Source organism: Aerococcus urinae, from assembly GCF_001543175.1.
In the GTDB taxonomy this organism is placed as follows: domain Bacteria; phylum Bacillota; class Bacilli; order Lactobacillales; family Aerococcaceae; genus Aerococcus; species Aerococcus urinae.
This window is the reverse complement of record NZ_CP014161.1, coordinates 1729586-1785909: the sequence shown is the minus strand read 5'-3', so window position 1 is coordinate 1785909 and position 56324 is coordinate 1729586. Positions and strand designations below refer to the sequence as shown.

Sequence of the window (56324 nt, the reverse complement as noted above, 5' to 3'; positions counted from 1 at the left end):
TATAGTCTATTTGATTGATAATTAAAGAAAATTTTTCTTTGGCTAAAAGAGTTGCCTTAAGGAAGCCAATGAAATGACAGCCATGCAGGTGACCACTGTTTATCCTCGTGTCCTAGTCTTAACTTAAACCTAGCCAGGGCTCCATCTTCACCTCTACAAGAGGGAATAGGAGACTGTTGACAGTTATAATCGAAATAAGCTTCGATAGACAGGGTTGTTTCGATTATGATCGAAACAAATCTTCACCTAAAATTTTTCTAATACAAAACTAAAGAAAAGGCGATTAGCCCCAAAATCGGTTATAATAAAATAAAAAGCACTAGGTGAGGGCAGAAAAATGGAAGATGAGAAGAAAAGTTCTAAAGGTAGTGGTTGCCTTGGTAATATGTCCTTTTTTGTCGTTATATTCGTACTTACCGCCATGTATTATTTTCTCAATCATACTTACCGGCAACCGGATTTTCCTGTGGCCAGCCAAGAGTATTACGTGTCAGACTATAGCCAGCTTCTGAATGACTTCACCACCCAGCACATCATGACTGAGGGCTACAAGTTGGACCAATTAACCCAGTCCAAGCTCGCGGTGGCTGTTTTACCAAGGACTGAGAGGTTCAATCGTTCCAAGTATAGCCAGACCCTGGCGGATAAATGGGGGATGACTGATGAGCCTGAAAATGAATGGGCCCTCCTCCTCTTTAAAACCGACGTCTCTTATCCCAGAGAAACCAGCGTGGACAATCCTTACATGCACTTAGAAATCGGTGGGGGCTTAAAAGACGAGCTGACTAACGAAACGACCGAGCAAGTGGTCAAGCACTATGATGATGATATTTATTATAATCACAATAACTATGACCAGGCCGCCTTTGATAGCTTTAATACCCTGGCTCGGCAAATCTACCAGGCCCACCAGCTGGAAGTCCCCGAGGCACTGATCCAGACTTACGAGGAGGCGGCCCAGGACCCCGCTAACCAAAGTAAGATCAACAGCAATCTCATGCAGGCAGATCTCAAACAAGCTGAGTCCCAAACCTTAAGAAATCCCCAGCCCCTCTACCTCCAGTTGGGCAGAGCTTTCTTTTTTACCGTCTGTACCTTACTGGCCCTAGTCGTCGTTTGTGTCGTCTGCTTCTTTTTTGCAACAGGATTTCTGGCTCTTGCTAAATTCATCTCCAAAATCTTTCATTGGGATGATAAATAGGCGGATTTGCTAAAAACACTTAATTTTTAGAATATAAAATAAGAACTTCATGATATGAATCTCATAATCGGCCCCACATACTTAAAACAATCACACAAAAACACCGTTCTCCTGCACTTACATACAGTGGGAACGGTGTTTTCTTATACCCGACCGAGGTGGGCAAAGACTCTCCCTAAGACTTCAAAGTCCTCACTATCCTTGACTTGGCTTTTGTCTCCTAGAGGCAAATAGAGGGGCAGGTCTTGGTAGACTTGGTAGCGGGCTAATTTCAAGTGGCCGGAATCCTTATCGGCTAAACACAAGATGTCGCCTCCCTTGATTTCGGCCAGGGGATCGACGAGGGCGTAGTCCTTTTTACTGAGGAGGGATTGGATGGCAGGATCATTGATCTTCACTGCAAAGATCTCCTCATTGGGTAGCCCCATGGAAGCGAGTTCGAAGAAGTGCTTTTTCTTAGCGGCTTTGAGCTTACCTTTTTTGTATTTCTTATAGACCGGCACTTCAATGACATCGGCACTCTTCATGTCGGAAAAGCCCCGCAAGTGGAGTTCCGAGACCCCGTAGAGATTGGCTAACTTGGTCAAGGTTTCTTGGTTGACTTCAGACTTGCCTTGTTCGTAGCGCCAGACGGTTGAGACCGATTTACCGATTTTTTCACTGACGGCTTCGATGGTCAGTCCGGCCGCTTCACGGGCGGCTTTGAGGCGTTGGGCGAGGGTAGGCATGGTAATTCCTCCTTTGGCCATTGAATAATGGCAATTTTCTCATTTTAAAACTTTAAGGTTGCCTTTCCACCATCATGGAAATGTTGCTTTTTGAGAACGTTTTTTTAACTTTCATATATTATACCGAAAAACGGGAGTAAATGCCCACAATTGTAAAAGAAAAAGGGTAGAAATGTTAACAAACGTAGATAAGCCATTCACAAATGTGAACCGTTTATTTACATTTGTTATATTAAATTCTAAAATCTCAACCATCACAGATTGCTCTTATTTTACATTTCGTAGAGTAAGCCGTAAAAAGCTACGGAAAGTAGAGTCTTAATATATTATTGAAATATGAATATATCATATGAATAGAATTTATGCAAAACAATAAAAAACCGCTTGCTTTTTTATATTGGATATAATATGTTTAAAAATGAAAAGAGAAATTCAACTCTTTTCAATGGCTCCAGTCCGGGATGTATCAAGGTAAAGGAGGGGCTTTTATCGGAAAAAATTTTAAAGATTAGTATAGCGGACAGAAAGTGTCACTTTTTGCATAGTCGGTGAAGACGTTTAAGAAGAATATTTCTCGTCAGAAATTGAGGACCTAAGATCAAAACCTTAAGCCCTTTTTTTGGGGTGGAAAATTTCTGACAAGCTGAAAATAAGTCAAAAGACACCATCACAAGGAGGTTATGATGACAGTAAGACGTGTGGTTCCGACTAGCTTTTGGCGGTCGCTAGAAGCTTTGGACCATTATAGCCAGGAAGAGCGTTATTTTGCCTTGTATTTGATGACTAATCCCAAGTGCAGCCAGGTGGGAATTTATAGTTTGCCCAAGCGGCTGATTGCTTTTGAGACAGGCTTTACTTTGGACCGGGTGGAAGAGTTACTCCAGCGCTTTAGTGGGGACTTTAAGAAGATTGCCTATTCTCACACCCACCAGGAAGTGACCCTTTTACATTCCCTTTCTTACTCCATCTTTCTCGGTGGGCGGCGGGTGATGGATTTGTTGGAGAAGGAATTGTCCCTGGTTCAAGACAGCGACCTGATTGAGGCCACCTTTGAAGCCATGCGCGACTTTTGGTTGAAGTCGAGTCGGCGGGTGGACCAGGCCATTATGCAACTCTTCGTCAAGGAGATCAAAAAACGTCGCTATGTGGCCGGGGACGATGAAAAAGAGGAAGTGGACGAGAGTGATAAAGAGAATGGGGATGAAAATGACAATGAAGAGTCGGCCAGCGAGTCGTCAGTGTCCCTGAAACTCCAAAGGGCTCCCTACCAAGATGACTATGAAAACCAGGTGATGAAGCGGATCACTAACCGCTACCAGATTCTCTTCAATGAAGCCATGCCTGAAGCGGACCAGGAGAAATTAAAATCCTATTGCCTGCTCTTTGAAAGCAAGCTCTTGGAAGAAGCCCTCTACCGGGCCAAGGCAGCCAAGTATCCCTTGTCCTATTACTTCAAAATTCTTGAGCGCTGGGATAAGGACCATATCTACCGGCTGGAAGACTTACCTCCTGTTAGTGAAGAAGACAAAAAGCCCAAGTTTTCCAAAAAGTCGGGCTACCAGGAGATTGTCCCAGCTTGGGCTAAGAGCCAGGTGAACTGATCAACGTCCTAGTGGAGCGGGGAGCGGACAGATTCTGACTGGCAAAGCTCACCCGACTTCTCATTGTTTCTCATGCCAATGGATAACATTTTAATAGAAGGAGTAACCATGACATTAAGCAATAGTATACATTTAATTGAACACTACAACCGTCTCTATGGTTTCGATTTGTTGGATGCTTATGACCACTGTGTCTTGGTCTTGACTAAATTCGCCCTCCTGGACCAAGCGAAAAACCAGGATTCCCGCCAAGTTCAAGTGGCCCTGGCGGATGCCTATATTGCCCTAGTGATGATGGCGGATTCCTATGCCCGGGTGGAAGACATAGGCAGTAAAGGACGGATTCGGGAAGACTTACCTTCGCTCACCCAGGCTTTTACCACTTTGGCTTTAGATGTGAGTTTTGACCGGGATTTGACGCCCGCCTTAAGCGACTTAGTGGCCCACTTATGGCAGGAGGCAGAAAACTTAGGCTATGATTTGGGTCAATGTTTGATCTGGCGAGTGACTGACTTATTAAATACGGAGGAGATGGATTATGCGGCAATGGGTTAAGGATTTTATTGTGGCGGTTTTAGCGATTTTACTCTTTCAACTACGGGGCTTTTTGGTCTCCTTTGGGATGATTATCCCCTTACTCCTATGCGCGACTCTAGCGGTCTTGGTGATGGCCCTCTATGAAAGTGTTAAGGATTAGAAGTGGGGAAGGTCTTACCCTCAATGTTGTGATACCGGTGATAGTAAGCAAGAAAGGAAGACAGTATGAGACTCGACAAATTATATGCCGACCGCTTATTGCGTGAATTTGAAGCCCTGATCCACAAAACCCTGGCGGACTTAACGATTAGAAAGTGCCATGGCGACTACCAGGACTATGCCCAAGAGTTGCGGCTCAAGCTCCTGGACCTGGCGGAAGCTTTCGATGGCAACCCCCTGGGCGAAGACCGCTACCGTTTTGTGGCCTATGCTGGCCGCTACTTGCGCTGGAGCTTACTGGACCTCCTGCGCCAAAGCCAGCGTTTCCCTCAATTGACTTTATCCGAACACCAGGACCTTCTGACTGAGTCTGCGGAAACAGAAGCTTTTGATCTTGGAGCTGCTGACTTCCTTCAGGCGGCCCAAGAGACGCTGTCAGAGCGGGATTACCAGCTGACTTTAGCCTTAGCGGAGAGGGACTTTTCAATTGCTGAGATTGCCCGGACATTTGGTGTGGCTAGAAAAACCATTTATCAATGGAAGACCCGTCTAGCCCAGCTACTCCTACCCTTTAAAGATTTACTAGAAGACTAGGCCTTAATGATCATATTTTTACATTAGCTCACCCTGGGGTGGGCTTTTTTTCGGTCAATTTTAAAAAAATGCCTTTTTTAGGTAACACTTGGCCTCCCTCAATTCGTTTATAGGGTGTAGCTAGCTACTAAAGCAAAAAAAGGAGTGATTGGAATGCAAGAATTTATCGATAACAAGTTAGTGGTCAAGGTGACTAACTTCGAGACCGACAAGGAAATTAAAACCACCTTCAATGACCTGGTGGAGCATCCCGCCATTGAAGCGGTTTACGCGGTTCGTGACGCGGTAGCCAGCTTATCTAAGGACCCAGTAACCGAAGTGGAAAGCATCAGCCGCCATGTCTATGTTTAATAAGGTTTCAGAAAGATAAGGAGGATGAATTATGCCAAGCCAAGAAAATTTCAATTTAGAGCTCTTGTTCAAGACTGAAGAGGGCAAGACCAAGAAAGTTACTATTAAAGAACCTAAGGAAGATGTTTCTAGTGAAGTGGCTCAAGCGGCCTTAGCGGCTATTGTGGATGCTGATATCTTCTTCAATGAAGACGGCTTTGACCCCTATGCCCAAGCCACTGGCGCCCGCTATGTCCGTCGCACCGTGACCGACATCTACCAAGTCGACGCCTAAGTTAGGGATTGACCTCCTAAGCCCTGCCTAGCGGGGCTTTTTTTATGAGAAATTGCTGAAGAGAAGATGAGAAAAGAGAAAGGAGTGAAAGGCATGACAGTGATTGAAATGGGTGGGCTGGCCTCTGCTTTTGTAGCCATCATCACCCTGGTCTCTAAGATTATCCAGTTAATTACTGCTATCCAGCGCTTGATCACTCGCCTGGACGTGATGGCTACCGAATTGGATCAACAAAAGACGGCGCAAAAACGTCTCGATGAGCGCATCCAAGTGGTGGAAAACACTTTAATGGAGACCGCCTTTCGCTTCCAGGCGGTGGAGTCTAAGTTGACGCATTTAGTCGAGAGAGTAAAGGAGATGATGGCGGAATGCCTTTAAGTAATCAGACCTATGACCGACTCAAGTGGCTGGCCTTGGTCTTTATGCCGGCTTTGAGTGTTTTAGTCAAGGGACTGGGTGAAGCTTATGGATTTGTGGGGACAGATACAGTAGTCGTGACCTTGAATTTACTGGCGGTTTTCTTGGGATCGGTCTTGCAATTATCCAGTGAGGACTACCACAAGGGAGGTGGGGGCTATGGTTACCGCCCAGCAAGTGCTTAGGACGGCGCAAAAATATCTGGGAATGACGATGGGGTCTCGGGCCCACCGCGACATGGTGGACCGCTATAACCGGGTCTTGCCACGTCCGGTGGGGTATGTGGCTAAGTATAGTGATGACTGGTGTGATCTCTTTGTGACTGCAGTTAGTGATGAAGCGGGAGCGACAGATTTGATTGGACGTGAGTGCGGGGTCCAGCGTCATATCCATGTCTTTGCGGGGCTTGGAATTTGGCTGGGGCGAGTCTATCCCCAGGCCGGTGATATTGTCTGCTTTGACTGGGACGGGGGTGGCTTTGCTGACCATATTGGTTTTGTGGAAGCGGTGACGGGGTCGACGATTACTACCATTGAAGGTAACGCCAGTCGCCGGGTGGCTAGGAACCGTTTTGCCTGGAATGATTGGCGGATCAAGGGCTATGCCCGGCCCAAGTACGGTAGTCAGGCCAGGCGAAGAGATAAGACCGTGGACCAGTTGGCCCGGGAAGTCCTGGATCGCAAATGGGGTAATGGAGCCGACCGGGTTCGGCGCTTGGTGGCAGCGGGTTATGACTATCAGCTGGTTCAAGAGCGGGTCAACCGCTTGGTGATTGAGCGTGATAAAGATGGCGCACGAGCTGATCCGGTGGCTGTGGGGGCTTCAGTACGAGTGGCTGACTGGGCGACCCACTGGCAGACGGGCCAGCGGATAGCGGACTGGGTCAAAGGCAAGGTCTTTACCGTGATGGAGCGGAAAGAGATTGACCACCCGCAAAGTGATTGGGTTTATTTGTTGAGTAACCGGGGGATTGCCATTGGTTGGTTGTTGAGTCAGGATGTTGGTGAGTAGGAGAGTGGATAAGGAGAAAGCAGCCTGTGGAGGGCTGCTTTTTTGCTTAGGTGTTAAGAAAAGAGGGTTTTACTGCGTCTAGTTTTACATTGAAATCCTCTAATTGATAATCTAAGTCATCTAATAGAATTTCTAAAATAATATAAGCTGCACCTTTTACATAGACTTTAAGAGCAAATAACTGTGTGTCAGTTAATTTTTTTTCATGATAATTATAATAATACTTCTTACTCAAGGAGAAGAAATTATCAGATACATATCTCAGAAATTCATTGGGATTGTGTTTGTAATAATTTAAGATCATAGAGCGATACTTATCCTTTAATAATAATCCGCCATGTAAATACATAATTTCATAATATGTCTTATTTTTTGAATGAAGAAGAATGTTATCAGCATGGTATTGGTAAAAAGAAATAACCAAGTCATCGATATTTTGAAAAAAGCGATAAAATGTGGTTCTTGATATGTTTGAAAATTCACAAAAAGATTTTACAGTAGCATCTCTGCAATTATCGTCTAAATAGTCCTCAAAACGGCTAAAAATATAAAGACGCGTGTTCATCGTGATCGACCTCGTTTAATTTATTGATGATTGAACATTTAAGGAGAAATGTTCAGATTTGTAACATTTTAAATCATGTGAAGCTTTACACTTATTTGCTTATATTACTATTATATCTGTAAAGAAGATTGTTATAAAGGACTTAGAAGATCAAGGATATTTGGAAGATGCGCTGCTCAAAGCGCTTATGAAAATAAGAATGGTAAATAATTATTTTTAGGAGGTATATACATGGAAACGAAAGTGATGAATGATAAGCATCAAGCGATCGATGAGACCTATGATACAGATATTTTAGTAGTCGGTGGAGGGATATCTGGCTTAGCTGCTGCTGTTGAAGCAGGACACCAAGAAGGTGTTGAAGTTCTTCTAGTAGAGTCTAATGCCTATTGTGGTGGAAATGGAATGGGCGTTGAAGGGATGCTTGGTGTAGATTCAGTGATGCAAAAAGAAGCTGATATCCATTTAGATCCAGTCGAATTGATCGGTTATGAACACCAGCAAGCCCAATATACACCAAACGGGTCCTTATGGTTAGATTTAATTTATAATTCAGCAGAAAATGTGCAGTGGTGCCTTGATCAGGGAGTGGAATATGATCAGGTAGACGACTATCATGGCACTTGTGTAGCGCCAACTTTCCACTGGTTTAAAGGTGGTGTGGCATCTAAGGGCTATGTTCCTCAAATGAAGAAAAAAGCTGAGGAATTAGGCGTCAAATTTCTATTAGAAGCCCCAGTCACTGATCTAATTGAAGAAAATGGAAAAGTTGTTGGTGCCTATTCAAAAACCAAGAATAAAAATATTCAAATCAATGCTAAAGCTGTTATTTTAGCTACTGGCGGTATTGGTGGCGATAAGGAATTGGTCCATCGTGCAGGCTGGAAGTTAGAAAACACAGTATTAACCGGTATGCCAAGTGTTAAGGGTGATGGCTATAAACTAGCCATGAGTTCAGGAGCTATGGATACTATTACCAACTCCTGTCAGTTAATTGTGAATTATATCCAAGCTTTACCATATGAAGGAGTTTACCCACACTATGATGAATTGAATGGAATGATGGGACTACCTGCAGGAGGGCCTTTCTTGTGGGTAAACCAAGATGGAGATCGTTTTGTTAATGAGAATATTCGTCAAACAAATATTATGTTGCAGTCACTAGCCATTAACAGTAATAAAGTAGCTTATATGATTTTTAACCAAGAAATTTATGATGACTTTACTAAAGATATTGAAAATGCTAAAGATGTTTTAGAAAAAGCTGTAGAAGAAAATAAAGGAAATTCTTTATATAAAGCGGATACATTTGAAGAGTTAGCCGAGAAAGTTGGTTTACCTAAGGAAGAATTCTTAAGGACGGTTGAACATTATAATGAGATGGCTACAAATGGAAGAGATATTGACTTTGGTAAAGAGACAGATAAGTTAGTACCTATTAATAATGGGCCTTACTATATTGCTCGTTTAGATTTTAACTATATTGTTGGTATTGGTGGGATTGGCAGTAACAAGTGGTTTGAAGTCATTGATGACCAATATGACCCAATTCCAGGCCTATACGTAGCCGGAATGGATACTGCCATGCAATATCATGATGTTTATACCATCAATGTCGGAGGGTCAGCTTGCGCCCATAATGTTAATTCAGGTCGGACTGCTGTGAAGAGAGCTAAGCAATATATCGATGCTTTATAGTGAGGTGTTGAAATGTTAAAAAATGGAACTTATGAGGCAACTGCAAAAGGGCAAATGAATGATATAACTTTAGAAGTAACCGTTGATAGCAATAAAATTGAAAAGATTAATATTATAAAGGAAGATGAAACACCGGGTATTGGTGACATTGCTTTAGAAAGAATTCCTAAAGCAATCATCCAAGAACAATCTGTAGAGGTTGATACTGTTTCTGGCGCGACAGTGACTTCAAATGCTGTTATATCTGCAGTGAAGGAAGCTTTAGCAGAATCGGAAAAATAGAATATCTTATAGCAAGAATTAATATTTTGGTGCCTAGAAGGGTAAAAACTACTTTTTGGGCACCTATTTATTTTATAAATTATAAAATCAAGAGTTTGTTTTAATTATATGAACAAAGGGTTGTAATCGCTTTCTGAAAGAGCTTTCTTTATAATGAATGTGTTACTGATTATTTGAACGGAGGAATATATATGTTTGATCTATCCAATCGTGTGGCTGTGGTGACTGGTGGCGGGACCGGTATTGGTAAGCAATTTGCGACCGCTCTAGCTGGTCAAGGGGCTAAGGTAGCGATCTTATCACGCCGCCAAGAAGTGCTCGACGAAGCGGCTAAAGAAATTGCAGAAAAAACCGGTTCAGAAGTCTTTCCGATTTCAACCGATGTGACTGATCCTGAATCGATCAAGGACACCCACCAAGCCATCTTAGACAAGTTTGGCAAGGTAGACATCTTAGTCAATAATGCGGGGGGCGGGAATAATGCGCCCCTGGCTGAAATTACGGACGAAGCTTGGCACAAGACCTTTAACTTGGATGTTGACGGGATGATGTACATGACCCGTGAATTTGGGGCCAAGATGGTGGAGAATGGCTATGGCCGTGTGATAAACATTGCTTCCATTCTCGGCTTCGGTGGCTTACCAGAGCTGCCAATCATTGACTATGCTGCAGCGAAAGGCGCAGTGGTCAACTTTACCCGGGCAGCGGCGACCGAATGGGCAACTACTGGTGTGACGGTCAATGCCATCGCGCCTGGTTTCTTCGCATCCGAAGCCAATAATCCTGAGGCTATGGAAGCTATGAATGACTTTATCGAACTGAGAACACCGATGAAACGTCCGGGGAAACCGGGTGAATTGGCTAGTGCTGTAGTCTTCTTAGCCGCTGATGAGTCGACCTATGTGACCGGGCAAATTGTCGGGGTAGATGGAGGCTGGACGGCGATTTAGTCTGGTGGAAAAGTTTAATAGTGAAAATGATTGCCAGTAGGGCTTGATAGAGGCTCTGCTGGCTTTTTTGTTTGTATTATACAAGTCAAATTAATACATATTGTTTTGTATTACTATGTAATTTATTTTCTGTATTCACCATAGATAGTTGAAATTTATTTTCATAAGCATATAATTAGAAATGTAAGCGTTTTAAAAGATAGGAGAAAAGATGTTTGGGTTTTCTGTTTATTTAAATAGTGATTTAAGTCATGAAGATAGAGCATATATTGAAAACATGAAACAGGGAGGTTTTCAAGGAGTTTTTACTTCGATACAGATTCCAGAGGATAATCAAGAAAAGTATTTCAAACGACTGCAAGATTTAGCTAGCCTTTGTAAAAGGCTACAGCTTAGTTTAATGGTAGATATGTCATTAGCTTCATTAGAGAAGATTGGCATCAGTTTGGACAAGGTTGAAGTTTTAACGCAATGGGGAATTACTGGCATACGATTAGATGATGGGTTTTCTAACGAAGTCATTGCCAAATTGAGTCACAAAATTCATTTAGGGATAAATGCTTCAACTATTGAAGAAAATGATATTAAGGAAATTATTGCCAACGGAGCAGATAAAGAGAATATCGCTGCTTGGCATAATTACTACCCTCGTCCCTATACCGGACTCGGTGAAGATTACTTTATACAAAAAAACCACCTATTTCATCAGTATGGTTTAAAGGTGCAAGCCTTCGTTTCTGGAGATCAACCCTATCGCGGACCGGTATACCAGGGTTTACCTACCCTTGAAAAGTTAAGGGGGAAGAAACCTTTTATGGCTAGTTTAACTATGCTCAAACAATATAATGTTGACCAGATTTATCTAAGCGATCCTTATTTATCAGGCCAAAGTTTAGAACAATTTTCCTATTATATAAAAGATGGAATTATTCTCTTACAAGGCTCTTATGATGATAATTATAAAAGCGCTAAGGACCCCTACTTTCAAGAGGTTCAGATGTGTCGTCCAGATATTAGTGAATATGTAGTCAGGAGCCAATATGCTAGAAGAAAAATCATAGAGGCAATTGACCCCTCCAATCAAGCTTTCAGAAACAAGGGAAGTATCACGGTCGATAACAGTTTAGCCGGTCGCTATGAAGGAGAGTTTGAAATAGTAAGGAAAGATTTACCAAGCGATCCATCAGTCAATGTGGTTGGAGCAATTGCTTCGGAAGATATTCCCCTAATCCAATTGATCGGTAGTAAGCAAAAGTATTTAATCCAATGGAGATGATTTCATGTCTAAGGAAGATTTAGCAAAATTAACTACAGAAACAAGAAATAAGTCTACTTTTAGTCTTGATAAGTTATCTGTGTTAGAAGTATTAAAAATTATGAACGCGGAAAATGATAATGTTCAGAGCGCCATAAGCAAGGTCTTGCCCAAGATTGAAGCAGCTATTCAAATGATTGTTGATTCCTTTAATCATGATGGACGTTTAATTTACATGGGAGCTGGGACGAGTGGACGGCTTGGGGTTTTAGATGCGGCAGAATGTGTCCCTACCTTTGGAACCTCTCCTGATATGGTGGTTGGTCTCATTGCAGGAGGCGAACGGGCAATGACAAAAGCCGTTGAAGGAGCCGAAGATGATGAAAAGTTAGGAAAAAATGATTTAAAGGATATTAAGCTAAGTCCGCTAGACACTGTAGTAGGGATCAGTGCCAGTGGAAGAACGCCCTATGTTATTGGCGGTTTAAAGTATGCCAATCAGCTAGGTGCTAAGACGATTGCGCTCTCTTGCAATGATGAATCAGCAATTTCTGCACTAGCTAAAATAAGTATTGAAGTAATCGTTGGACCAGAAATATTAACCGGATCTACTCGACTTAAAGCAGGAACAGCACAGAAATTGGTCTTGAACATGTTATCAACGGTTTCAATGATACAAATTGGTAAGGTTTACCAGAATTTAATGATCGATATTAATGTTACTAATGAAAAACTAGAAGACCGGGCGACAAGAATTATCAGTAATATTACTGAAGCTTCTTATGAGCAAGCACATGAGGCATTAGTAGCTAGTCATTTTAATGTGAAGAATGCGGTCGTGATGTTAGCTGAAAAAGTTTCTTTTGAAGAATCTCAAAATTTACTCCAAAAAGCGGATGGTTTTATATACAAAATTATTGAAGGCGAGGCTAGGAAAAATGAGTAAAGAAGAACACTTAGCGAAGAATATTTTTGAACATATCGGCGGCAAGCAAAACACAAATAAAATCTATAATTGCATGACACGAATTCGGATTGATATTAAGGATTTTCAAGCAGTGAACCTATCAGCCCTAGAAGAAGAGGAGGGCATCTTAGGAATAGTTAAGGACGACAATACGCTTCAAATTGTTGTTGGCCCCGGCATCTCACAAAAAGTAGCCGATAAAATGAACGAATTAAGTGGAATTTCACATACGGAAAGGGTTGATGAAAATTTAGATCCTCATTTGACGAGTAATCGCTCTCGGGCAGAAGAAATTGCTAATCAAAATAAGAAAACCTATAAAGAAAATAATAAACCTTCGTATTTTAAATCTTTTACTAGTACCATAGCGAGTGTCTTTGTTCCACTAATTCCTGCTTTTGTAGGTGCCGGTATTATTGGTGGGATTGCCTCGGTATTTCAAAATCTCATAACTGCCGGTAACTTAGATGCGGCGACTTGGGGTAGTGCTGTAACCATACTTAATATTATAAAAAATGGGCTTTTTGCCTATCTAAATATTTATGTGGGGATCAATGCAGCCAAAGTATTTGGTGCTACTGAAGGATTAGGAGGAATTGTTGCTGGGATTATTTACCTAACAGGAATGACGCCAGAAAATCCTTTAAAGAATATATTTACCGGACAACCCTTAGCTCCAGGACAAGGGGGGATTATTGGGGTACTTTTAGCTGTATTCCTACTTTCAATCGTTGAAAAACAATTGCGGAAGTTTGTTCCAAATTCCCTAGATATTATTGTTACGCCAACGCTTTCCCTATTGACAGTAGGCTTAATGACAATCTTTTTAATTATGCCAATAGCTGGTTGGGTTTCAGCTGGCTTAGTGGGCGTGGTGAATTGGGTACTCAATGTTGGAGGAGCCTTTAGTGGCTTTATTCTCGGGGCCTTCTTCTTACCTTTAGTGATGTTTGGATTACACCAAATACTCACACCGATCCATATTGAAATGATCAATGCGACTGGGGCTACACAACTCTTGCCAGTCTTAGCGATGGCAGGCGCAGGTCAAGTTGGCGCAGCTTTAGCGTTATGGCTTAAGTGTCGCCGTAATGGTCAATTAGTCAATATTATTAAAGGGAGCCTACCTGTCGGTATTTTAGGTATTGGTGAACCCTTGATTTATGCCGTCACCCTACCCTTAGGACGTCCCTTTATCACTGCATGTATTGGTGGTGGTATCGGCGGAGCAGTTGTTGGAGGAATAGGCAGTGTTGGAGCGACAGCGATTGGTCCTAGTGGGGTCGCCTTGATTCCGTTAATTGCCGATGGAAAATGGATGGCTTATGTCTTAGGCTTGCTTGCTGCTTATGCAGGTGGCTTCGCCGCGACTTACTTTTTTGGCGTGCCGAAAGAGGCGCAGCATGCTGATTCATTTAGTAAAAACGCTAAGATAACGGGTTGATAGTCATGTCCAATTATTTTTTACTAGGTATTGAAGAAAAATTGACTAAGCTGTCGGGATCTGAAGCTCAGGTTGGAAGATATATTATTGAACATGCTGATGATGTCGTTCAAATGAATGTCAATGAACTCGCTCGAGAATCTGGGACGAGTACCTCCACGGTGGTACGCTTTTGTCAGTCTATTGGCTTGAAAGGATATTCGCAGTTAAAAATAAAATTGTCCTCAGAGAGTCAATTGGTAGTTGAAGCGGAATTAACAGATATTAAACCCGGGGAAAACTTAGATAATATCAAGACAATGTTACTACAAGAGTCTTATTACAATTTTAGAGAGACCAGTCAATTAATTGACGAAAATACTCTAAACCAAATTATTCATCTGATGAGTAATGCAGCAATTATTTATTGCTATGGTTTAGGAGCTTCCCACCTTGTCGGTGAAGATTTAGTGCAAAAATTTGCTCGAATAGGAAAAACGGTATTGAATTATGCAGATTCCCATCAATTGGCTTCAGCCATGGGAACAGCCCCTAAGGATTGTCTATTTCTTGCTATTTCCTATTCTGGTCAAACCCATGAAGTGATTGAACTAGCTAATCTGGCACATGAATTAAATATCAAGGTCATTGCGATGACGTCAAACTCAGATAATAACTTACAAAAACAAGCAGATCATCAGGCCTTAGTAGCTCAATGTCGTGAGGCGCCTTTGCGTGCTGGGGCAACGATCTCCTTACTTAATCAGTTGTTTCTAAATGATATCTTATTCTTATATTTCCTATCGACTACCTATGAAAAAACTGTTACTAGTTTAGAAAACAGTCGTCATGGAGTAGAACGGCTAGTGAATATACGTCGTCAGAAGTGATTAAATGAATATTTAAATATCATTCATAATAAAGCTATGGATATTATATTTACCCTTCCTTTAGGGATGAGAGGGAGATATTGACATAGCTTTTTTGTGTTTTCATAGCTAAGAAATTATTTAACTAAACGGTGTTTTATTTTATTATAATATATAGTTTTGCTGACAAGATTAACTCCCAGGTGATTTAATGATCTCTTTAAGAAAAATTTTTCATAAACACAAGTTACTGCTTCGACTCCTATCCATGACCTTTACTTTAGTGATTGTTACCCTATTGATCATGTTTTTTATTTTAACCCGGACGAGTAAGCAAAGTTTTGTCGACTCCCAAGCGGATATGCTCTTAAAAGTGGGCCATGAGATTGCGGCGGATTCCTTTGTTCAGTCTTCAGCTGAAGACACGCATTTTTCCCAGAAAATTATCGATTATGCCTCTGCTGAAGAGGCTCGATTCGGCTTGGATTATGTGGTGATAATGACTAAGGATAGTACCCGCCTAACCCATCCTAACCGTCATTTAATTGGGAGTCCCTTTCAAGGGGAACAAGACCAGTATGATGCCCTTAATGGGAAGTCCTATACCCGGACGGGACAAGGACCTATGGGGCGGTCCATGCGTGCTTTTGTCCCTATCTTCAATCAAGATCATCAAGTGGTCGGAGCGGTGGCTTTAGGAATTATGCTACCTAAGTTAAATCTTTTATTTGATCAAGCGACCCAGTCTTTAAGGCTATCGGTCCTAGTGGCCTTCCTGGTTGCGGGGACTATGGCTATTTGGCTGGCCTATTCCTTAAAGAACCGTATGCTGGGGATGGAGCCTGAAGAAATCGCCCAGGTGGTGGAAGAGCGCAATGCCATGTTTAACTATACCGATATGGCCATTCTTATTACCGATCCGGCGGGGAAAATCCGCTTTGAGAATAATAGCGCGATTACTTATATTGGCAATTACCTCAATCAGCATTATTCTGCAATTTTTCCCGATTTAAAAGTAAAGGATAAAGCCTTTATGTCCCTCATGAAGTCAGTAAAGCATGACGAGTATGTTGGTTCGGTGGCACCAATTATTGTCAACCAGGAAAAACGGGGCTATCTTTTTATTTTGCGGAATGCCTTAGAAGTGATTGATTTAGTCAACCAATTGGAGAATTCTCACTATTTTGCCAAGCAATTAGTCAAGCAGAACCATGATTTTCTCAATAAGGTCCATGTTATCTATGGGTTAAGTGATCTCGGTGAGTATCAGGAATTGAAGACTTATTTACAAGATTTAATCAGTGATAAGAGTCACTTTAATCAGAATGTGCAGCTACTGATTAATAATCCGACTATCGCGGGTTATTTGCTCCTAGGTGCTAACCACTATGCCATGTATCGGCGGATTACGGTGAAGAATGAAATTCCGGAAGCGCAAAATTTTAATCAGAATAATGAATGGCTGAAGATTGCTAATGCACTCGAAGCGAGATTAAATGAACTCGATGACCAAGTTACCATTGAAATTGAATTAGAATATGACAATGACCAGCTAGTGACGGCTTTCTATGTTTATCCTGACCTAGGATGTTATCCTGAAGTGGGGCAAGATTTAGAAAAAATTGAAAGCGATTTAAATCAAGTAGAAATCAGTAACAATGGGGAATTTTTTGTTTTAACTTATCAAGTGAACTATGGAGGTTAAGTGATGTATAGGATAATGCTTGTTGAAGACGACCGTATGGTGCAGGCGATTAATAAACAATATGTGGAAAAGGTAGATGGCTTTCAAGTGACTGGAATCACGGATTCCTATGAAGAGGCCCTTGATTTATTAGAAAAAGAAGACTTTGATTTGCTTTTAATTGACGATTATTTGGGTGAATCGCAGTGCCCTGGCTTGCAATTAGTGGAATACCTGGCGACTTGCCCCGACCATCCAGGAGTGATTATGTTAACCGCTCAAAATGCTAAGTCTGCTATTCAAAAGGGCTTAAATTTAGGGGTACAGGACTATATTCTCAAACCCTTTACCTTTGAACGCTTAGAAAGTAGTTTGCTTCGTTTTAAAAAGGAAAGGGAATTATTAAATCAAGAGGAGGAGATCAACCAAGACACCTTGGACCAATTATATGGCTATCCGGATGATTTAGTCGCTGACAACCGTTTAGCGGAATCTACTAATATGGAAATGAGTGATAGTATCGAAAAGGGCCTGACTTTTTCCACCATGGAAGTCATTGCCGCGGCCATCGAAAGTCAAGATTGTGAATCTTTTACTATTCCCCAAATCACCCAGAAAAGCCAACTCTCCCATGTGACGGTGCGTAAATATATCCATTATCTGGTCAAGAAAGGCTATTTAAAGACCTTCCAATACTATGGAACAACTGGGCGGCCTACTATTCATTACCAACAAGTTCATCCCTTGGATAGAAGTTTGTGAAAAGTCTCTTAAATTACTTAAATAACTTTCATTTAATTAAATAATATTTCCTAGCTCCTCTATATAAACTAGAATTCAACTATAGAGTTTATCGATAAGTTCTTGTGAATTTTTTATTAAAGAGGAGCTATTTTTATGTCGTTTGGTGAAATATTGATAGCTACCCTGACAAATATGAAGTTTATTTCGGCAATTACTTCGACGATTGGAATTATCTTGATTGGTTATATTTGCAGACGACGTGGCATCTTTAACCAACATGTTTCTAAAGTCTTGTCAACGGTAGTATTAAAGTTAGCGATTCCATGTATGGCCTTCAATGCCTTTATGCAAGATTTGAATGTCCAACAACTCCACCAAAGTATGAGTGTCTTGGTATGGGGCCTGTTAATTTATTTAGTTTTTATTGCGATTACGCGTTTGACCTATGCTCGCTATGAAGGCGACACCAAACTGGTTCTTAGGATGTTAACCATCTTTGGGTCAACCACCTTCTTTGGGATTCCAATTGTGTCAGCAGTTTATGGGGCTGACGGGGTCATTTACGCCAATGTCTTTAACATCGGTTACCGGATCTTCTTATATTCTTATTGCTATATCTTGATGAGTGGTTTGCAATTTAAAAAGAGCAACCTCAAAAGTATCTTCCTCAATCCGACGATCTTATTTACCTTGGCGGGTTTACTGATTTGGGCTATGCAGGCTTATCTGCCTCATGTCACGGTAGAAACCCTGGCTAAAACCGGAGAAATGGTTGAGCGCCAAGCACCGATTCTACGTTTTGACTTAACCTTGCCTTGGCTCTATCAATTGATGAACTATTTATCTAAATTGGCTTCACCATTAGCCTGGTTATCAATCGGGGCTACTTTGGGTGAGAGTGAAATTACCGAAGCAGTCAAAGACAACAAGGTTTGGTACTACGCCTTTAATAAAATGCTTATTGTGCCTTTAATTACCTTGGTTTGTGGGATTATATTCACCGCTACCAATATCTTGCCAATGGACTATGCGGCCATTGGGACCACAGTTGTCATGATGGCAACTCCACCAGCCAGTGTGGCAGTTTCCTATGCCATTGGTTTTGGACGGGAAGATAAACTCGCTTCTAACTGTTCCTTTGTCACGACTTTAACCGCCACCTTGGCGATTCCAATTTGGTTAGTAGTGATTGAAATCTTGAAAACCAGTGGCGTGATTTAGAGACTTTGCCGTTAAAACAATATAAAAACTATCAAAAAAGGAAAAGGAGAGATTGGAATGACTTTTAAAGTGGCTTGCTATGGGGTACGGTCGAATGAAGTGGATATTTTTAAGCAATATAATAAATATAATTATGACCTGACCTTAATTGAAGACTTACTGACAGAAGACAATATCGAAACTGCTAAAGGCCATGACGCTGTCCTATTAAGAGGAAACTGTGTGGCTAACCGGAGAAATTTGGAATTACTGAAATCCTGGGGGATTGACTTAGTCTTCACTCGGACCGTAGGCATCAACCATATTGATATGGAAGCTATCCGTGATTTGGGGCAGGTTGTGGCGAGAGTGCCTGGTTATTCCCCTAATGCTATTGCCGAATTATCAGTGACCTTGGCCATGAGTTTGTTGCGTAATGTTCCCTATACGACCGAAGCGACAGCCAAAGAATTTGATTTTCGGGTTAAACCGCGTATGTTTAGTCGCGAAGTAAGAAATTGTACCGTAGGGATTATTGGTTGCGGACGGATCGGTTTAACCGAAGCCAAACTCTTCCAAGGTTTAGGAGCTAAGGTGATTGGCTATGACATCTATCAATCGGATGCCGCCAAAGAAGTGGTGGAATTTAAGGACAGTCAAGATGACTTATTGAAAGAAGCGGATATCGTAAGTATTCACTCCGCCTATATCGAGGGTGAAAATGATCAGATGATTAACCAACATTTCATTGAAACCATGAAAGATGATGCTATTTTGGTTAACACTGCCCGTGGGGAACTCCAAGACAACCAAGCTATTATCGATGCCCTTAAGGCAGATAAATTATATGGCTTTGCGGCCGATGTGCTCCCCAATGAAGGACCAATTTTCTTCCACAACTTCGACCGTTTAGAAGATGTTCCTGATGAAACGGTTCAAGAATTAATTAAGCTGTATCCACGAGTTTTATTGACCCCACACGTAGGCTCTAATACCGATGAAGCCGTGAAAAACATGGTGGAATACTCCATGGATAACTTTGAAGAATATCTCACCAGTGGAAAAGTTGCTAATTTGGTGGAGTAGCTACAAAAATAATTATTAAAGTATAGAGACCAAGGTTGATTTATTAACAAGTCACCGAGGTCTCTTTTTATGGTTCTCCTCCCAGATAAAAGCATCTAATGTAACTTTTAATCTTTCATATTTTACTTACATTGATGATTAATAGAATTCTCCCAGTAGATACATAAGAAATATCAATGAATAAAAGCGCATTCATTCTTATTTTTAATCAATTACCCATGTATAATAGAATTGATAATGTGAAATATGTAATTTGTGAGAGGAGCAGAAATAATGGGAGAAAATATACAATTTACCCCCGGAGAATATAAAACAAAGGCCAAGGGCCACAACAGCGCCTTAGATATGCTGGTGACTTTTTCTGAGTCAGCCATTAAGGCTATTGATATCGATCAATCTTCTGAATCAGAGGGCTTATCTGATAAGGTGTTTGAAATCATCCCTCAGCAAATTGTTGACTTTCAAACTTTAAATGTTGATACCGTTTCAGGAGCGACGATTTCTAGTTTAGGAATTATCGAAGGGGTATCGGAAGCCGTGAAAGAAGCAGCAGGCGAGCAAGCTGTAGAAACACTTAAAAATCGTCCCAAGCCGGTTATTGAGAAATCAAATGAAAGTATTGAAAAAGATACTGACTTAGTTGTTGTTGGTGGCGGAGCGGCCGGAATCAGTGCTGCACTTAGAGCTTCCCAATTAGGTCTTGATGTTATTTTGGTCGAAAAACAAAGCTTCATTGGTGGAGCGATATCTATTAGTGGGGGTAACCAAGTTGTTTACGGTTCACAGCTACAAAAAAACTTAGGTGTTACTGATGATAATGCCGAATCCATGGTTGAAGACTTTAAAGCTAATGGTAACTATGAAAATGTCGATGAGCTGATTGAACTTTTGGCTAATAATGTAGGTGAAACAACTGACTGGCTCAATCAAGAAATTGGCATTCAGTACGATACCGACGAGGGACTCCATAATTTACCTGAGTATTCCTATGACCGTGAACTGGCCTATAAAGATGGGGGCCACGGCTTTGCAGCCACTGCCCGGCAAGCTTTGGAAGATAGTGATGTTTTAGTGCTCAAGGAAACGCGAGTAAAGGAACTTCTTCTCGATCAAGCTGATAGTGTGTCTTCTGCTTCAGTCAGTGGCGGAGCCGCTGATGCTGTACCACAAGTTGTTGGGGTTCAAGCGCTTGCTGAGGATGGGACCACCTATACGATTCATGCTAAATATGTGATTTTAGCTAGCGGAGGATACGGCAATAACAAAGAACTTCTTTCTGATGAATTGAAGGATGTTCTATATTATGGTCCAGCTTCTTCTACTGGAGATGCAATTAAACTCACTGAACCGGTCGAAGCAGGAACCAGAATGATGCATTACGGAAAGATTTATCCCAATGGTATTGAAGTTTCTCTGGGACGGGCCAAGTCGACCATCGGAGGTAATATCCCAGTATTGAAAATCAATGGAATTTTGGTCAATGACCAAGGGAAACGGGTGATCAATGAAAGAGCTTCTAACCATGAAGTCTTAAATGCTCTCATGCAAGAAGAAAATAAGATTCTTTATCTATTACTTGATGACAAACGCTTTGCTATTTTCCAAGATGGTGTATCTGAAGACGGTATTTCTAAGAACGATATCGATCAATGGTTGGCTCAAGATGGCGAGATGGCACCTCTCTTTGTCAAAAGAGATAGTCTATCTGAATTAGAAGATAAGCTAGGTTTCCCTAAAAATAATTTATTTGAAACGGTTAAAGACTATAATCAAGCTGTAGAAACGAAAGAAGATCCGTTAGGCCGAGAAGAGCAATTCTTAGAAGAAAAGATTTCCGAGGAAGGACCTTACTATCTTGTTGAACAAAAACCACGCTTTGCGACAACGATGGGCGGTCTCGTGGTAAATGATCAGCTTCAAGTTAAGAATAGAGCTGGTAAAGTTATTCCTGGACTCTATGCAGCAGGTGAAGTTGTTGGTGGAGTCATGGGCACCGACTCCCCTTCAGGCGCTAATAATGCTTGGGCTCTGACTTCAGGGAAATTAGCCGCTGAAGCTGTGGTGAAATAATTTAAAAAGGACTATTAAGTATACAGGCTTCTTCAGTAATGAAGGGATCTGATTTTCTTAGTAGTCCTTTTTGGTTTATCTAAAGGAAACTTCTTTAATAAATGAGATAAAGTCCTCAACAACAGGGGCATGGTAGATATCGTTACGATAGACCATGTAATAGGAACGTTTATAATTAAAATCTTTTATAGGAAGGATGGCTAAGGGATAGTTGTTGAGGACTTTATTATTTGCAATATAGGCAATACCAAAGCCTTCAGAAACAAGCCCAGCGACTGTTTCGTCTTCATCAACTTCCAAAGCAATGCCAATACTATCCTTTATATTTAAATCTTGAGTAATTTTATCAATGATCGTTCGCATGCCAGCTCTTTTAGAAAACCACACTTGAGGGTAGGCTAGGGTCTCAAAGATATCGACTTCTTCCTTTGAGGCTAGGGGGTGGTTTTTGGGAGTAATAAGAACAATATTTTCTTCAGCGACTTTAATGAAGCTAAGACTAGGATCATTAACGTCAATTTTAGTGCAAAAAGCCAAATCAGTTTTTTTATTTTGTACGCTTTTAATCATTTCCCCACTTAGGCCATGTGCATTACTAAATTCAAAACTGATATTTTTTTCAGGATTTTGATCAATAAATCGCCTGGCTAGACTGGGGACTAAACTACTGAGGACTCTTAGTAAATTTAAACGAATGAGGCCTTCGCCATGTCCTTCCTTTTCTGCGTTAGTGATACCAAGATCAAGAATAGCTAATGATTCCCTCACATTTCGAAGAAAGTTATTACCAACTCGGGTTATTTTGACGTTACGCCCGTCTTTCTCAAATAATTGGATGCCCAATTCTGTCTCTAAAGACTTAATAGCATTACTAAGTGTAGGCTGAGTAATACGTAAGTCTTTGGCAGCCAGAGTGTAGTGTTCATACTTAGCCAAGGTGACAAAGTATTTTAAGTGATACAGATTCATATCTATCCCTCTTCTTATTGTGCGTAAATTCACTATTTTTTAATTATTTATGATTATTAACGTTAGATTTCCTTGTGCACTTAATTAAGCGATTACAATGCTTAGATAACATAATTTCGTTTTTATTAATGGATAATTATAATTTACCATTATTTATTCAAAAAATCTATAGATTAGACGCTAATTATCAATTTGTTATTTGTGAATGTGAAAACTATAATTTGTTTAGAAAGAAAATTTGAATTTGATAGAGAAAGAGGTTTTACGAATGACAGAACGTTTAGACGGACATACCTTACTAGTTTCCTTACTGGCAACACCTATTAGACATAGTAAATCACCAACGATGCATAACGAAGCCTTTGCTAAGTTAAACCTTCCTTATGCCTATCTTGCTTTTGAAGTGGGAAATGATGAGCTAGCTGACGCTATCCAAGGCATTCGAGCCCTAGGTATCCGTGGTTCAAATATCTCCATGCCTAATAAACAAAAAGTTATTCCTCTATTAGATGAACTTGATGAAAGTGCTGAGTTAATCGGTGCTGTCAATACAGTAACCAATAAAGATGGTAAAGGACACTTAGTTGGCTACAACACAGATGGTGTCGGAGCCATGAAGGCATTGGCTGAAGAAGGCGTTGAAGTTAAAGGTGCTACAGTAACCTTAGTTGGTTGTGGGGGTGCTGGGACAGCCATTGCGGTGCAAGGTGCTTTAGATGGTATTAAAGAATTACATATCTTTAACCAAGATGATGAATTCTATCCTAATGCAGTGAGTGTGGCTGAGCGTATCAATCAAAGAACAGACTGCAAAGCGACTGTAGAATACTTAGAAAATCGCGAAGCACTTAAAGAAGCGATGGATAAGAGCAGTATCTATATTGATGCCAGTGGCGTTGGGATGCACCCACTTGAAAATGAATCAGTCATTACTGACCCAAGTTTCTTACGTGAAGATTTAGTTGTTTTTGATACAGTTTATTCTCCAGCGGAAACTGAATTATTAAAATTTGCTAAGGAACATGGCGTTAAAAAAGCAATTAATGGTTTAGGCATGATGCTTTATCAAGGAGCAGTAGCTTTCAAACACTTCTGTGGTGAAGATATGCCAGTCGAATATATCCACGATTTACTGTTTAAAGATAATTAAATGCTACTTTAATGAAGAAAGTGAGGAAGTAGAATGAGAAATAATCGTTACTTACCCACAGCCTTAGGATTATATATTAACTATATAATCCACGGTATGGGGGTAATCATCATTTCCCAGAATCAGAACATGCTCATGGAGCAGTGGGGGACTGACTTAGCTGGTATCGGTTCGGTTATTGGTTGGTTAGGTATTGGTCGTTTAATTGCAATTGTAATTTCTGGTCCGCTCTCAGATAGATTTGGACGTAAACCTTTTGTTTATTTGGGAATGGCAACCTACATGGCCTATTTCTTAGGACTTATTTATAGCCATAGCGTAGCGATGGCCTCTGTTTTCGCCTTGATTGCAGGTTTATCGAACTCATTTTTAGATTCAGGAACGTATCCAGCCTTAATGGAGTCATTCCCTGAAAATGCGGGTACTGCAAACGTCTTGATCAAAGCCTTCGTGCAAATTGGACAATTCCTCTTACCATTGATCATTGGTTTTTTAACTAATAACTCACTATGGTTCGGTTGGTCATTTATTATTGCCGTAGCTGTTTTAGGGATTAACATGTTAACCATGTGGAGAATGGCTTTCCCTGATGAAGACGCTAAAGAGCAGGCGGAAGAAACCGGCGGCGATGACTTTGTTTCTGCCGTTAAATTCAAATCAAAACCTAAATGGTATATCGAAGGGATTGCCTTTGTGATTTATGGATTCATTTCCCAAGCCACTTTTTATTTAATTTCGCAATCATTAAATACTTATGGACAACTCGCAGCAGGCTTATCAATGAATGAAGCCAATGCTTTAATGTCTTACTATTCTGTTGGTTCCTTACTTTGTGTCTTTGTGACTGCTGTTATCGCAACAAAAATCCGCTCAGTGAAACTCGTTGTGGGATACACCTTTATGTCTCTAGTTGCTGCAGTTTTAATGTGGTTGTACCCAACGCCTACTATGCTTAAAGTAGGGGCAGCATTGATTGGCTTCTTTGCAGCTGGTGGTGTCATGCAGTTAGGTTTAACGGTTATGGGAGAAATGTTCCCTCAAGGAAAAGGTACCGTTACCAGTATCTTCTATACCTTTGGTAGTGTCGCTTCATGGCTCATCCCTAATATTAGTCCTTGGTTAATTGAAAACTATGATATTAGCGCTGTGATGTTATTTGAAGTGATCATCGCTGCAATTGGATTTATAATCGGTGTGATTATCTTTATCCGTTACTATCAAGTTGTTGATACTAGCGAAGTGCCCGAATAAAAGAAGGAGTAATTATGAAAGAAGTAGTTGTTAAGGACGTTGTTATCGGAAAGGGACGCCCTAAAATCATTATCCCAGTGGTTGGTAAAAGTGAACAAGAAATTATCGATACTTTCTCAAAAATTAACCAAGAGCCCTGTGATTTAATTGAATGGCGCATTGACCATTTTGATGACGTCTTAGAAGAAGGAGCTGTAGCATCCTTAAGCCATAAATTAAAAGAAGCTTGTTCAAAACCACTTTTAATTACTTTCCGTACTCAGCATGAGGGTGGCGTTTGTCAATTAGGAGATGAGGGTTATCAAAAACTTTATCAATCCCTTATTGACGATGCTGATTTCGAGTTACTAGATATCGAAATGATGATGCCTGATGATATGGTTACTACACTGATCGAACAAGCTCATCAAAAAAATATCAAAGTAATTTTAAGTAACCACGATTTTGATAAGACACCTGAAAAAGCTACCATTATTAAGCGCTTAACCATGATGGAAGAAAAGGGTGCTGATATCGCAAAAATTGCTGTGATGCCTAATGACAAAAGTGATGTGGTGACCTTGCTTAACGCAACTTTTGAACGTTCTCAAGTTGCCGAAACACCTTTAATTACGATGTCAATGGGACAATTAGGTATGGTAAGTCGCTTAGCTGGAGAACTCTTTGGATCCCAAGCGAGTTTTGGTGCCCTGGGTCAAGTTTCCGCACCGGGTCAAGCACCCGTAGAAGATCTGCATAATGTTCTTAATTTATTGACTTTAAATGCGGAATAATCGAAGCAAGTAAAGCCGCTTTCTTTAAGAGAGCGGCTTTTTGGGGAAGGAGGAAGAATTGTGTTAGCCATTATTGCCTTATTAATGATTTGTACCTTTGTTTATTTCTTACTAAGTCAAAAATTAACTGTTGTAGGGTCACTATTAATCATTCCACTGGTATTTGGAGTAGGGATCGCTTTGTTCACTAATAGTGGATTAGATGCGATTTTTAAGTGGATCTATGAAGGAATCTTTTACAGTATTGATGAAGTCAGTGGAGAAATTGTGTCTGGGGTCGCTCCAGCAGTCTTTCTGATATTATTTGCTATCTTTTACTTTAATATGATGCTGGATGTGGGACTCTTTGATCCTATCATTGAATTTTTTATTAAAGAAATGCGTGGCGATCCTCTACGAGTGACTATATTGACTGTTTGTTCATCAATTGCGGTTTCGTCAACCGGAGACACGACAACTGCAGTAATTATTTTACTCGCTGCTTTTGTTGACTTATATAAACAAATGGAAATGCGCTTACCTATATTGGCATTATTGATTATTGGTCCTAATACTATTTTAAATATGTTGCCATGGGGTGGACCAGCAGCGGTCATTTCTTCGGCCTTGAATATTGAATTAATGGATCTCTCCTTTGCTCTATTTCCAGGTATGGCAGGAGGCATATTATATACGATTTGCTTAGCTTTCTATTTCGGTTATAAGGAGCGTCAGCGTCTCAATTTTGATAAAGAAGCTGAACTAGATGAAGATCAAAAAGAAAAAATGCTTGCATCCATCCGTAATCGGCGAGTGGATTATAAACGGCCGCACTTGTATTGGGTGAATTTACTATTAACCTTTACTATCATAGGTCTGCTTATTTTAGGCTACGGACATGGCTCAGTCCTCTTCCTCTTAGGTAGTATTATAGGCGCAACGATTAACTTTGGAGATTCTAAAGTTGTTATGGACCGGATCCGTGAATATGTGGCTAGTGCTATTGCACCGCCAATGGCAACTTTGGGTGCTGGGGCCTTTAGTGGGATTCTCTATGGCTCTGGTATGTCCCAAGCCCTAGCCTTTGGGGTGGTCAAGGCGATTCCAAGATTTTTAGGGCAACATATGGCTTTGGTTTATACCCTAATTACTATTCCAGGTCTAGTCTTTCTTCCTCAAGAAGCCTATTATTTCGGTATTTCAAGCGTCATGGTTAATGTTATGGAACAGTTTGGAGTAACTCCTTTACAAACTGGAGTAGCTTCCATGATTCCACAGGCTTTTGGTATGATTTCTCCGATTATTCCTGCTCTATACATATTAACCGCCCAAACCCAACAAACTTTCTTTGAATACCAAAAACGCTATATTAAATATCTCTGGCCAATTTTTGCCATTTTCTGCATTATTTACATTTTAACTGGCAGTTTACCAGTATAAAAGGGAATCGATAAGTACTGAGCGAAGCGGTACTTATCGGTTTTAATTTGAAAGTGTAATAAATGACACTAATGGTGTATAAAAAATTATTTAGTATTATTTAAATTGTGTTATATCTAGCATAGAGAGGAGGATAACTATTGATTGAATCCAATAGAAATAATAGATAAATTTTAGTGAAGGACTTAAAAAAATACTGGTAGTAAGATTGTAAACTAAGTCTCTGACTTTATTTATAATTTATATTAAAAACATAAAATAAATACCTAGTTTATATTGACTCATTAAACACTTTATATTAAATTATATGTAAGCGCATTCAGAAAACGTATACATGAAAGGTGATAATAAACATGGATAAAAAATTAAATGTTGCAGTTATTGGTGCGGGGATTTACGGTATTCATCACGTTGATGTATATAATCAAAGCCCCTATGTAAACTTAGTAGCAGTATGTGACTTTAGTAGCAAAATTAGAGAAAATATCGAAAAAGAATATGGTGTAAAAACATATAGTGATGTTGAAACCATGCTATCTGAAGAAGAAATTGATGCAGTGTCTATCGTAACACCGGACCACTTGCATAGAGAACCTGCTGTCCAGTGTGCCAATGCGGGTAAACACTTATTAATTGAGAAACCTTTAGCTTCTACTGTAGAAGATTGTCAAGCAATTTTAGAAACTGCTGAAGCAAACAATGTCAGAGTTGCAGTTGACTTCCATAAACGCTGGGATCCAACAGCTATTCATGTCTTTAATACTCTAAATGATGGTGATGCTTATCCTATAAGAGGTTATATGAGCATGGATGATATTGTTGATGTACCAACAAAATGGTTTAAATGGGCTGACCAATCTGACCCTGTCAACTTCCTGGGAATCCACTGTGTCGATTTGATCCGTTGGTATATGGGTTGTGAAGCTACAGAAGTTTATGCTGTAGGTACTAAAAAATTATTAGCTGACCAAGGAATCGACTCCTATGATAGTGTTACCTCTTTAATTACCTTTGAGAATGGTTGCAATTGGGTTGTAGAAAACTCATGGGTATTACCTTCTGGCTTTGCTAAGAACAATGATGGACGTACAAGTATTTTAACCACAGATAACTATATTCGTGTAGATAACCAAGATAGAGGTATTGAAGTATTTGATAGCGAAAAACAACATACGCCTAACGTCTTCTTCTTTAATAACTTCTATGGTAAAGTTTTCGGTTTTGGTGCTGATCCTATTAATAGTTTCATTGATTGTTTGATTAATGATAAAGAATTTGTAGCGGATGGTAATGATGGCTTGCAAGCTACAAAAATTACAGAAGCGATTCACAAGAGTTTAGATACTGGTGAACGCGTAAAGATTAAGTAATATTTAGGAAAGGTGAATTTAATGGCTAATCAAAAAATGGTTAGGGTAGACTATCGTTTGGTTCATGGTCAAGTAGTCGCTAAATGGATAAAATATAATCCTGTTAAAAGATTAATATTGGTAGATAATGATCTAGTAAATGATGATTTCATGGGAGATATATACCGTATGGCGGCTCCAGATCAAGAAGTTGATATCGTAGCTGTTGGTGACTTACAAAATTCTTTAGATAAAAAAGATGACAATGTCATGATTATATTTAAAGATATAAAAAGTGCTAAAGAAGCTGCAGACAGCGGAGTTGAGCTAGCTGAATTAAACGTAGGAGCTGTGCCAAGCTCTAAAGATAGAACAACTGTTATTCAAGGGGTCTCCTTGTCTAAGGATGAATTTGATTCATTAAAGGCTTTACAGGAAACGGGAGTAAATGTTTATTTACAACCAATACCAGAAAATTCTAAGGTAAGCTTAGAAAGTGTTGAAAGTAAAGTTAAATAAAATTTATAAATTGTGAAAGGACTAACCATATGGACGGACAATTGATAGTTATGGCTATCGCAATGGGGTTAATATATTGGTTATCAAGAAGTATGATTGGTGGCTATTTTGCCTTATTCTTTGTAGGTAACGCAATTGTCGTAGGAGCTATCGCTGGACTTATCCACGGTGATGTTTTACAAGGTTTGATATTAGGTGGCGGTATTTCAGCTGTATTTGCTGGGATTATTGCTCCGGGTGGGAATTTACCTACCGACCAAACCATGGCTGCTACTACAATGATTCCTATTGCACTAGCAAGTAATTTATCTGTAGAACAAGCAGTAGCTTTTGCTGTTCCTTTAGGACTAGTAGGCGCACAATTAATCAACTTAAGAAAAATTATTAATGTGAATTTTGTGCACATGGCCGATAAAGCGGTCGAAAGCTGTGACACAAAAGCTATTAGTAGAGATGCAGTATTATATCCAGCACTTACCGCATTCCCATTGCTATTTTTACCAGTTTTCTTAGTCGTTCTGTTAGGGCAAAATGTAATGCTATCAGTCTTAGAATTTATTCCAAGCTGGATTTTGCATGGCTTAGAAGTAGCCGGTGGCGTGATGCCTGCTGTAGGTTTTGCTCTAATTATTAACTCTATTGGGAAGCCAAGATTAATACCTTATACTTTAATAGGATTTATTTTAGTGAAAGTACTTGGGTTAAATAATATCGTAACTGGTATTTTGATCATTAGTATTGCATTAATTGTTGTCTTTAATAAGAAAAATATTGATGAAACGGTTGGTGCATAATTATGAGTGAAAATAATGTAACGATTACAAAAAAAGATATTAATAATACTATGCTGAGATGGTATTTTGCGACAGAAATATCTTTAAACTACGAACGTATGCAGTCATTAGCTTTTACTTATGCTTTTTTACCTGTTTTAAAGAAGTTATACCCTGATAAAGATGATCTTCAAGAGGCTTTAAACCGTCATTTGGAATTATTTAATACTAATGCTACGGCCGGTGGATTGATACTAGGTACAACTTTGGCTATGGAAGAAGAGAAAGCTAATAATGGCTCAATAAGTGGCGATGCCATCGTAGCGATAAAAACAGGCTTGATGGGGCCAGTTGCAGCATTTGGGGATTCTTTCAGTGCAGGGACACTGCAAACGCTTTTTATATTAGCTGCTAGTGCAGCAGCTGCTGCAGGATCTTTCTTGAGTCTCTTATTACTATTCATTGGTAATGCTATTCTTATGGCTGAATTAGTTATAACCACAAATTTAACCTATAACCGTGGTAGGGAAGCTATTAAAGATGTTCTTTCATCAAAAACTATGAATTACATACTCGAGGGTGCTAATATCCTTGGTATGGGGATGATGGGGGCGTTGACAGCCACAATGGTAGATTTAACTACTCCGTTAAGTGTTACCTTTGGAGAAACAGCAGTTGCTCTGCAAGATAATCTAGATAATTTAATGCCAGGTCTATTAACCTTAGGGGTTTTATTCATATTTTATTATCTAATTAATAAGAAGCAGTTAAGTATTACAAAAATTGTTTTAGGGACTATAGCAGTATCCTTAGTACTATCCCTATTTGGTATTGTATAGAATGATTTAAGGTAGGTTTTAAAATATGAAGGGTATTATTTTAGCAAGTCATGGAAAGTTAGCAGATGGACTTTATGATGCATTAAAAATGTTTTCAGGGGATATCGAGCAGATCGCTACCTTGTCTTTAAAACCAGAAGCTGATTTAAAAGAATTTATTGACTTACTAGAAGAGAAAATAAAATTAGTTGATTCAGGTGATGGTGTAACTGTTTTTGTTGATTTACTATTTGGCACCCCAAATAACTTAAGTGGCAAACTCTTAAAAGATGAGCTTTATCAAGAAAAAGTAGATATTATTACCGGTATGAATTTACCGATGGTATTAGAATATACAAACAGTCGCACAGGTTCACCGAGTGTCGATGATATTATGTCTGTCGGAAAAGAAGGCATTGCATATTTTAATGAAATTTTGAAAGACAGACAATAGATTAAAATAATGAAATTAAAAAGCTGCCTTAGTAATAACTAGTATAGGTTATTGCTAGGGCGGCTTTTTTATTTATTGATAAATTGTTATTCCGTTTTCTCTATATTTTTCAATTAAATCATTTGAGACATTTTGAGAATAAATATTAAATGATGAATTATCTAAATTAATTATAAAATTACTTATTGTTTCAAATTTATCATTTGTAACGATAGAAAAAATAGAATCTGATTGGCTACTCATTGCTTCTTTAATAGTTGCTTCTTCAAGTGTTGGAACAGAGGTTCCGATAGATGAATCTATATTATAAATTCCCATAATGTATATATCCGCGTGAATATTTTTTATTTCTTTATAGGTAATGGACCCAATATTTATCATTGAATTTTTATAAAGTTCCCCACCTAGTGTAATTATTTCGCTTGATTCTAAACGTGACAGTTCACATGCGACAGGTGGACTATTGGTAATGAATGTAGCTGAAAAATTATTTGGAAATAACTTTGTCAGCTCTAAGTTACTAGTACTTCCATCTATTAATATGGTTTTATTTTGGGGAATATTTTTTACTAATTTTTTTGAAATCTCAATTTTTTCATCTGTTTTAAATTTTTTTCTAAAGTCAAAACTTGTTACGGGTGGTCCAATTCTTATTGCTCCAGCTCGTATTCGTTTTAACATATTTTGTTTTTCTAGTTCTTGTAAATCGCGTCGAACAGTGTCTTCACTAACTTGAAATCGTTTCGATAAATCTACAATGGTTACTTTTCCTTCAGTCGAAATCAAATTGACGATAATCTGCTGGCGTTCAATTTTGTGCATGATATTCTCCAATCTTAATCTATAAAACAAGCATAACTATTATTTAAATGCGATAGGCAAATCGAATTTTAGTTTTAATTATTTGTTAAAAGTGCTGATACTTTATTAAGACTATTATAATGAATTTTAGTCGAAGTGTCAGTAATACATACGAAGAGTCATTTTTTCAAGATAAAATATTTTTTAATTTGCAATATATTTGTCGTAAATTTGCTTAAAGTCTCTAAAAATTTAACTTTTAAGGCGTATTATTCTAATAAATTGCATAAAATTGCAATATTTTTGCGGAAAAATGCGATAAATCTATTGACTATGGTATTGTTTGCGCTTACAATTTGGATATAGAGTCAAACGTTTTCTAGTAAACAATAATTAATAAAATAGGCGGTAAGTAGATTGAAATATAGCTTTATTTGTGAGGAGAAGTACAATGTCAGATATAATTTTAAGTCCATCTATTATGTGCGCTGATTTGGTGAACCTTGAGAGAGATATAAAATTAATAGAAGATTTAGGGTTTGAGAACATACATGTGGATATTATCGATGGGAAATTTAGTCCGAGTATGCCACTTGGATTAGAGACAATATACAGGATGAGAGAGATAACAAATTTAAAATTTAATTTTCATATTATGTCTGAAAATAATTTATTTTTTATACAAGAAGCTTTGAATATTGGAGCTTATAACATTACTTTTCATATTGAAACTAGCATACATGTTCAGAAATATATTGATTTAATAAAATCAAAAAATGTTCAGGTGGGAATTGCCTTAAATCCTGCAACATCTTTAAATACACTTGAATATTTGTATGGTCAAGTCGATAACATCACAATTATGGCTATAAATCCAGGTTTTGCTGGAGATTCAAATGAAAGGCCTATTTCATATGCAATGGGAAAAATTAAAAATCTCGCAAAAATTAGAGATAAATATAATTATAAATTTAATATTCAAGTTGACGGTCGTGTGTCGATTGAGAGAATAGCTAAGTTAGTTCAATGTGGAGCGGACAATTTAGTATTAGGTAGCACCAGTTTGTTTCGAAAAGGGTTATCCCTAGAAGAGAACAAAGTGGCTATTTTAGAAGAAATTAAGAAAGGTGTGAAATAAAGTGGGTATCGATAAAGCTTCTAAGGCTATTATTAAAGAGATTTCTAACACTTTTTCTTTAATTAATGGGGACGAAGTAGAGCAACTAATAGATCTTATTAAGAAAGCTGATAAGGTATTTTTTATAGGGGTAGGGAGAGTACTACTTTCGTTAGAGGCTGTAGCTAAACGTTGGTCACATTTAGGGATAAACTGTGTGGTTGTAGGTGAAATAACGGAACCAGCAATTACTGATAAAGACTTATTAATCGTGGGATCTGGAAGTGGCGAAAGTTTAATTCCTGTTGAGATAGCTAAAAAGGCTAAAATTTATAAGGCTAAGGTCGTGCATATTGGATCTAATATAAATAGTACAATATCTTCTTTAAGCGATTTGATTGTTCGCATACCAGTGAGATCGAAATTGAATCTATCAGATGAAATAGTATCTATTCAGCCTATGACATCGTTGTTTGAACAATGCTTATATATTTTAGGAGATGCCATTTCGCTTATGTTAGTAGAAGAGGAAAATATAGATATAGAATCCTTATGGGAATACCATGCAAATTTAGAGTAAAAGAGGAGGATTCGAATGGTAAAAATTATAATTATATGTCACGGCAATTTAGCACAAGAATTTAAAAGTTCCTTGAAAATGATTGTTGGAGATTCATCAGATATCTATCCTATATCTTTTAAAGAAGATGAAGGCACTGATGATTTATTAAATAAGATAGAAAACACAATTAAGTTTAATAAGTTAAATTCAGTTATTATTTTTGCAGATATTTACGGAGGCTCTCCTTTTAATGCTGCTATTCGTTATGCCATAAGTGATAAAAATGTTGAAGTAATTGCGGGAGTAAACTTACCTATACTAATTGACACATATTTATCTAGAGATACAGATCTTATAAATTTAATAGATAAAATACAGGCGAGTTCTCAAGAATTCATAAAATATTTTAACAAGAACAGTTTATTTGCGGAGGATGACGACCTATGATTATTAAGTTAGCAAGGATAGATGATCGGTTTATTCATGGCCAATTTTTAACCAGGTGGATAAACACAATTCCAGCAGAAAGAATTATTGTTGTTAGTGATGAGGTAGCAAAAGATCCAATACGTAAAAAATTAGTTTTATCTGTTGCTCCTTCCAATTTTAAAACTAGTGCTGTTAGCGTTGAAAAGATGCTTAGAGCTTACAATTCTCCAAAATATACAGATACATCAGTTATTCTGTTGTTTGAAAAACCGAAAGATATTGTATATCTGATCGAAGGAGGAATGGATATTTCTGAAGTTAACGTAGGGGGTATGAGATTTGAAGCAGGAAATAAGCAAGTTACGAAATCGGTAAATGTTAGTGATGATGATATTGAAATGTTTCTTAAGTTAAATGATATGGGAGTTGCTCTTGAAATGAGACAATTACCTAGCGATAGTAAAGTTGATTTTATTTCTTTGGTTAAGGAATTAAGTTAGGAGTGACTATTTATGACCTCTATTCAAATGATATTACTCATTATTCTATCCGGAATAGTTGGTATGGGAGCGATAGTTGATGAGTCTCAAATCCATAGACCGTTGGTAGTTTGTACTTTAGTTGGGTTAATATTAGGAGATTTGAAAACAGGCTTACTTCTTGGTGGTAGTTTAGAAATGATGTCACTAGGTTGGATGAATGTAGGCCTAGCTATGGCCCCAGATACAGCTATTGCTTCCATGATTTCCTCTATACTTGTTATACAGACAGGAAACGGAATTGGAGAAGGTATAGCAATTGCAGTTCCTCTAGCTGCTGCTGGTCAAGCTTTAACTATATTTGTAAGAACAATTACAACATTTTTTAGTCACCAAGCAGATAAGTATGCTTTAGACGGGAATACCAGAGGTATTGATGCAATGTTTTACATTGGGCTTTTCCTACAAGCACTCCGTGTTTTACTTCCAACTGCTTTAATCTTGTTAATTGATATTGAAGCAGTAAATCAACTATTAACATCAATACCTACTTTTATAACAGAAGGTCTAACCATTGGTGGTGGTATGGTTATGGTTGTGGGTTATGCAATGATTATTAATATGATGGACGTTCCGTATTTAAAACCTTTCTTTTATATAGGTTTTATATTAGCAGCATTTTCTGAAATTAACTTAGTCGGATACGGTATATTAGGTGCATGTTTGGCTGCAGTTTTCGTTTACTTGAAGTACAATCCGTCTAGTAATCATCAATTGATTACTGAAAGTAATGATAATAATTATATTCCAGGAGATTTGGATGATGACTTAGACGATGACCTAGATATTGATTAGATAGGAGATGGCTAGTGTGGAACAAAATAACGGTAATCCGATTATAACTAAAAAAGAAAAAAGGAAAATGTTTATAAGAGCAAATGTTTATAATGGTGCTTTTAATTTTGAAAGGGGGCAAAATTTAGGAGTAGCCTATGTAATGAACCCAGTTATTGATAAGTTATATAAGGATAAAGATAAAAAGATTGAAGCTCTACAGAGGCATTTAGAATGGTATAATAATCATCCTTGGCTATCAGGTATTGTATTTGGTATTACAGCAGCTAAGGAAGAAAAGAAGGCCCAAAGTGACAATCTAGAAGGGTCAAGCATAATAGCTATGAAAATAGGGTTAATGGGCCCACTAGCTGGTATAGGGGACCCTTTGTTCTGGGGAACTTTAAGACCTGTATTAGCATCAATTGGTGCAAGTCTAGCGATGGTTGGTAACATATTTGGGCCGATATTATTCTTTGTAGGAATCAATATAATCAGATTAGCAACTATACATTATGGCATGGAATTTGGCTATGCTCGAGGGGCTGATATTGTTGATGATTTAACCGGTAGCCAGATTAATAAAATTACTGAAGCAGCTCAAATTGTAGGTTTATTTGTAATGGGAGCATTAGTTAATACATGGACCAATATTAATATTCCTATAGTAGCTACAAAAATTATTGATTCTAATGGCATTGAAACTATCCAGACTGTTCAAGATGTTTTAGACAGTATTCTACCCGGTATGCTTGCTTTAGGACTTACCTTAATTGTTTCATGGTTATTAAAAAAGGGTGTTAACCCTTTGTTAATTATTGTATCAATTTTTGTAATAGGAATTATTGGCAGATATTTTAATTTGTTAGGCTAATAATAACTATATTGTCTTAATGATAAGTTATATAAAATATTCCAAACTCTATATTGTAACTACTAAAATACATCACCACTAGAAAATAGATCAGCCTTTAAGAGTTGAAAAGTAAATGCTACTAACACTCTTAGAGGCTTTTTAATATAAATATTATATATTTTAATTCCTTCACTCTCCTACCAATAACTTCCCAATCTCACTGTCAATAATGATATCACTAACAATCCCTGGGTGAGAGAGTAAGGCTTTAATACTTGGGGCTTTGACTTGTCCAGTGGCGAGTATAACAACTTGAGGAATATGTTTTAAATCGTCAATAGTCAATCCTATCATACGGTTGGAGAATTCAGTGTCCACCTCTTTTCCTTCTTTATCAAAGAAGGAGGCTAGGATATCCCCAACGGCGCCAGATTCTTTTATCATTTCGGCTTCTTCATCAGTCAAATAGCCGAGATTGCGGTAGCAAATGGGGTCAGTAGGGTTACCAATTCCTATGACGGCTACATCAACCGTCTTGGCCTTCTCTTTGACATTTTTAACTAATTCAGATGAGTTGAAAGCTTGATAAATGGCAGTGTTTTCAGCGATTGCTGGTGCATAAAAATAGGAAACTTCACTTTGATATTTTTCTGCTAATTGAAAAGCCAAGTGATTGGAATGGTATTTGACATCGTTGATACCGATGCCACCGATTAAAGGAATAATTTCCTTAACGGCTGAATCCATATAGTTACTTGCTTGCACATATTCGTAAATCGTTGTCCCCCAACCGATTCCTATCGACCTGTATTTTTTGATATTGCTTTGAATGAATTCACTACATTGATAGCCGACTTCCTGCTTATCCTCATTATTATTCCCGCTAGTGGGAATAATAATGACATTGTTTAGTTCATACTTCTCTTTAATTGCTTTAGTCAGTTCGGCATAGGAATTACTGTTGTGTTGAATAGAAATTCGAACAATACCTCGTTCTTTGGCTTCTTTTAAAAATTTTGCCACGGTTGGTCGAGATATCCCTAATTGATTAGCGATTTCAGTTTGAGTTTTATCATCTTTATAATACAAAATAGCTGCTTGAATAATTAAATCGTTGCGGTCGTACATTTTGCTGACCCTTTCTAATGATAATTTCTTTATTAACTATTTTATCATTCGTAAAAGAGTTTATCAAAAGTAAAATTTCACTTGACTTCCATCTTGTAAAACGCTTACAATACAGATAAGAAGAGATTTAATAGAAAAGGAGTTAAACACTATGAAGGTTGATTCAAAAGAACTATTACTTGATGCTAAGAAAAGGGGATACGCCATTCCTGCGCCTGATTATATTGACCTAGATTCAGCTCGTGCTTATGTTGAGGTGGCGGAAGAACGTGGGTTACCCGTTATTTTATCTTATGCTCAAAAACACGTTGATATTATGTCCTTAGAAGAAGCAGCTTTAGTCGGTAACTTCTTAGCAGAGAAGGCCAGTGTTCCCGTGGTGCTCCACTTGGACCATGGCTTTGATAAGGACTTTATTTTTAAAGCCATTGATTTAGGCTTTTCTGCAGCTATGATTGACGCTTCGGAAGCGAGTTTTGAAGACAATGTCAAAATTACTAAAGAAGTGGTTGACTATGCCCATAAATACAATGTCCCCGTAGAAGCTGAATTGGGTCACGTAGGCGCCAATGACTTGTCAGAAGCCCGGGCCTTAACCGATTCTGTTTACACCGAAGCCAAGGATGTGGTTCGTTTTGTTGAGGCAACAGGCGTTGATTCCTTAGCAGTCTCCATTGGTACTGCTCATGGTGTTTATTCCGGAACGCCGGAAATCAACTTCGACCGCTTAGAGGAAATCAACCAAGCCACCGATATTCCTCTAGTTTTACATGGTGGCTCTTCCTCAGGAGATGAAAACCTGAAAAAATGTGCCCAAAAAGGCGTTGCGAAGATCAATGTCTACACAGACTTCATTGTGGCGGCTTATGAAGCCATTCAAAAGGAAAAACCTGAAGGCTATGTGGAACTGAAAAAGACCGCTGACCAAGGGATGAGAGCAGTGCTTGATCACTACTATGATGTCTTTGAAACCGAGCGTTATAAGGAAGGAAAATAAGCCATGTCTAAAGTACAAGTAAAGTCGCCATTTTTCATTTTTAACCCGAAATCATTCTTATACGGCGAGGAACTTTTAGAACTTGCTAAAGTAGCTGACCAAGAAGCCGAAAAACACCCAGGAATTTCAGTTTTTCTGACTTGCCCTTATGCGGATCTAGCGGCAGTTGCTCAAGCTACCGACCATATTATTGTCTCCGCTCAACACCTGGACGGCATTGAACCAGGTAGGGGGATGGGCAAAGTCCTCCCTGAGTCATTACAAGCTGCCGGTGCTCGAGCGACTTTCTTAAATCACGCTGAAAATCCTATGACCATTGCTGAGATTGTCCAAGCCATCCAAAGGGCCGATGACTTAGATATCATTACCATTGTTTGTGCGGATTCCATGAAGGAAGCCCAGGCTTTGGCGACCTTGCATCCTGACATTATTCTCTGTGAACCGACTGAACTTATTGGGACTGGCCAAACTTCTGATGCTTCCTATATCGAATCAACTAACGAAGCGATAAAAGCTATTGATGACAATATCTTAGTCATGCAAGCGGCTGGGATTTCGACCGCGAATGATGTTAGCCGCACCATTGAAATGGGAGCAGACGGTACTGGCTGTACCAGTGGGATTACTAAGGCCGACAATCCCAAACAAATGTTAAAAGATATGATTGAAGCTGCTGCCAAAGCAAAATAGAAAGGAAGGATATCATGACAGTCTATAAAGAAACCATTAAAGTCCAATCCACTGGAGGGCAACCAACCTATGTTAACATTAGTGCCCAAGTTCGCGAAGCTATTGAAAACAGTGGCGTTCAAAATGGCATTTGTGCAGTGATTTCGCCCCACACCACTTGTTCAGTCTTCTATGAAGAGTATGCCCATGATATGACTGAAGACGGGATTGAGTCTCTACAGGCTGACTTAAATAATGTCTTAGAGAAGATTATTCCTTACCATACCAGTGCCGATACTTATATTTATCCGGGTGAGGAACATTATAAGGCAGTTGCAGAATGGCCAAATGTAAAAGACTATCTGCCTAATAATTCACCATCAGACTTATGGAATGGTGACGCTCACTTAAAAGCAACTCTGATTGGTTCCAGCCAAGTTTTTGACGTGGATGAAGGCAAATTAGGGGTAGGTTCTACGGGGCATATCTATTTTGCGGATTTTGACTGTGCTAGACCGCGCGAGAGAAAATGTGTGATTAAAGTGATGGGTGACTAAGTCTTATGCATGAAGAAGTCGTTGTTGTGACAGGAGGATCAAAAGGGATTGGTCGAGCCATCCTTGAAAAATTTAACCAAGCCGGCTATCTGACCGTTAACCTAGATTTAGATGCTGAAGCTGGAAATGAATTAGCTGAAAAATTATCACAGCAAGCCCCCAGTCAGTTCATAAAAACGGATGTTTCTGACTATGACCAAGTGCTTGAGGCGCGTAATCGAATTATTGATTCATTTCATCGATTGGATTTCCTAATTATCAACGCTGGGATTACTTATCGACATAGTCTCAAAGAGATTAGCGTGAGTGAATGGGACCGAGTAATTTCGGTCAATCTCAGTAGTAGTTTCTACCTCATTAAGGCTTGCTACGATGATTTAGTTAAAAATAAGGGAAAAGTTGTGGTGATTTCATCAGGCTCAGGTATCACTGGGACTGGTGGCGGTGGGCACTACGCTGCTTCAAAAGCAGGGCAAATGGGCTTTGTTCGAACCCTGGCTAAGGAATTAGGTCCGCAAGGGGTTAATGTGAATAGTGTGGCACCACGTGTTATTGAATCAGATATCTTAGACCAACTCTATCCAGACGAAGCCAGCCGCCAAGAGCTCTTAGAAAAAATACCGATTCGACGTTTTGGAAAAGGTGAAGATATTGCAAATTTAACCTTTTTCTTAACCCAAGAAGAAAGTTCTTATATTCATGGGCAAATCTTATTAGCTGATGGTGGTAGAACCTTTTAGGGGAAAATAAAAAAATGACTTTATGGCCGAGTAACCATAAAGTCATTTTTTATATATTATTCATTATAAAACGAGCAGTATCAATATCGATAATTAATTCATTAATATAATCACTTTTGATAGCAGAGAGGATGCTATTGTGTTTCTTTCTTCCGCCAGCGACACAAATTTTCCGTGGAATTTGAATAAAGTCTTGGGCTGAAATACTGATACGTCTTTCTTCTAATTCTGGTAAAACCTCCTGACCATTTTTATTAAGGAAGATAATCGAAGCGATATCACAGGCAGCTTCACTTGTTTGGATAAGAGAAAGTTCATCCTCAGACAGGTAGCCAGTTGAACGGATAGTTGTTTCTTCATCATTAGGATTACCGATACTAAATAAGGCGATATCTGCCTTACTGGTTTTATGAATTGTCGAGATAACATTCGGATCGTTGAGATACATATTTGCTGCATTTTTTGTTTGAGCAAAAGCTGGAGCAAGTATTGTTGTCGATTTTGCTAGGTAATTTTCTGCTAATTGGTTGGCGATTGAGTTGGAGTGCATGTTAAAGTTTTGGTCACCATGACCGCCAATTAAAGGGGTGAAGGTAGATCTTTTATTTAAATTACCATAGCTATATTTGGTTAATTCTTTTAAAGTTTTACCCCAACCGACGGCAATAATCTCTTTTTCTTCAAGAATAGTATTTAAATAATTACCAGCAATTTTAGCTAAACTTGCTCTAACATCGTGGTCATGAATATCAGTAATCATGACATTTTCTAAATGAAAATGTTCTTTAATGACTTTTTCGAGATGTTCATAGGAGGGGGAATCATTAACCGTTACGGTGACGATTCCGGCATCCCGAGCCTGTTGCAACATCCGTGATACTTTAATTCTAGAGATATCCAATTCTTCGGCAATTTCATTTTGGGTCATATTATGGTAGTAATACATTTTAGAAACCGCAATCAAATCTTTCTTACTGTTCATTTGTTCAACTCCCCTTACAATTTATGATTTTAATTGACAGCGCTTAAAAAGACAAGTATAATTTGTTTGAAGTAACAAATGTAATTTTTAATGAACATATGATCTTATTTGGTCAGGTTAAAAGTGAACAAATGATCGATGGAGGGAGAGCCTTGGAGAAAGTCAGTTTAACACCGGATGTTTCCTTATCACGGATTGCTTTAGGTTTTTGGCGCTTAGCGGATGAGAAACTTTCGAAGTCCTACTTTTTAAAGTTTATCGAAGAAGTTATAGACCTAGGGATTACGACCATGGACCATGCAGATAGCTATGGACGCTATACTGAAGAAGCAATCTTTGGCGATTTTTTAAAGGGTAGAAAAGACTTAAAACAAAGGATGGAATTTGTTTCTAAGGTCAGTCTCGTTTATCCTGGGAAACATGCTAGAGTAAAATATTATGACAATAGTAAGGACTACATTATTAAGCAAGTTGAGAGAAGCTTAAAGAAATTGGATATTGACCAGCTCGATGTCTTGCTATTACATCGTCCTGATTGGCTGCAAGATCCTGAAGAAGTCGCCCTCGCATTTGACCAACTATATAATGAAGGAAAAGTAAAAAGTTTTGGCGTTTCGAATTATTTGCCTTCACAGTATCGGGCGCTAGAGAGCTATTTAAATCAGTCTTTAGTGACTAATCAAATTCAATGTTCTGCTATTGATTATGAAAATTTTGAGAATGGAACGATTGACCTATGTATGGAGAAAAGAATTCACCCGATGATCTGGTCACCCTTATCAGGTGGGGAATTATTTACCAGTCAAGAAGAGAATATTAAGAAGGTTCGCTCGGTGATGGAAGAGATTGCTGAAGAAATTGGAGCAGAATCAATTGCTGAAGTGGCCTATGCCTGGCTATTAAGACATCCAAGCAAGATGATTCCTATTGTGGGTTCTTATCGCATTGATTATGTGAAACCTGCTGTTAAAGCATTAGATTATCAACTGACTAATGAACAATGGTATATGATTTGGACAGCTTATAAGGGTCATAAGGTCCCTTAAGTAAGAAAGGAAAGTATAAAAATGAAACAAGAAGAATTTGTAAAATATATTGATCACTCCCTCCTCAAGCCTGAGTTAACACGTGAAGATTACATTGAGGGCTTAAACTATGCCAAAGAACTGGGAGTAGCTTCTGTATGTATCAACCCTCATCGCTTAGATTTAGCTCGCGAGATTTTAGATGATAGTGATGTCGTTATCGGAACGGTCATTGGCTTTCCTTCAGGAGCTCACACCACGAGAAGTAAAGTCTTTGAAGCCATTGAAGCTTATGCTAATGGTGCTAGAGAACTTGACATGGTGATTGACGTTGGTGCCTTAAAGGACGGCGATTATGATCGAGTAAGAGAAGATATAAAAAGCGTTGTTGAAGCAACTCCTGCTTGTGTTAAGGTTATCCTTGAAAACGCCTATCTCACTGATGAAGAAATTGCCAAAGGATCTAAGTTAGTTGAAGAGGCTGGTGCTGCTTTTGTTAAAACGTCGACAGGCTTTGCAGCTTCAGGATCAAAAGTAGAAGACCTTAAACTAATGAGACAAAGTGTTTCTGACGAGGTAAAAGTCAAAGCGGCAGGAGGTCTATCGACTTACGAGGACTGTCTAGCAGCTATTGAAGCAGGGGCGGACCGAGTAGGTATCAGTCGTACGAAAAAAATACTTGAACAAATGAACAGTTCGAACGAATAAAACTGAATAAATATTTCGCAAAAAGCACATCGTAAAAAACAAACGATGTGCTTTATTTTTTTGCTATAATATATAAGTAGTAAAGGCTTTCACAAAATCGAGCTGTGAAAAAAATTCACCTTTTAGTTTTGAAGTGATTTTTTATCTATAGCTGATTCCTTTAATGACAGGGATAGGGGAGAATATTTTATTATTTCTTTAAATTTGTTTGACAACGCTTTCAAAATAATTTATCATACTCAGTGAAGTTAATACATGAAAGTGTTTCACTGAACAAGGAATTTGTCTTTGAATCATCATGTAGTGCTAAAAAAACAGTGAAAGGAGTTTTATAAATTGGAAATTACCGAAACCATTCGAAAAGATATGGTCTTCTTAAACCAAGATATCGCTTCAAGTGATGAACTTTTCGAGTTTATAGGTGAAAAAGCGCAAGAGCATGGTCTTGTTAAAGACAGCTATGTTCAGGCCTTAAAAGATAGAGAGGCACAATTTCCAACTGGTTTACAGTTAGAAAAGGTGGGCGTAGCTATTCCACACGCAGATGCGGAACACTTGAATGAAGAATTTATTGCTTTAGTTACTTTAGATTCGCCAGTGGAATTTCATTCAATGGAGGATCCAAGCAAAACGGTTGCTGCAGATATTGTTTTCGCTTTAGGACTAACTAAGTCTGAAGATCAGTTAGAAACTCTACAGACAATTGTTCAAATTATCCAAGATGACAATAAAATTAGTAACTTGCTTGAAGCAAAAGATGTTGATGAAGCATTAAATGCATTGAAATAGGAGGATTTTAAATGGCTAAGAAAAAAGTTTTAGTAGCATGTGGCGCAGGTATTGCAACTTCTACAGTGGTAACTACACGTGTTGAAAATTTATTAAAAGAAAATAATATTGCTGCTGATGTAGAACAAATTAAAATTTCTGAAGCAAAAGGAAAACAAGAGGGAGCAGACTTATTAGTATCAACAACTGCTTTACCAACTAAATACGATATTCCTTCAATTGTTGCTACTGGATACATTTCAGGTATCGGTAAAGACAAAATTGACCAACAAATTTTGGATGTCTTAAAAGACTAATAAAATATTATAGAAAGTAAGGGGGGGCATCATGGATTCATTCTTAGATGTGGTTCAATATATCCTTGGTCTGGGACCAACAGTTATTATTCCTATTGCTATATTTTTAATTGCTTTACTATTTAAAGTTAAAGTGGGTAAAGCTTTTGTATCAGCGTTAACAATTGGTGTTGGATTTACGGGTGTTAACCTGGTTACTGGCTTATTGTCAGACTCATTAGGGCCTGCAACTCAAGCTATGGTTGAGCGTTTTGGTTTCTCTTTAACAGTTATTGATATTGGGTGGCCAGCAACTGCTTCAGGTGCGTTTGCATCGTCTGTTGCACCAGCTATGATTATTTTAGCTCTAGCAGTTAACTTCGTTATGTTAGGTACGCGTTTAACCGACACCCTAAATATCGATATTTGGAACTTCCACCACTTTATTGTTGTGGCTGCTCTATCACAAATCATTACTGGTAACTTCATCTTCTCACTGGCTATGGGTGTTTTGATGGAAATTGCCTGCTTGAAATTTGCGGATTACTTCGCTCCAATGATTCAAGAGTACTATGGTTTAGAAGGTATCTCTTTAACCACTGGATCTTCCATTGGTTACGGTATGCTTGGTATTCCAATTGGTTGGGTAGTAAGCAAGATTCCTGGACTTAAAAATGTTGAAATGGATGCTGAAAAGATCCAAGAAAAATTCGGTATTTTTGGGCAACCAATTATTATGGGTTTAGTAATCGGATTCATTATTGGTCTATTAGCTGGCTATGATATTGGTAAAGCTTTCCAATTAGGTGTTTCCATGTCAGCCGTTATGGTGCTTATGCCACGTATGGTTAAGATCTTAATGGAAGGGTTAACCCCAATTTCAGAAGCCGCCCAAGGATTTGCTGATAAATACTTCTCTGGACGCCAAATTAATATCGGATTAGATGCTGCTCTAGCAATCGGTAATCCTGAAAATATGTCAGTTGGTTTATTATTAGTTCCTATTACATTATTAATTGCAGTTATTTTACCTGGTAATAAAGTGTTACCATTCGGTGACTTAGCAACTATTCCATTTTATGTATGTTATATTACCGCATCTAGAAAAGGTAACATCCTACACTCATTAATTACTGGTACTATTGTAATTGGTTGTGGTTTATACTTTGCAACATCAATGGCTGGTCCTCATACAGAGCTTTTACAAGGTCTTGATGCAACTGCAAATATTACCCAACAAATGGCATCGTTAGATACTGGTGGTAACTTCCTCAAATGGATCTTTGTAGAAATTTCAAGATTATTTGCTGGTGCTTTCTAGGAGATAAAGTAGGCAATTACTAGTTACTGATGTTAATAATGCGTATTCATTAGTGACTGGATATTTCAATTATTCAGTCACTATTTTTTTAGAAATGATTACTAGTAGAATAAATATTAGGAAGAGGAAAAAATGAAGGCAACACAATTAAACGAAAATCAAGAATTCGAATATGTTGAAATCGATGAGCCTGAATGTCAACCGGGTTGGGTTAAAGTAAAAGTCCATGCTACCGGGGTTTGTGGCTCAGATACTCATAAAATTGAATTTGGCTGGAAATATGACCTTCCCGCAGTTATGGGTCATGAAATTGCCGGGGAAGTTGTTGAAGTTGGAGAAGGAGTCACCCGAGTAAAAGTTGGTGAACGAGTAATCGTTCCTCCACTTATTCCAGATTTTTCCTGTCAGTATTGTGAACAAGGTCTGTATGGCTTATGCGAAAACTATAAAATGATTGGAACACACTATATTGGTGGTTTTGCTGAAAAATTAGTCGCTCCTGAAACTAATATTTTACCTATTGGTGAGATGGATTATGAAGATGCAGTGCTTATTGAGCCTTTCGCTGTTTCTATGCACAGTGTCATGAACATGGATGTTGAATTGGGTGACACTGCAGTTGTTCTAGGTATTGGTGCTATTGGAATCTTTACCATCGAAGCCTTACTTTTAGCCGGCTGTAAGAATGTCATTGCTGTAGATATTAATGATGATAAATTGGAAGTTGCTAAACAATACGGTGCTAGTTATGGGATTAATTCTATCAAGGAAGATCTCGAAGCTAAGGTGAAAGAATACACCAACGGCTTGGGCGCTGATATTGTCATGGAATGTGCGGGTACTCCAATTACCCAAGAACAAGCCCTCGTTTTAGCTAAGAAACGCGGTAAAGTCGGCTATACTGGCATTGGTTACCGTGACGTACTATTACATGAACGTCATTTTGAAAGCATTTTCCGCCATGAATTAACATTAAAAGGATTTTGGAATTCATACTCCGCTCCTTTCCCTGGAAAGGAATGGACGAATTTAATTGCTTATATAAACCAAGGACGTGTTAATTTAGAAGGGATGATTACTCACCGCTATCCATTAAATAAAGTTGATGAAGCCTTTAAGATGATGTTGTCTCGTGAACAAACCTTTAACAAAGTAATAATTTTACCACAGGAGGAGAAAAACTAAATGACTGAAATGATGAAAGCAGCTGTTAAAAAGACCCCAGAATACGGCGATATGGAATTATTGGATGTAGAAGTACCTACACCAAAAGAAGATGAAGTCAAGGTGGCAACAGCCTACACAGGAATTTGTGGCTCTGACGTGCATACCTTTAAAGGGGAATACAGTAACCCTGTCACTCCAGTAACTTTAGGCCATGAATTTTCAGGTGTTGTTGCTGAAGTAGGTCCTGATGTTACCGAATTTAAACCTGGTGACCGCATCGTTAGTGAAACCACTTTTAGAACTTGTGGGATCTGTGAATTCTGCAAAGAAGGCGACTTCAACCTTTGTTCCCAAAGAAAAGGGATTGGTACCCAAGTTAATGGATCAATGGCTAAGTATTTCTTAGCTCGCCAACCACATATGCATAAAGTTCCTGATAATGTTTCCCTAAAAGCAGCAGCATTTATGGAGCCACTAGCTTGCTGTGTTCACGCAGTTATGGAAAAAACTACCGTTAAAGAAGGTGAAGTTGTCTTAGTTATTGGGCCTGGTCCAATGGGTCTATTGACTTCTCAAGTGGTAAAAGCTCAAGGTAAAAACATCACTGTTATTCTTTCTGGTATTGATAAAGATAAAGAACGTCTTGACTTTGCTAAAAATGAATTGGGTGTTGACTATGCTATCTCTTCCCAATCTGAAAGTTTAGAAGACCTAGTTCATGAGTTGACTGATAAAGACAATCAATTTGGTGTTGACCATGTCTTTGACTGTTCTGGTTCACATGTTGCTGTTAACCAAGCCCTTAAATTAACCAAGAAAAAAGGAAAATTCATCCAAGTTGGCCTCTTCCCTAAACATGAAGTCCCAATCGACACCTTTACAATTTATAACCGTGAAATTGAATATATTGGTTCTCGTTCACAAAATTCACATTCTTGGCCTAAAGCCTTAAAACTTCTCGAAGAAGGTAAGGTAAATACTGAAATTTTAGTCACCAAGGTTGTTGAACTTGAAGACTGGAAAGACGCTTTTGATGCTACTATGGCTGGTAATGATATCAAAGTGATGATTAAATCAAACGACTTTGATGGTGAGTAATCAATTCTAGCAGGCATTGTGCCTGCTTTTTTTATTATGAAATAGTTTGGGGTGACACTGTGAAAAAGAATAAACAACTAGTATGTTCGATTATGACTGCTGATCAGTTACATTTAGCCAAAGAACTTGACGAGCTAAAGGAAGCGGGAATTAACTGGCTACATTGTGATGTCATGGATGGACAATTTGTCGATAACTTAGCGATGGGACCTTATGAAGTGGAGTATTTTGGTAAGATGCCGGATTTTACTGTAGATATCCATATGGCGGTAAAGAACCCTGAAAAATACGTTAAAATGTTTGCCCCTTGTCGGCCTGATTATATTACTTTCCATGTTGAAGCAGCTGAAGATCCAAATGCTGTCATTCAATTGATTCAGGATGAAGGGATCGGTGCGGGGATTGCTATTAGCCCGGATACTCCCTTATTAACGATCCTTCCTTATCTAAATCAAGTGGATTTAGTTCTAATGATGACAGTGAAGCCGGGTTTTGCCGGTCAAGCCTTTAGAGAGGATGTTCTAGAGAAACTCGACCAATTGACCCAATACTTTGAGGAGAATTTTACCAATGAGAATCGTCCCTTGGTCGAAGTGGATGGTAATATTAACCCGGTTACCATGGCAAAAATGCAAGATTATGCTGTCGATCTCTATGTTTTAGGGACATCTGCCTTGTTTAATGAAGATCCTAGATCCTATAAAGAAAAGGCGGATGAAATGTATGCGATTATAGGAAAATAGATTAATGATTATTTACTTGTTATGACCAATAAAGCACTAAATACTGTAATAGTCTCCACAGATTTGGTGCTTTTTATATGTGAACCTTTATGTTGAAAATTAAAGTAGTTACTAATAAGAAAAAGCACTCATTAGTTTTATAAAAGCGCTGACATTTCTAATATTTCTAGTAAACTAGAGGTAGTAGAAAAAGAAAAACGATTGTTTATTCGTTTAATATTAGAAGAAAGGATGATTCTAATGAAGTTGGTATTGGATACCGCTAATTTAGACAAAATCAAGGATTATGTGACTTATTTACCGGTAGAGGGGGTTACCACCAACCCTAGCATCCTGAAAAAAGCTGGCGACATTGATGTGGTCGAGCGTTTAAATGCCATTCAAGAAGTGATTGGGTTAGACAAAGACCTCCATGTCCAAGTAGTGGCTAAGGACTATGAAGGGATTGTTAAGGACGCTCACGCCATCTTAGAAGCAGTCAATGACCGAGTATGTGTTAAAATCCCAGTGAATAAGGAAGGTTTGCGGGCTATTAAAACCTTAAAGGCAGAAGGGGTTCGTATTACCGCCACTGGCATCTATTCTAAAATTCAAGCCTTGTTGGCGGCTGAATTAGGCGCTGATTTCTTGGCTCCTTACGTGAACCGTATGCTTAACTTAGATACCGATCCTTATGAAGTGATTTCCTCTGTTTCCTATCAATTAGCGCGGACCAACAGCGACACCGAAATCATTGCCGCTTCCTTTAAGAATATTAATCAGGTGACTAGTGCTTTAGAAGCCGGAGCTCAATACATTACGGTTGGGGATGATGTTGTGGATAAGTTTGTTGAAAACGCCAATATTGAAAAAGCGGTCAGCGATTTTTCTGCCGATTGGACCGCTGTTCATGACCGGGATAGTTTTGTTTAGGGATTAGCAATATGAAGAATGACCTTAGCCAAATCAAAGTAGTGATCTTTGACTTAGATGGCACTCTAGTGGATACGGAAAAGATTTACCAAGCAGGCTGGCGAACCGTATTAAAAGATTATAATGCTACTATTAGTCAAGAAATGCTTGAAAAAATGCGTGGAGGAACCCGAAAACATAATAATCGTTTAATTCAAGATATTTTAGGTGGAGACGAAAGCTTAGCACAGGAAGCAAGAGAAAAGCGGAACGCTTATTTTAAAGAAGTTATTAGCCAGGGTAAAATTGATTTAAAAGTGGGAGCTTTTGAATTGCTAGAATACTTACAAGCTAATGGCTTATCACTAGCCGTAGCTACTTCTTCTCCTATCGATCGCGGAGAAGATATCTTAGAAATTAGTGGGTTAATGCCTCATTTCGATTTTGTAATATATGGTAATCAAATTGAATATGGTAAACCACAGCCAGATATTTTTCTTAAAGTTCTGGAGCATTTCCAAGTAAGTAGCCAGGAAGCAGTGGTTATCGAGGATTCGTTGAACGGTTTATTAGCTAGCACGCGGGCGAAAATCCCTACTTTTTACGTGCCAGAAATTCCTTTAAGAAATGGTGAATTTGATCATGTAAATGAAGATTACTTAATCGGCGTTTACCCTTCCTTAAAAGCAATAAAAGACTTTTTGAAAAACTAAGAGGTAGAAATACTTTGTATTGATGAAGACCTTAGGCTCTCTATTGGCACACCTTTTAGTTCTTGGTTGAATGATTTTAATATTAGCTTTCATTAGTCAATGTCATACTTCAAAAGAGTATGGCATTTTTTTATGCATTGCTTGCGGAGTTAGCAGTACGTGAAAAGACTGCTAGTTCTTTTTATATCAGCGCTTTTATGAAAAGGATTAGTCAAAGACTTTTTTTATCGAGCGAAAAAACCTTGTATTAATTTTGACAGCGCTTACCGATACAATACTAAGTGTAAAGAAAAGAACAAAAAATTTAGAGAGGTGAATCGATTATGGAAAATTGGTTAGGTATTGAAGGTAAGGTAGTTATTGTTACAGGGGCATCTTCAGGAATTGGGGCTGCCGTAGTGGAAGAACTATTAAATGATGGCTGTAAGGTAGCCAACTTTGATATTTCTGACAACCATGTCGAACATGATAACTTACTCTTTGTGAAAACCGACGTCTCTTCACGAGAAAATGTGGAAGCCAGTGTTCAAAAAGTGGTGGACCACTTTGGGACTGTGGATGCTGTGGTCAATAATGCTGGGATTAACGTACCTCGTTTATTAGTGGATCCTAAAGACCCTAACGGAAAATATGAACTGGATGACGCAACATTTGATAAAATGGTAGCAATCAATCAAAAAGGTGTCTTCTTGGTTGCCCAAGCGGTGGGTCGGATCTTAGTAGATAAAGGCGAAGGCGTAATCATCAATATGGGTTCTGAATCAGGACTAGAAGGTTCCGAAGGTCAAAGCCCTTACGCAGCAACAAAAGCAGCTGTTTACTCATTTACCCGCTCTTGGTCTAAGGAATTAGGCAAACACAATGTGCGTGTGGTTGGTGTGGCTCCTGGGATTTTAGAAGAAACTGGTCTAAGAACCCTAGCTTATGAAGAATCCCTATCTTATACCCGTGGCATTACGGTCGATGATTTACGTGCCGGGTATTCAAAGACCACCACAATTCCTTTAGGCCGCAGCGGTAAATTAAGTGAAGTGGCCGATGTGGTCGCTTACTTAGTATCTAACCATTCTTCCTATATTACCGGAGTAACCATCAACGTTGCGGGAGGCAAGACAAGAGGCTAGTTAAGGAGTGGTGTTATGGCACTTGTTGATCGTTGGTATGAAATTTTAAATAATTTATATATGCACCCCAAGATTTCACAAGCGGAGTTTGAAGCGGGGCTGAAGACAAGTCGCCAAACCCTCAAAAAGAATATCCAACTCCTCAACCAGGAGCTGGGAGGCATTGCCAGCATTACTTTAGAAGACAAGGTCTATCACTTGACCATTAAAGATTTTGCTGCTTTCAAGAAAATTCTAGCAGGAAAATTTCGCCAAGATACTGACTTTAATTCTTCCAATAAACGGCAAGCCTATATTCTTAAACAGCTGATTGAAGACCAAGAGGCTGTGATTATCGATGACCTTACTGAAGTGACCACGGTTAGTCGCGGGACGGTGAATAATGATATCAGTCACCTTCGTCAAGAGTTAACGGATTATCACCTCACCATTGTGGGCACCCCCAATAAGGGTTTGACTCTGGAAGGGGATGAGCTCGATATCCGCACGGCCTATGTCAATATCGTTCTTTCTTACTTCAAGGAAGATCAATTCACTATCAAAGATAAGACGCATTTGTTGAATTTGGCCCCTAATTTTAATATGACCAATTTCACCAAAGATTTACTCTTAAAAGTTGTTTATGTCACTCTACTCCGTGTCCGTCAAGGGCACGGTTTGACGAGTGAGATACTTCACTACCAGAACTTCTTACAAGGACAAGAGGACTATGAAGTCTTTATTGCTGAAATTGAAGATTATTTCAACCTCACCCTAAGTCATTATGAATACCAGTACCTGGCCTATCCGTTTAATATTTACAATAAGGAAGACATTGTACCGGAGAGCTTTAACTCAGCCTTTGTTGACCATGTTTACCAAGAAGTCCTCCAAGCCATTCAACGTGACTTAGCCATTGAATTTGACCAGGAAAAGTTATACCAAGCTATGCGTAATCATTTAATTTTTCTTATTCGTCGCTTGTTATTCCGGGTTAATAGTGAGGATCTCTTTTTCCATGAGGTCCAAAAACAATACCCACTATCCTTCACTCTGGCAGAGATTACTGGCCAGGTCTTAGAAGAAGTCTTAGACCGTGAGGTACCAGGCATTGAGCTGTCTTATCTCAGTCTTTATTTCGAGTTGGTTATTAGCCGACAAGTGAGTTTGAAAAGTCAAAAAATTGCTATCGTTTGTCACACCGGTAAGGGCACAGCCCGTTTGATTAAGCTGCAGATTCAGCGCATCTTAGGGACCAGTTTAGAGTTATCCACTTTCTCAGAAGGGGAATTTAACCAGGAAGACCCTAGTCAATACTTTGCCATCTTCACTACTATTCCTTTAGACAAGACCAGGATCAAACGGCCTATTATTCAACTGGATAATTTATTCGATGAGTCTTATATCCGGTCGCAATGGAATAGTGTCCAACGGCATAATCCTCTCTTTTCCCAGTTGGTTTACTTGGACTTTCTTACTTTAGACCAAGGGGAAAGTTACGAAGATTTGCTCCAAGTCATGACGGACAAAGTCATTGAAGAGACCGGAGTTTCGGCTGAATTTCAACAAGCGATTTTTGACCGGGAAGCCATTAGTGATAAAGTTTTTGACCAAGGAATAGCTATGCCCCATACGGTGGTTGAAGATTTTGATCAAATCATCCTATTCATCGGGCAAGTTGAAGCTGATATCAAAGAAAAGGGCCGACCCATTGACCTGGTCTTTCTCTTAGGAATTCCCAGTCAGACCAACCAAGTCATGGATGAGTTACTGATTAATATCTATGAAGCGATTTTTGCGGTGGCCAATAACCAAGACTTAAAGGCCTTATTAAAAACTACGCATTCTTTGGAAGAGATTCAAGATATTTTACAAGGAGATGACGCATTGTGAGCTTTATGATCGTATTTGGTGGGATGGCCTTACTGGCCTACTTGGGCCAAGCCTTTCTTGGTTTCCTGCAAATCAAACACTTTAACCAAGTTTATCAAGACCTGCGTAAACAAGGCAAAGTCGCCATCGGGAGACGGTCTGGCAAGCTTCGCCAAGGTACTATCGTGATGTTTGCTGTCAATGACCAAGCTAGAATCCTTGATGCCTATAAGATGCAGGGAGTCACGGTATTAGCGAAATTCAAGCGCCTCCCCCAATATATTGGTCAAGATCTCTATTTGATCGATCGCAAGCATCCCCTGGTACAGAAAGAAAATAAATTAACCCAAATTGCCATGGAAGACGCCCGCGAAGTCTACATTCGGGTGGAAATCGGTGACTATAAGGAAGAAAAACCGCAATCCACCTTCAAACAATTAGGCAATTTTGCCACACAGATGAAATACACACTGTCAAATAAAGTTAAAGGACGTGGATAAAAAATGGAATATATTGTTAAATTTGCGGAAGGGTTCATGAACCTCTTCCAAACCGGTGCCGATAACTTCATTGCCTGGATGGGATCCATTGTTCCCCTGGTATTAATGTTAATGGTTGCCATGAACGCTATTATTAATCTCTTAGGGGAAGAACGGGTAACCAGCTTAGCCCGGGTGGCTTCTAAGAATGTCTTTACCCGTTACATGATCCTACCCTTTGTGTCTGCCTTTATGTTAGGGAACCCCATGTCAATGACCATGGGACGTTTCCTGCCTGAATTCTATAAACCCGGTTATATTGCCGCACAAATGCAATTCTGCCATACCTCCAACGGGGTCTTCCCTCATATTAACCCAGGTGAATTATTCGTTTGGTTAGGGATCGCCCAAGGGATTGAAGCTTTAGGCCTTAACCAAATGGAACTGGCCATTCGCTACCTCTTAGTGGGGTTAGTGATGAACTTTGTTGGTGGTTGGGTCACAGACTTTATCACCGCGCGGGTATGTAAACAACAAGGAATTACCCTTTCAAAAACCGTTGACGGGAACATTGATTAAGGAGAATTATCATGAGTGAATACAAAAGCATAAAAATTGTAAAAGGGTCAGGCGGCTTTGGTGGCCCCCTAGTCATTACCCCAACCGAAGAAAAACACAAATTCATTTATGTGGTGGGTGGCGGTGAGCGCCCAGCTATTGTGGATCGTATTGAAGAACTTTCCGGTATGGAGGCGGTGAACGGTTTTAAAACCTCCATCCCTGATGAAGAAATTGCCTTAGCGATTATTGACTGTGGAGGGACCCTCCGTTGCGGGATCTATCCTAAGAAGGGGATTCCTACCGTTAATATTATCGCTACTGGGAAGTCTGGTCCCTTAGCCCAATATATTACCGAAGATATCTATGTTTCTAATGTTGGCGTTAACCAAATTGGCCTGGCAGATGGTAGCCAAGAACCAGTAAGTACGGTAGCGGCTAGCCAAGCAGATGACCAAGCTGAAGACAGTAGTGAAAAGGCTGGTTACGACACCTCTAAGAAGATTACCGAACAAACTGAAAATCCTAGTTTTATCGCTAAAATCGGGATGGGCGCTGGTAAAATTGTTGCCGTCTTCAACCAATCCGCCCGGGAAGCGATTGAAACCATGTTACATACCGTGATTCCTTTCATGGCCTTTGTTTCCTTACTCATTGGACTTATCCAAGGCTCAGGGGTTGGTGACTGGATCGCCCGGGCCCTAACCCCACTAGCTGGGAATGGAATTGGTTTAGTGGTTATTGGTTTTGTCTGCTCCCTCCCATTCTTATCCCCATTACTCGGGCCTGGCGCAGTTATTAGCCAGATTGTTGGGACCCTAATCGGGGTAGAAATTGGTAAGGGAAATATTCCACCACAATTGGCTCTACCTGCTCTCTTTGCCATCAATACCCAAAACGGTTGTGACTTCATTCCGGTTGGTTTAGGTTTAGCAGAAGCTTCCTCTGAAACTGTTGAAGTCGGCGTGCCTGCTATCCTTTATTCCCGTTTCCTAAACGGTGTGCCCCGTGTCTTAGTGGCATGGTTAGCAAGTATTGGTCTCTATAGCTAATCAAAGAAGAAATGCGCTCATAAAAACAAAAGTACAGAAAGGAAATCTACGATGACTATTTATCAAACAGAAGTAAAAAATATTGGTGCCGATGCTGAATTATTTAAAAGTGAAAACATGATCATCCTCTTTGGAGAAGACGCCCCTGCTGACTTAGCTGATTATTGCTATAATATCGACGTTAATCCTATCCAAGGAACTATTGAAGCAGGGCAAACCATCTCCTTTGATGACCAAGACTATAAAATCACTGCTGTTGGTAGCGTCGTAGAGAAGAACCTTACTGACTTAGGCCACATTTCTGTTCGTTTCGACAATTCAAGCGATGCTGATTTGGCTGGAACTATCTATGTGGAAGAAAAAGCACTTCCAGAAATTACCATTGGTACCAAAGTAACGATTCACTAAGAGAATTCAAAAAGTCCACTCATCTTTGTTTATGAGTGGACTTTTACTTATTGATAAATTTGAATGAAAATTCAAACCAAAACCAGCGCCCCCAAGCTCAAATAAGCTGTGGCAGGCGCTGGTTATTTTTTATTCTATTTTAAAGCGTCAACAATGGCTTTGTTGAAGGCAGGAAGGTCATCTGGGGTCCGGCTGGAAATGATACCAGAGGAGTCGATCACCACTTCTTCATCAAAGTAATTAGCCCCGGCATTCTTCACGTCAACGGCAACTTGGGCCACCGCAGTGATGTCTTTACCGTGGAGGACATCGGCGTTGACTAAGAGTTGTGGGCCGTGGCAGATGGTGAAGATGGGTTTATGCTTGTAAGCGAAGTGACGCACGAAGTTTAGAACGTCTTCATACTTACGGATCTTATCGGGAGAATAACCACCAGGGATCAGTAAAGCGTCGAAGTCTTCGCCCTTAGCGTTGTCAATTCCAACTTCAATTTCGACTTCGGTGCCATCACTTTTACCAGTGACAGTAGCGCCTTTTTCTAAACCGACAGGAACCACTTGATGACCTGCCGCTTCGAGCGCTTCTTTTGGTGAGGTGTATTCAGAATCTTCGAAGAGGTCGGTCATAATACTTGCAATTTTTGCCATAAGTTTGTTTCCTCCTTATTGGTCTTTCTGCGTCAGTGTGATTAATCGAGTGCCACTGACGGACAGCTTGTCTTTTTACGACTACATTTTTATCCTAGCATGACTAAGCTAGGATTGCGAACCTTGTGCTCATTCGCTTTTAAATCAGGGGGGAATTATTGTCATCGATCGCAGTGGGCGTTC

General features: G+C 39.1%; 65 protein-coding genes (1 of these 65 cut by a window edge). 57 read left to right on the top strand and 8 right to left on the bottom strand.

Translation table 11 applies throughout. The annotated features are described in order from the left end of the window. On the bottom strand, positions 1-10 hold the start of the coding sequence (locus AWM73_RS09150; protein ID WP_255204077.1) for a DUF1829 domain-containing protein. Its footprint begins 254 nt before the window's first position; the window shows 10 of its 264 coding nt (coding positions 1-10); the start codon lies at positions 8-10; the stop codon falls past the left edge of the window. Positions 11-337: 327 nt separating this feature from the next. On the opposite strand from AWM73_RS09150, the gene AWM73_RS08175 reads away from it, so the two are divergent. Continuing rightward, positions 338-1201 (top strand): TPM domain-containing protein, encoded by an 864-nt coding sequence (locus AWM73_RS08175; RefSeq protein ID WP_060778885.1) that lies wholly within the window; start codon positions 338-340, stop codon positions 1199-1201. A gap of 143 nt (positions 1202-1344) precedes the next feature. On the opposite strand, the gene AWM73_RS08170 is transcribed toward AWM73_RS08175, so the two are convergent. Next, positions 1345-1929, bottom strand: a complete 585-nt coding sequence (locus AWM73_RS08170; protein WP_060778884.1) for a helix-turn-helix domain-containing protein — start codon at positions 1927-1929, stop codon at positions 1345-1347. Positions 1930-2612: 683 nt separating this feature from the next. On the opposite strand from AWM73_RS08170, the gene AWM73_RS08165 reads away from it, so the two are divergent. From AWM73_RS08165 to AWM73_RS08130, 9 genes are all read left to right on the top strand, one after another. Further along, the gene (locus AWM73_RS08165; protein WP_060778883.1) at positions 2613-3530 is read left to right on the top strand and encodes a hypothetical protein; all 918 of its coding nucleotides are present in this window, start codon (positions 2613-2615) and stop codon (positions 3528-3530) included. A gap of 108 nt (positions 3531-3638) precedes the next feature. Beyond that, positions 3639-4085 (top strand): hypothetical protein, encoded by a 447-nt coding sequence (locus tag AWM73_RS08160; RefSeq protein ID WP_060778882.1) that lies wholly within the window; start codon positions 3639-3641, stop codon positions 4083-4085. Beyond that, the gene (locus tag AWM73_RS09070) at positions 4069-4227 is read left to right on the top strand and encodes a hypothetical protein (RefSeq protein WP_156417354.1); all 159 of its coding nucleotides are present in this window, start codon (positions 4069-4071) and stop codon (positions 4225-4227) included. The genes AWM73_RS08160 and AWM73_RS09070 overlap by 17 nt, the downstream gene beginning before the upstream one ends. Before the next feature lie 65 nt (positions 4228-4292). Beyond that, entirely contained in the window at positions 4293-4820 is a 528-nt protein-coding gene (locus tag AWM73_RS08155) for a sigma-70 family RNA polymerase sigma factor (RefSeq protein ID WP_060778881.1), read from the top strand. A gap of 153 nt (positions 4821-4973) precedes the next feature. Next, entirely contained in the window at positions 4974-5171 is a 198-nt protein-coding gene (locus AWM73_RS08150; RefSeq protein WP_060778880.1) for a DUF1659 domain-containing protein, read from the top strand. Between the two features lie 31 nt (positions 5172-5202). Continuing rightward, the gene (locus AWM73_RS08145; protein ID WP_060778879.1) at positions 5203-5445 is read left to right on the top strand and encodes a DUF2922 domain-containing protein; all 243 of its coding nucleotides are present in this window, start codon (positions 5203-5205) and stop codon (positions 5443-5445) included. Between the two features lie 93 nt (positions 5446-5538). Then, a complete protein-coding gene (locus AWM73_RS08140; protein WP_060778878.1) occupies positions 5539-5823 on the top strand; it encodes a hypothetical protein in 285 nt (94 codons plus the stop codon). Then, complete coding sequence (locus tag AWM73_RS08135) at positions 5814-6047, top strand: phage holin (protein ID WP_060778877.1); 234 nt, start codon at positions 5814-5816, stop codon at positions 6045-6047. Before AWM73_RS08140 ends, AWM73_RS08135 begins: the two co-directional genes overlap by 10 nt. Continuing rightward, entirely contained in the window at positions 6022-6873 is an 852-nt protein-coding gene (locus AWM73_RS08130) for a CHAP domain-containing protein (RefSeq protein WP_060778876.1), read from the top strand. Before AWM73_RS08135 ends, AWM73_RS08130 begins: the two co-directional genes overlap by 26 nt. 46 nt (positions 6874-6919) lie before the next feature. Here AWM73_RS08130 and AWM73_RS08125 read toward each other — a convergent pair whose 3' ends face one another. Continuing rightward, entirely contained in the window at positions 6920-7438 is a 519-nt protein-coding gene (locus tag AWM73_RS08125; RefSeq protein WP_060778875.1) for a hypothetical protein, read from the bottom strand. Between the two features lie 231 nt (positions 7439-7669). On the opposite strand from AWM73_RS08125, the gene AWM73_RS08120 reads away from it, so the two are divergent. The 12 genes from AWM73_RS08120 to AWM73_RS08065 all read left to right on the top strand — a co-directional run bounded on the left by AWM73_RS08120 (position 7670) and on the right by AWM73_RS08065 (position 21666). Beyond that, the gene (locus AWM73_RS08120; RefSeq protein ID WP_060778874.1) at positions 7670-9136 is read left to right on the top strand and encodes an FAD-dependent oxidoreductase; all 1467 of its coding nucleotides are present in this window, start codon (positions 7670-7672) and stop codon (positions 9134-9136) included. Positions 9137-9148: 12 nt separating this feature from the next. Next, a complete protein-coding gene (locus AWM73_RS08115) occupies positions 9149-9418 on the top strand; it encodes an FMN-binding protein (protein ID WP_060778873.1) in 270 nt (89 codons plus the stop codon). Between the two features lie 191 nt (positions 9419-9609). Then, positions 9610-10368, top strand: coding sequence for an SDR family NAD(P)-dependent oxidoreductase (locus AWM73_RS08110; RefSeq protein WP_060778872.1), 759 nt, complete (start codon positions 9610-9612; stop codon positions 10366-10368). Between the two features lie 211 nt (positions 10369-10579). Then, entirely contained in the window at positions 10580-11644 is a 1065-nt protein-coding gene (locus tag AWM73_RS08105) for a MupG family TIM beta-alpha barrel fold protein (RefSeq protein WP_060778871.1), read from the top strand. A gap of 4 nt (positions 11645-11648) precedes the next feature. Next, positions 11649-12569 carry an N-acetylmuramic acid 6-phosphate etherase gene (murQ, locus tag AWM73_RS08100; RefSeq protein ID WP_060778870.1) on the top strand — a complete coding sequence of 307 codons (921 nt, stop codon included), beginning with the start codon at positions 11649-11651 and terminating at the stop codon, positions 12567-12569. Further along, positions 12562-14034: a PTS transporter subunit EIIC gene (locus AWM73_RS08095; protein WP_060778869.1), complete on the top strand. Its 1473-nt coding sequence runs from the start codon at positions 12562-12564 to the stop codon at positions 14032-14034. The genes murQ and AWM73_RS08095 overlap by 8 nt, the downstream gene beginning before the upstream one ends. A gap of 5 nt (positions 14035-14039) precedes the next feature. Continuing rightward, complete coding sequence (locus AWM73_RS08090) at positions 14040-14903, top strand: MurR/RpiR family transcriptional regulator (RefSeq protein ID WP_060778868.1); 864 nt, start codon at positions 14040-14042, stop codon at positions 14901-14903. A gap of 190 nt (positions 14904-15093) precedes the next feature. After that, complete coding sequence (locus tag AWM73_RS08085; RefSeq protein WP_060778867.1) at positions 15094-16587, top strand: Spo0B domain-containing protein; 1494 nt, start codon at positions 15094-15096, stop codon at positions 16585-16587. A 3-nt stretch (positions 16588-16590) separates the two neighbouring features. Further along, on the top strand, positions 16591-17328 hold the full coding sequence (locus AWM73_RS08080; protein WP_060778866.1) for a response regulator: 738 nt from the start codon (positions 16591-16593) through the stop codon (positions 17326-17328). Between the two features lie 135 nt (positions 17329-17463). Beyond that, complete coding sequence (locus AWM73_RS08075; protein ID WP_060778865.1) at positions 17464-18531, top strand: AEC family transporter; 1068 nt, start codon at positions 17464-17466, stop codon at positions 18529-18531. A gap of 57 nt (positions 18532-18588) precedes the next feature. Then, positions 18589-19596: an NAD(P)-dependent oxidoreductase gene (locus AWM73_RS08070; protein ID WP_060778864.1), complete on the top strand. Its 1008-nt coding sequence runs from the start codon at positions 18589-18591 to the stop codon at positions 19594-19596. A gap of 273 nt (positions 19597-19869) precedes the next feature. Next, positions 19870-21666: an FAD-dependent oxidoreductase gene (locus AWM73_RS08065; RefSeq protein WP_060778863.1), complete on the top strand. Its 1797-nt coding sequence runs from the start codon at positions 19870-19872 to the stop codon at positions 21664-21666. A gap of 75 nt (positions 21667-21741) precedes the next feature. Here AWM73_RS08065 and AWM73_RS08060 read toward each other — a convergent pair whose 3' ends face one another. Next, the gene (locus AWM73_RS08060; protein WP_060778862.1) at positions 21742-22635 is read right to left on the bottom strand and encodes a LysR family transcriptional regulator; all 894 of its coding nucleotides are present in this window, start codon (positions 22633-22635) and stop codon (positions 21742-21744) included. Positions 22636-22903: 268 nt separating this feature from the next. Here AWM73_RS08060 and aroE point away from each other — a divergent pair, with 268 nt between their 5' ends. The 9 genes from aroE (at position 22904) to AWM73_RS08015 (ending at position 31141) form a co-directional block, all read left to right on the top strand. Next, positions 22904-23785: a shikimate dehydrogenase gene (gene aroE / locus AWM73_RS08055; RefSeq protein WP_060778861.1), complete on the top strand. Its 882-nt coding sequence runs from the start codon at positions 22904-22906 to the stop codon at positions 23783-23785. A gap of 33 nt (positions 23786-23818) precedes the next feature. Continuing rightward, entirely contained in the window at positions 23819-25036 is a 1218-nt protein-coding gene (locus AWM73_RS08050) for an MFS transporter (protein WP_060778860.1), read from the top strand. A 14-nt stretch (positions 25037-25050) separates the two neighbouring features. Next, complete coding sequence (gene aroD / locus AWM73_RS08045; RefSeq protein WP_060778859.1) at positions 25051-25809, top strand: type I 3-dehydroquinate dehydratase; 759 nt, start codon at positions 25051-25053, stop codon at positions 25807-25809. A gap of 60 nt (positions 25810-25869) precedes the next feature. Beyond that, positions 25870-27228 carry a CitMHS family transporter gene (locus AWM73_RS08040; RefSeq protein WP_060778858.1) on the top strand — a complete coding sequence of 453 codons (1359 nt, stop codon included), beginning with the start codon at positions 25870-25872 and terminating at the stop codon, positions 27226-27228. A 353-nt stretch (positions 27229-27581) separates the two neighbouring features. After that, entirely contained in the window at positions 27582-28598 is a 1017-nt protein-coding gene (locus AWM73_RS08035) for a Gfo/Idh/MocA family protein (RefSeq protein ID WP_060778857.1), read from the top strand. 21 nt (positions 28599-28619) lie between these two features. Then, a complete protein-coding gene (locus AWM73_RS08030; protein WP_060778856.1) occupies positions 28620-29096 on the top strand; it encodes a PTS sugar transporter subunit IIB in 477 nt (158 codons plus the stop codon). Between the two features lie 29 nt (positions 29097-29125). After that, positions 29126-29890 carry a PTS mannose/fructose/sorbose/N-acetylgalactosamine transporter subunit IIC gene (locus AWM73_RS08025; RefSeq protein ID WP_060778855.1) on the top strand — a complete coding sequence of 255 codons (765 nt, stop codon included), beginning with the start codon at positions 29126-29128 and terminating at the stop codon, positions 29888-29890. Between the two features lie 2 nt (positions 29891-29892). Further along, positions 29893-30708: a PTS system mannose/fructose/sorbose family transporter subunit IID gene (locus AWM73_RS08020; protein WP_060778854.1), complete on the top strand. Its 816-nt coding sequence runs from the start codon at positions 29893-29895 to the stop codon at positions 30706-30708. Between the two features lie 25 nt (positions 30709-30733). Continuing rightward, entirely contained in the window at positions 30734-31141 is a 408-nt protein-coding gene (locus AWM73_RS08015; RefSeq protein WP_060778853.1) for a PTS sugar transporter subunit IIA, read from the top strand. Between the two features lie 72 nt (positions 31142-31213). Here AWM73_RS08015 and AWM73_RS08010 read toward each other — a convergent pair whose 3' ends face one another. Beyond that, positions 31214-31963 carry a DeoR/GlpR family DNA-binding transcription regulator gene (locus AWM73_RS08010; protein WP_060778852.1) on the bottom strand — a complete coding sequence of 250 codons (750 nt, stop codon included), beginning with the start codon at positions 31961-31963 and terminating at the stop codon, positions 31214-31216. Between the two features lie 430 nt (positions 31964-32393). Here AWM73_RS08010 and AWM73_RS08005 point away from each other — a divergent pair, with 430 nt between their 5' ends. From AWM73_RS08005 to AWM73_RS07980, 6 genes are read left to right on the top strand one after another with little or no spacing between them, the layout of a single operon-like run. After that, positions 32394-33080 carry a ribulose-phosphate 3-epimerase gene (locus tag AWM73_RS08005; protein WP_060778851.1) on the top strand — a complete coding sequence of 229 codons (687 nt, stop codon included), beginning with the start codon at positions 32394-32396 and terminating at the stop codon, positions 33078-33080. A gap of 1 nt (position 33081) precedes the next feature. Further along, a complete protein-coding gene (gene hxlB, locus AWM73_RS08000) occupies positions 33082-33639 on the top strand; it encodes a 6-phospho-3-hexuloisomerase (protein WP_060778850.1) in 558 nt (185 codons plus the stop codon). A 15-nt stretch (positions 33640-33654) separates the two neighbouring features. Then, on the top strand, positions 33655-34068 hold the full coding sequence (locus AWM73_RS07995; RefSeq protein ID WP_060778849.1) for a PTS sugar transporter subunit IIA: 414 nt from the start codon (positions 33655-33657) through the stop codon (positions 34066-34068). Continuing rightward, positions 34065-34550, top strand: coding sequence for a PTS system mannose/fructose/N-acetylgalactosamine-transporter subunit IIB (locus AWM73_RS07990; RefSeq protein WP_060778848.1), 486 nt, complete (start codon positions 34065-34067; stop codon positions 34548-34550). The genes AWM73_RS07995 and AWM73_RS07990 overlap by 4 nt, the downstream gene beginning before the upstream one ends. A 12-nt stretch (positions 34551-34562) precedes the next feature. Next, entirely contained in the window at positions 34563-35384 is an 822-nt protein-coding gene (locus AWM73_RS07985) for a PTS mannose/fructose/sorbose transporter subunit IIC (protein WP_060778847.1), read from the top strand. A 16-nt stretch (positions 35385-35400) separates the two neighbouring features. Beyond that, a complete protein-coding gene (locus AWM73_RS07980; protein WP_255204076.1) occupies positions 35401-36237 on the top strand; it encodes a PTS system mannose/fructose/sorbose family transporter subunit IID in 837 nt (278 codons plus the stop codon). 171 nt (positions 36238-36408) lie between these two features. Here AWM73_RS07980 and AWM73_RS07975 read toward each other — a convergent pair whose 3' ends face one another. Next, positions 36409-37347, bottom strand: a complete 939-nt coding sequence (locus tag AWM73_RS07975) for a sugar-binding transcriptional regulator (RefSeq protein ID WP_060778845.1) — start codon at positions 37345-37347, stop codon at positions 36409-36411. A 151-nt stretch (positions 37348-37498) separates the two neighbouring features. Here AWM73_RS07975 and AWM73_RS07970 point away from each other — a divergent pair, with 151 nt between their 5' ends. Genes AWM73_RS07970 through AWM73_RS07955 form a run of 4 tightly spaced genes read left to right on the top strand, consistent with a single transcriptional unit; the run spans position 37499 to position 40310 of the window. After that, the gene (locus tag AWM73_RS07970) at positions 37499-38344 is read left to right on the top strand and encodes a class II fructose-bisphosphate aldolase (protein ID WP_060778844.1); all 846 of its coding nucleotides are present in this window, start codon (positions 37499-37501) and stop codon (positions 38342-38344) included. Between the two features lie 3 nt (positions 38345-38347). Beyond that, positions 38348-39034 (top strand): triose-phosphate isomerase, encoded by a 687-nt coding sequence (locus AWM73_RS07965; RefSeq protein ID WP_060778843.1) that lies wholly within the window; start codon positions 38348-38350, stop codon positions 39032-39034. Between the two features lie 14 nt (positions 39035-39048). Continuing rightward, positions 39049-39570 (top strand): YjbQ family protein, encoded by a 522-nt coding sequence (locus AWM73_RS07960; RefSeq protein ID WP_060778842.1) that lies wholly within the window; start codon positions 39049-39051, stop codon positions 39568-39570. Positions 39571-39575: 5 nt separating this feature from the next. Next, positions 39576-40310 (top strand): SDR family NAD(P)-dependent oxidoreductase, encoded by a 735-nt coding sequence (locus tag AWM73_RS07955; protein ID WP_060778841.1) that lies wholly within the window; start codon positions 39576-39578, stop codon positions 40308-40310. Between the two features lie 49 nt (positions 40311-40359). Here the strand turns inward: AWM73_RS07955 and AWM73_RS07950 are convergent, their stop codons facing one another. After that, the gene (locus AWM73_RS07950; RefSeq protein ID WP_060778840.1) at positions 40360-41292 is read right to left on the bottom strand and encodes a sugar-binding transcriptional regulator; all 933 of its coding nucleotides are present in this window, start codon (positions 41290-41292) and stop codon (positions 40360-40362) included. Positions 41293-41444: 152 nt separating this feature from the next. On the opposite strand from AWM73_RS07950, the gene AWM73_RS07945 reads away from it, so the two are divergent. The 16 genes from AWM73_RS07945 to AWM73_RS07870 all read left to right on the top strand — a co-directional run bounded on the left by AWM73_RS07945 (position 41445) and on the right by AWM73_RS07870 (position 55494). Further along, complete coding sequence (locus tag AWM73_RS07945) at positions 41445-42338, top strand: aldo/keto reductase (RefSeq protein ID WP_060779095.1); 894 nt, start codon at positions 41445-41447, stop codon at positions 42336-42338. A gap of 21 nt (positions 42339-42359) precedes the next feature. Beyond that, positions 42360-43025 (top strand): deoxyribose-phosphate aldolase, encoded by a 666-nt coding sequence (gene deoC, locus AWM73_RS07940; RefSeq protein WP_174519260.1) that lies wholly within the window; start codon positions 42360-42362, stop codon positions 43023-43025. A gap of 336 nt (positions 43026-43361) precedes the next feature. Further along, entirely contained in the window at positions 43362-43814 is a 453-nt protein-coding gene (locus AWM73_RS07935) for a PTS sugar transporter subunit IIA (protein WP_060778838.1), read from the top strand. 11 nt (positions 43815-43825) lie between these two features. Continuing rightward, positions 43826-44110, top strand: coding sequence for a PTS sugar transporter subunit IIB (locus tag AWM73_RS07930; protein WP_060778837.1), 285 nt, complete (start codon positions 43826-43828; stop codon positions 44108-44110). Positions 44111-44141: 31 nt separating this feature from the next. Continuing rightward, on the top strand, positions 44142-45410 hold the full coding sequence (locus AWM73_RS07925; protein ID WP_060778836.1) for a PTS galactitol transporter subunit IIC: 1269 nt from the start codon (positions 44142-44144) through the stop codon (positions 45408-45410). A 132-nt stretch (positions 45411-45542) separates the two neighbouring features. Beyond that, a complete protein-coding gene (locus AWM73_RS07920) occupies positions 45543-46595 on the top strand; it encodes a galactitol-1-phosphate 5-dehydrogenase (protein WP_060778835.1) in 1053 nt (350 codons plus the stop codon). Next, positions 46596-47675, top strand: a complete 1080-nt coding sequence (locus AWM73_RS07915; protein ID WP_211275671.1) for a zinc-binding dehydrogenase — start codon at positions 46596-46598, stop codon at positions 47673-47675. A gap of 59 nt (positions 47676-47734) precedes the next feature. Next, positions 47735-48418, top strand: coding sequence for a ribulose-phosphate 3-epimerase (locus AWM73_RS07910; RefSeq protein WP_076340231.1), 684 nt, complete (start codon positions 47735-47737; stop codon positions 48416-48418). Positions 48419-48658: 240 nt separating this feature from the next. Then, a complete protein-coding gene (locus tag AWM73_RS07905; RefSeq protein ID WP_060778833.1) occupies positions 48659-49330 on the top strand; it encodes a fructose-6-phosphate aldolase in 672 nt (223 codons plus the stop codon). 11 nt (positions 49331-49341) lie between these two features. Beyond that, entirely contained in the window at positions 49342-50022 is a 681-nt protein-coding gene (locus AWM73_RS07900) for an HAD family hydrolase (protein ID WP_060778832.1), read from the top strand. 323 nt (positions 50023-50345) lie between these two features. After that, positions 50346-51146 carry an SDR family oxidoreductase gene (locus tag AWM73_RS07895; RefSeq protein ID WP_060778831.1) on the top strand — a complete coding sequence of 267 codons (801 nt, stop codon included), beginning with the start codon at positions 50346-50348 and terminating at the stop codon, positions 51144-51146. Between the two features lie 15 nt (positions 51147-51161). After that, entirely contained in the window at positions 51162-53018 is a 1857-nt protein-coding gene (locus tag AWM73_RS07890) for a BglG family transcription antiterminator (RefSeq protein WP_060778830.1), read from the top strand. Next, complete coding sequence (locus tag AWM73_RS07885; RefSeq protein ID WP_060778829.1) at positions 53015-53497, top strand: transcriptional regulator GutM; 483 nt, start codon at positions 53015-53017, stop codon at positions 53495-53497. Before AWM73_RS07890 ends, AWM73_RS07885 begins: the two co-directional genes overlap by 4 nt. 3 nt (positions 53498-53500) lie before the next feature. After that, a complete protein-coding gene (srlA, locus tag AWM73_RS07880; RefSeq protein ID WP_060778828.1) occupies positions 53501-54055 on the top strand; it encodes a PTS glucitol/sorbitol transporter subunit IIC in 555 nt (184 codons plus the stop codon). A gap of 11 nt (positions 54056-54066) precedes the next feature. Then, a complete protein-coding gene (gene srlE / locus AWM73_RS07875; protein ID WP_060778827.1) occupies positions 54067-55086 on the top strand; it encodes a PTS glucitol/sorbitol transporter subunit IIB in 1020 nt (339 codons plus the stop codon). Between the two features lie 51 nt (positions 55087-55137). Next, on the top strand, positions 55138-55494 hold the full coding sequence (locus tag AWM73_RS07870; RefSeq protein ID WP_060778826.1) for a PTS glucitol/sorbitol transporter subunit IIA: 357 nt from the start codon (positions 55138-55140) through the stop codon (positions 55492-55494). 134 nt (positions 55495-55628) lie between these two features. On the opposite strand, the gene AWM73_RS07865 is transcribed toward AWM73_RS07870, so the two are convergent. Next, entirely contained in the window at positions 55629-56141 is a 513-nt protein-coding gene (locus AWM73_RS07865) for a type 1 glutamine amidotransferase domain-containing protein (RefSeq protein WP_060778825.1), read from the bottom strand. Positions 56142-56324: the final 183 nt, after the last annotated feature.

Bases quoted from the DNA above. Each gene is read 5' to 3' on its own strand.
- AWM73_RS07895 (WP_060778831.1), top strand. From the start codon at position 50,346: ATGGAAAATTGGTTAGGTATTGAAGGTAAGGTAGTTATTGTTACAGGG.
- srlA (WP_060778828.1), top strand. From the start codon at position 53,501: ATGGAATATATTGTTAAATTTGCGGAAGGGTTCATGAACCTCTTCCAA.
- AWM73_RS07890 (WP_060778830.1), top strand. From the start codon at position 51,162: ATGGCACTTGTTGATCGTTGGTATGAAATTTTAAATAATTTATATATG.
- AWM73_RS07995 (WP_060778849.1), top strand. From the start codon at position 33,655: ATGGTAAAAATTATAATTATATGTCACGGCAATTTAGCACAAGAATTT.
- AWM73_RS08010 (WP_060778852.1), bottom strand. From the start codon at position 31,963: ATGCACAAAATTGAACGCCAGCAGATTATCGTCAATTTGATTTCGACT.
- AWM73_RS08110 (WP_060778872.1), top strand. From the start codon at position 9,610: ATGTTTGATCTATCCAATCGTGTGGCTGTGGTGACTGGTGGCGGGACC.
- AWM73_RS07870 (WP_060778826.1), top strand. From the start codon at position 55,138: ATGACTATTTATCAAACAGAAGTAAAAAATATTGGTGCCGATGCTGAA.
- AWM73_RS07965 (WP_060778843.1), top strand. From the start codon at position 38,348: ATGTCTAAAGTACAAGTAAAGTCGCCATTTTTCATTTTTAACCCGAAA.
- AWM73_RS08175 (WP_060778885.1), top strand. From the start codon at position 338: ATGGAAGATGAGAAGAAAAGTTCTAAAGGTAGTGGTTGCCTTGGTAAT.
- AWM73_RS07900 (WP_060778832.1), top strand. From the start codon at position 49,342: ATGAAGAATGACCTTAGCCAAATCAAAGTAGTGATCTTTGACTTAGAT.
- AWM73_RS07925 (WP_060778836.1), top strand. From the start codon at position 44,142: ATGGATTCATTCTTAGATGTGGTTCAATATATCCTTGGTCTGGGACCA.
- AWM73_RS08150 (WP_060778880.1), top strand. From the start codon at position 4,974: ATGCAAGAATTTATCGATAACAAGTTAGTGGTCAAGGTGACTAACTTC.
- AWM73_RS08160 (WP_060778882.1), top strand. From the start codon at position 3,639: ATGACATTAAGCAATAGTATACATTTAATTGAACACTACAACCGTCTC.
- AWM73_RS08025 (WP_060778855.1), top strand. From the start codon at position 29,126: ATGGACGGACAATTGATAGTTATGGCTATCGCAATGGGGTTAATATAT.
- AWM73_RS08165 (WP_060778883.1), top strand. From the start codon at position 2,613: ATGACAGTAAGACGTGTGGTTCCGACTAGCTTTTGGCGGTCGCTAGAA.
- AWM73_RS08155 (WP_060778881.1), top strand. From the start codon at position 4,293: ATGAGACTCGACAAATTATATGCCGACCGCTTATTGCGTGAATTTGAA.
- AWM73_RS08170 (WP_060778884.1), bottom strand. From the start codon at position 1,929: ATGCCTACCCTCGCCCAACGCCTCAAAGCCGCCCGTGAAGCGGCCGGA.
- AWM73_RS08035 (WP_060778857.1), top strand. From the start codon at position 27,582: ATGGATAAAAAATTAAATGTTGCAGTTATTGGTGCGGGGATTTACGGT.
- AWM73_RS08020 (WP_060778854.1), top strand. From the start codon at position 29,893: ATGAGTGAAAATAATGTAACGATTACAAAAAAAGATATTAATAATACT.
- AWM73_RS07905 (WP_060778833.1), top strand. From the start codon at position 48,659: ATGAAGTTGGTATTGGATACCGCTAATTTAGACAAAATCAAGGATTAT.
- AWM73_RS08145 (WP_060778879.1), top strand. From the start codon at position 5,203: ATGCCAAGCCAAGAAAATTTCAATTTAGAGCTCTTGTTCAAGACTGAA.
- AWM73_RS08120 (WP_060778874.1), top strand. From the start codon at position 7,670: ATGGAAACGAAAGTGATGAATGATAAGCATCAAGCGATCGATGAGACC.
- AWM73_RS08090 (WP_060778868.1), top strand. From the start codon at position 14,040: ATGTCCAATTATTTTTTACTAGGTATTGAAGAAAAATTGACTAAGCTG.
- deoC (WP_174519260.1), top strand. From the start codon at position 42,360: ATGAAACAAGAAGAATTTGTAAAATATATTGATCACTCCCTCCTCAAG.
- murQ (WP_060778870.1), top strand. From the start codon at position 11,649: ATGTCTAAGGAAGATTTAGCAAAATTAACTACAGAAACAAGAAATAAG.
- AWM73_RS08085 (WP_060778867.1), top strand. From the start codon at position 15,094: ATGATCTCTTTAAGAAAAATTTTTCATAAACACAAGTTACTGCTTCGA.
- AWM73_RS08075 (WP_060778865.1), top strand. From the start codon at position 17,464: ATGTCGTTTGGTGAAATATTGATAGCTACCCTGACAAATATGAAGTTT.
- AWM73_RS08140 (WP_060778878.1), top strand. From the start codon at position 5,539: ATGACAGTGATTGAAATGGGTGGGCTGGCCTCTGCTTTTGTAGCCATC.
- AWM73_RS08060 (WP_060778862.1), bottom strand. From the start codon at position 22,635: ATGAATCTGTATCACTTAAAATACTTTGTCACCTTGGCTAAGTATGAA.
- AWM73_RS08135 (WP_060778877.1), top strand. From the start codon at position 5,814: ATGCCTTTAAGTAATCAGACCTATGACCGACTCAAGTGGCTGGCCTTG.
- AWM73_RS07960 (WP_060778842.1), top strand. From the start codon at position 39,049: ATGACAGTCTATAAAGAAACCATTAAAGTCCAATCCACTGGAGGGCAA.
- aroD (WP_060778859.1), top strand. From the start codon at position 25,051: ATGAAAGAAGTAGTTGTTAAGGACGTTGTTATCGGAAAGGGACGCCCT.
- AWM73_RS07985 (WP_060778847.1), top strand. From the start codon at position 34,563: ATGACCTCTATTCAAATGATATTACTCATTATTCTATCCGGAATAGTT.
- AWM73_RS08125 (WP_060778875.1), bottom strand. From the start codon at position 7,438: ATGAACACGCGTCTTTATATTTTTAGCCGTTTTGAGGACTATTTAGAC.
- AWM73_RS08105 (WP_060778871.1), top strand. From the start codon at position 10,580: ATGTTTGGGTTTTCTGTTTATTTAAATAGTGATTTAAGTCATGAAGAT.
- AWM73_RS07920 (WP_060778835.1), top strand. From the start codon at position 45,543: ATGAAGGCAACACAATTAAACGAAAATCAAGAATTCGAATATGTTGAA.
- AWM73_RS07950 (WP_060778840.1), bottom strand. From the start codon at position 41,292: ATGAACAGTAAGAAAGATTTGATTGCGGTTTCTAAAATGTATTACTAC.
- aroE (WP_060778861.1), top strand. From the start codon at position 22,904: ATGACAGAACGTTTAGACGGACATACCTTACTAGTTTCCTTACTGGCA.
- AWM73_RS07930 (WP_060778837.1), top strand. From the start codon at position 43,826: ATGGCTAAGAAAAAAGTTTTAGTAGCATGTGGCGCAGGTATTGCAACT.
- AWM73_RS09070 (WP_156417354.1), top strand. From the start codon at position 4,069: ATGCGGCAATGGGTTAAGGATTTTATTGTGGCGGTTTTAGCGATTTTA.
- AWM73_RS08005 (WP_060778851.1), top strand. From the start codon at position 32,394: ATGTCAGATATAATTTTAAGTCCATCTATTATGTGCGCTGATTTGGTG.
- AWM73_RS07975 (WP_060778845.1), bottom strand. From the start codon at position 37,347: ATGTACGACCGCAACGATTTAATTATTCAAGCAGCTATTTTGTATTAT.
- AWM73_RS08070 (WP_060778864.1), top strand. From the start codon at position 18,589: ATGACTTTTAAAGTGGCTTGCTATGGGGTACGGTCGAATGAAGTGGAT.
- AWM73_RS08080 (WP_060778866.1), top strand. From the start codon at position 16,591: ATGTATAGGATAATGCTTGTTGAAGACGACCGTATGGTGCAGGCGATT.
- AWM73_RS08095 (WP_060778869.1), top strand. From the start codon at position 12,562: ATGAGTAAAGAAGAACACTTAGCGAAGAATATTTTTGAACATATCGGC.
- AWM73_RS08065 (WP_060778863.1), top strand. From the start codon at position 19,870: ATGGGAGAAAATATACAATTTACCCCCGGAGAATATAAAACAAAGGCC.
- srlE (WP_060778827.1), top strand. From the start codon at position 54,067: ATGAGTGAATACAAAAGCATAAAAATTGTAAAAGGGTCAGGCGGCTTT.
- AWM73_RS07955 (WP_060778841.1), top strand. From the start codon at position 39,576: ATGCATGAAGAAGTCGTTGTTGTGACAGGAGGATCAAAAGGGATTGGT.
- AWM73_RS08050 (WP_060778860.1), top strand. From the start codon at position 23,819: ATGAGAAATAATCGTTACTTACCCACAGCCTTAGGATTATATATTAAC.
- AWM73_RS07915 (WP_211275671.1), top strand. From the start codon at position 46,596: ATGACTGAAATGATGAAAGCAGCTGTTAAAAAGACCCCAGAATACGGC.
- AWM73_RS07990 (WP_060778848.1), top strand. From the start codon at position 34,065: ATGATTATTAAGTTAGCAAGGATAGATGATCGGTTTATTCATGGCCAA.
- AWM73_RS08130 (WP_060778876.1), top strand. From the start codon at position 6,022: ATGGTTACCGCCCAGCAAGTGCTTAGGACGGCGCAAAAATATCTGGGA.
- AWM73_RS07865 (WP_060778825.1), bottom strand. From the start codon at position 56,141: ATGGCAAAAATTGCAAGTATTATGACCGACCTCTTCGAAGATTCTGAA.
- AWM73_RS08015 (WP_060778853.1), top strand. From the start codon at position 30,734: ATGAAGGGTATTATTTTAGCAAGTCATGGAAAGTTAGCAGATGGACTT.
- AWM73_RS07970 (WP_060778844.1), top strand. From the start codon at position 37,499: ATGAAGGTTGATTCAAAAGAACTATTACTTGATGCTAAGAAAAGGGGA.
- AWM73_RS08030 (WP_060778856.1), top strand. From the start codon at position 28,620: ATGGCTAATCAAAAAATGGTTAGGGTAGACTATCGTTTGGTTCATGGT.
- AWM73_RS08115 (WP_060778873.1), top strand. From the start codon at position 9,149: ATGTTAAAAAATGGAACTTATGAGGCAACTGCAAAAGGGCAAATGAAT.